The sequence below is a fragment of the Paenibacillus sp. W4I10 genome, assembly GCF_030816325.1.
In the GTDB taxonomy this organism is placed as follows: Bacteria; Bacillota; Bacilli; order Paenibacillales; family Paenibacillaceae; genus Paenibacillus; species Paenibacillus amylolyticus_B.
This window is the reverse complement of the sequence record NZ_JAUSXX010000001.1, coordinates 2,249,190-2,306,860: the sequence shown is the minus strand read 5'-3', so window position 1 is coordinate 2,306,860 and position 57,671 is coordinate 2,249,190. Positions and strand designations below refer to the sequence as shown.

The window sequence follows — 57,671 nt, the reverse complement described above, 5'->3', positions numbered from 1 at the left end:
CAAAACTATATTGAACTTCCAGAGGATGCACAAGTTCAATTCGAGAAACTGATCGATGCGCTTGAAGACCTTGAAGATGTTCAGCAGGTCTACCATAACGTGGAGTTCGTGTAAGAGAACGAGGCGATACGTGGTTTGATTATATAAAAAGAGTGTCTGACCAATCTACGGGATTGGACGGACACTCTTTTTTTTGTTCGTTTATGAGTCAGACTGAAGTGTTCCAGGGGACTGCTCTGATTTTTCCGATTTCCCCCCACCGAACTTGAACAATACAATTCCCCCAACAATGACAAGTACACCAAGCAGCTGATTCCACGAAAAAGGAATTTGCTCCAGACCGAGCCACCCCATGGAATCAAATAGTAGCGCAAAGCTCAGTTGGGATGTCAGTACGATCGAGATGGCATACGTCGGACCAAGCAGCTTCATGCCTTGTACGAGACAGAAGACCACACCAACACCAATGGCTCCACTGAGCCAGTACCAGAGTTGCATATGCTGAAAGCTGAATGTATTCTTGCCCTCCACTAGCAGAGAGATGAGGAACGAAGCAATGAATCCGGTGAAAAGCACCAGCGTTGTTGTGGACCATGAACCGGTGCGCTCATTGACTTTGCTATTAAAAATCGTTTGCAGACTGACAAGTGCACCTGCCAGCAACGCAAGCGAAATCCCTGTAATTAACATGGTTGTCGAACTCCTTATTCATAAATATTGTGACCTGCTATTTCACGTAGACCCGCTCGATCCTTGATCATAATCAATCCTTGATGTCGTTCGATTAATCCGTCTGCACAGAGCTTCTGGATGACCCTGTTCAGGTGTCGGTAACTGGTGCCGATCAGATTCGCGATGTCAGTCAGATTGAACGCGTCCAGATCTTCGTGAACGACGCTACCAGCTTCTTCTGTCGAAATGGAGAGCAGGTAGCTGGCTAGACGAACCTCCACTGGATACATCAGGTTGAAATTGGAAAAGTTCGAGTCAATGTAGAATTTGTGTGAGATAATTTTGAGCAAAAATTTAAGTAAAGGTGCATAATCGCTGGCAAGCTCAGCGAGCCATTGATAATGAATGCGAAGCATCACCACAGGTGACACGGCCTGAACCGTATTAACAATATCGCTTTCACGGACATACTCTATGTCACCGACAACTTCAAGCGGTGTTTTGAAGCAAAGCACCAGCGTTTTGTCCTGTGCGGAGGTGGTGAAAATCTTGATTTTACCCTCAACCAGTACGTACAAATATTCGGAAGTTTCCCCTTCACGACAGATCAGTTCACACTTCTCAAAGTGGCATAACGTCATATGTGTACGCAGGGGCTCGTGAAATATCTTTTCCAGTTGATATTGCTTCAGATACTTCATTAATTGTTGCTCGTTATGGATCTCTTGCACGCTGTTATTCACCCCCGACGATATGTTTCAATTCTTCTCCAAAAACTATAGTTTCATAATAATGACACCAGTCACCATTAAGGCAATGCCCAGAAATTGCGGCAGTTTCATCTTTTGTTTCACCACGCCGAACCATCCGTTGCTATCCACCAGAAAAGTCAGGAACAGCTGAGCAATGAGCAGGGCCGAGATCGTGAATGTAACCCCAATTTGCTGAATGGCCGTCACTTCACTGAAAATAATGACGGCGCCAAAAGCACCTCCAGCCAAGTACATGGGTTTCACTTGTTTGAGTCCTTGAAGGTTGGTGTCTCTAACAAACATTAGGATCAGCGCTGCTAATATGAATCCTGTCAGTTGTGTAATCGTAGCGGCCTGCCATGTGCCCATGTCGGTGCTAATCCGAGTATTGGCAACACCTTGGAGCGTGATACACGCGCCGCCCAGTAATGCAAAAATAATTCCTCTCATATGTACGCTCCTTATTCAATCACTTCGACTTCTATTATTAAATGATAAATTGACTCTGAACGCCAAGGACAAATGTCCTGAGCTTTGAAGTCACAGCATCTAGAGTACAATAAAGAACCCGGGAAATCCAGATGGGGCATGAAGAGATGCGTGGCATATATGCTCAGTACTCATTTTTCATCATAGCTAGCTATCCAGGAAATGAAACGAGAGTCTGCCGAGCGCACCCCGGAGCATAGAAAGTATCCAAAGCTCCAGGGTAGGACAGGCAATGAGATTAGTGCAATACAATCAGCTTGAAAATCCTCTCCGTACAAATCAATGATTCTATTAGATCACAGTGTACACAGGCTTCTCGCCTACAAAACGAACAGACAATTCGGGAAAACGTTCTGCCAACCTGTCTGCCAATAGCTTCATTCCCGGAGCCTCGCTCTCAGCATGTCCCAGCATGATCAGTGCCTTGGACTTGCCTTGTTGTACGGCATCACGGATATATTCCGGTGTCTCCCACTCGAATCCTTCCCCAGCAATGATGAGGTCCAATTGCTCATTCTGAATCAAGGGAATCGTCACATGTCCATTACCACGAAAACCTACCAGTACCGCTGCGCGTATACAGACTATTTCCGCATTGCCTGCAACGCGTAAATAATCGATCCCTAGGGAACTTTTCACATGGTGAGCAATAGCTTCAACGGTTTGTCCTTCCGGAAAAGAAAGGACGTCTGCTTCCGGTAGTCGTTGCTCCACATAAGAGGACCACCCCAAGGCCTGAATCAGTCCTTCGGTAATGCCATCCGGTTGGAAGCGGTGGATGATATCATGACATCGATAGATGGAAATGCCTGCTTCGTCGATCAACTTTCTTTTGTCCATATAAACCGAATCATTTGCAAGCGGATCCGTATGACTGTGATGGTTATAAAACGGAGATTCATGCGCAATGATCAAGTTCGCACCGTGCTGTATGGCTTGTTCAATAACATAATGTGTGGGCATAAAAGCAAAGATAATACCTTTGACCTTACAATCAAGTGAGCCCGTAATGAGCTGATCTACCGTGTTTTCCGGCAATTCAATGTTATCTGTGAGGTGAAGCACAACGTCTTGAACAGTAAGATCCATAGAATTCATTCCTCCAGTGACAGGATATAAAGTTAGTGTACCATGTTGACATCTGAAATCTACTGCCTTTCAGATTATAGGGTCGTTTTTATTGTTTTCGGTTAATACTACAACATACGGATTACAGTGAGTTAAGATAACAACGGAGGAATGCACTGGTTGTTTACGTATGCTGGATTCATATAGTTTTCTCAAATAAGAATAAGTATACTTACATAGAGTCTTTAACAGAACAGATTGTGAAAGGGGAAAACTACGATGACAGCAACAACTATTATGGAACGTCTGAAGAGCGAGACAGCTCATTATCACAGACAAGTAGAACAGAACCCTTATGCAAAAGCCATTATGAATCAAACTGTGACTATAGAAGAATATAGAACTTATTTAGAGAAATTTTATGGATTCCTGAAACCGCTGGAGGATCAGGCTGTGCAGCAGCCTTTCTGGGAAAGTACGGGACTGGATATTGAGATTAGAGGCAAGGCTGGACTCTTGGAAAAAGATTTACGAAATCTGGGTGCCAGTGAAGAAGAGATCACTCAACTTCCGCTCTGTGAAGAATTACCGGATATTTCAACACCTGCCCGTTTGTTCGGATATCTGTATGTAATTGAGGGGTCCACGAACGGTGGACAGATTATGACCAAACGTTTGTCGCAGTTCCTGCCCATTGAAGCTGATCGTGGATTGGAATATTTCAATGCTTACGGCTCAGATACAAGAACAAGATGGAGCGAGTTTACAGGTTTGCTGCGGCAGTCCATCAGCACGCCAGAAGATCATGACAACATGGTGCACAGTGCATCAGAGACATTCCGACTACTGGATCAATGGATTAATACGGACAAGTAACATCCCACTTCATCAACCCAAACGCCTGCAGGACGAACTTTTTTTCATTATTTTAAAAGGTATCTATATAAGTTGATTTAATCATTTACACCTAACGGAGAGGACAGAAAAAAGCTGGAAAAGCGAAGCGCTCGCATTTATAACCAGATTTTTCCCTTTTTAGAAAAGGGAATCGAGAAAATCTGGGGATAACAGCGATTGGAAGGTTATTCTGTCATCGTAGTATCGTGTAAATAATTATTAATTCAACTTATATAACATCATGAGAGGGGATTTTCCTGGCCATGGCCGAACCGAAGTCCAAGAAAGAACAAAATTTGTTAAACCGCACATTGCTTCATCAGGGAACATACACAAATGATCCGATAGATCTGAATAACTGTGACAAAGAACCCATTCATATCCCCGGCTTTATTCAACCTCATGGTGTTCTTTTGGCCATCAATACCAGTCTTACGCCAACCATTGTTCAGTGTAGCCAAAATACGGAGGACCATCTGGGTATTGCCTATGAAGACGTTCTGGGCATGCCTTTGGAAAATCTGATCAGCGAGGAAGATGAACGCAAACTGTTGGCTAGCAGCTTCAATGCAGATGTAACCTCTGATTTGCATTACATGGATCTGACCATTAAGGTATCCGGTGAGAACCGGGTCTTCTCCTCTGTTCTTCATGAAAGTGAAGGTCTGCTTATTCTGGAGATCGAGCCTTTTTATGAAAAAGAGGACATGGAGACTACCGACTTTGAGTGGATATCCCGATTCTTCGGTCGAATCAAAAGTACAGATAGTCGCGTGGAAGCAAGTCAGATTGCGGCTGAACAGGTGAAGGAAATGCTCGGTTACGACCGGGTGATGATCTATGAGTTTGACGAGCAATGGAATGGTAAAGTTATTGCTGAAGCGCGTGAACAAGAACTCGAACCATTCCTGGGACATCACTATCCGGCATCGGATATACCAAAACAGGCTCGGGAGTTGTATCTTCGCAATTGGCTGCGAACGATTGTGAATGTAAATTATGCACCTGTGGGGATTGTGCCTATGCTTCAACCGCTCACAGGCAAACCGCTAAATTTGAGTCTTTCGGTCTTGCGCAGCGTATCTCCACTTCATATCGAATATTTGCATAATATGGGTGTAGGTGCGACTGTAACGATCTCGCTCATTCATAACAATCAACTGTGGGGACTCATTACATGCCATCATTATAAGGCCAGATATGTACCCCATCGCGTACGGAATCTGTGCAATTTCCTGGGCGCGTTTTTCTCGAATGAATTGTTTCAGCGTCAGCAACTCGATGATTATCAATCAGAGATTCAATCACGTGAAGCCGCTTCACGAATTGCCAACATTTTTATCGGTAACACAAGTCCTGCCCGAGTGCTTGAGGAATTACAGGGAGAAGAAGAGACGGTGTTAAATCTGATGGGTGCTACCGGAGCAGCAATCTGTTACCAGGACAAGTTGTTGTTGTATGGTGAAACGCCAAACAGTGGACAGATTCGTGAACTGGCAGGTTGGCTTGCAGGAAAGTCCGAGGATTATAGTTATCATACGTCGAAGCTGAGTGCAGAGTATGAAACATCCAAAGCTTATCAGGATAAGGCTTCCGGGGTTATTTATGTTGCCATTTCGCCTGGACAGCATAACTACATGCTCTGGTTCCGACCTGAGGTTGTCCAGGTTGTCGATTGGGCGGGTGACCCAGCCAAAGCGGTGCTCAAGACGGATGACGGCATGCGTCTGTCGCCTCGTAAATCATTCGAGAAATGGCGTGAGTTTGTAAAATCAACTTCGTATCCTTGGACATCCAAAGAGCTTAGCGTGTTACCTTTACTCAAAACCATTGTACGTCGGCAGACAGAGAACCAGTTGGTTCAGGCCGAAGAACAGGCGCTGCAGAATGCTCGTATTTTGCGACAAAATGAACAGCGTTATTTGCAGTTAATGGATTACTCGCCCGTGGCATTTTTTACTTTGACTGACGGCCAGATTATCTACTGTAATACGAAGGCTGCCGAGTTGCTCGGGTTCGAGAGTTCCAAAGACCTGATGGGCAAGGACTTCAGGGCGTTTGTACCTGAGCAAACGAGAGTGACGTTGCAACAGAATTTTGAGGAATTAAAGCACAATAACACAAGTTTGATTACCAGCCAGTCGTATTTCACCACAGCAGCAGGTACCTCATTGTTGCTTGAAATTACACTTGCTTCTGTTACGCACGCGGGTAAACCTTCTGTGATGGTCCTATTGCACAGCGGCGCTTCCCACCATGAACAGGACAATTACACTGAAACGACGAGCCAGCTTCAGAACTATCTGACGACAGATCCGTTAACGGATATGCCAATTCAGACGGTGTTCAAGTCACAGCTTCAAGCTGACTGGGATGACTGTTTACAGGAAAAATGCAGTCTGGGACTGCTCATTATAGATATTGACGATTTCCGTTCGTATAATGCAGCATACGGCCTTCAAGGAGGCGACCTTTGTCTGCAATGGATCGGTGAGGTGCTTACCGTGGTTAGCGAACAGCATGAAGCGCAGATCTCTCGTCTTGGCGGAGGTACATTCATGTTGAAATTAAAGAGCACAACGTCTGAATATGCAGCTAAACTTGCGGAAGAAATTAGACGGCACGTGCTCGCTCTCCAGATTCAGCGGGAATTAACGGGTCCGAGCGGAGTTGTCACTGTTAGTGTTGGCGGTGCAGTACTGGTGCCAGAAGAGCTTTTCGATGCATCCGACCTAATCGAAAAAGCGAGTCGAGCGTTGGCCCAAGCGAAAAGTGAAGGGAAAAATCGCGCAATTGTCGTGTGATTACGCCTGTGCAACGTTCGATTTGAAACGATACAATCATTATTTGAAAAAAGTTAAATAGACATGATGAAAAGAGGGCAGAAATGCCTTCTTTTTTGTGTCCAAGAATGTCTAAATTTCGTCACCGCAGACACAGGACAAGTGATATAATGATCCCTATGGATACACTTGTTCGTATTCTGTCTTGGAGGAGGGTGAGATTACGTTCTATGAAAGACAACTCAAGACAATTGGAATTTATGGAGATAGATCTGAGTGAAGAACCTGAAACAGCAGCAGTTCCGGTTCCTGATCGTTCAACCATTGTGCAGTCTGCACATGATACGATGCAGCATCCTGGAGGCATATTGTCCTCAGAGAAACGTTTTGTGGAGGAAGCAAAGCAGTGGGTAGAGATGGAGGGGGATGTATCCCCGTGGGTTCCCTTTATGAGTTACTGGCCAACGTATGGCGTGATGAACGAAGCCCAGCGTAAGTGGTATATGTTTTGGAGAAAGGAAGTACGTCAGGGGAGATACCCGGATACCGATCTGTCCTATCTATTTGTTCATATCTACGAGTTAATTAACGGCATTGGCTGGCAGAATCCTCAGGATGGTTATGATCAATTGAAGCAGCTATGGGTGAACTACCGTGAACGGCTGCCCCAATTAAATATATATATGCAAGAATGGATGGTCGATTATGTGCTGGTCCACCAGATGGAGATGTCCTTATCCGAGGTCATGGGCCTTTCGGGCGGATACCTGCCAGCAGAGATGCTAGATAGGGAGTTGCAACGTATTTTACAGGATAAGGTATCGGATATCTCGCTGAATATGTTGCAAAGATACTACGATTACGATATTACACTCAGTAAGTTCTATAGAGATGGCGGCAAAGAAGTAATGGAGCAGTACATCCCACAGGTCATGGCGTTGGTTCATTCGTATCTGGAACGCACCCGACAAGTTGGACTGCTGCCTGAGTGTGATCCCAACGATGAACGTACGATGGAGCGCATTCTGTTTCGCAAAGCAGTCTATGATGATTCGATCTATGGAAGATCGGTATCATTCAGCTATATGCCCATAGGTGAACAGGCTGAATTTGTACAGATGGTTACGCGGATCTATCGATGTACTGAAAATAAACTTCGAGAACTGCTTGGATTCAGAGGCCGATTGCGAGGACAGACTCTTGAACCCGAACTTGCGAATCTGATTGAACGTTACCTGGACAAAACATATGCGATCGAACAGGCGGAGTCTGTGGAACAACCGATGATTCGTATTGATTCAGAGAAACTGGCGTCGTTACAGCAGGAAAGTGAGTACGTGAGATTGGCGCTTACAATTGAGGATGATCACCCTTCTGAAGAGAAGGATGACGAGGTTCATAACGCAAATGTTACAAGCAATTCAGTCGATGCACTGGAAGCAAGGAATGAGATCACTCCAACTGAAGGTTCCATGGAGTCGGGGCCATCCGCAGTAGAGATTGCAACAGGAGCGCAAGTAGAATCTATTAGGTTGCAGTGGGACGAGTCTGCTGAGGCTGATCTGGATGAAGAATGGCTGCTCTTTGCCAAGGAACTCTCCCCTCAGCAGGTGCAAACGATTCATGTTCTACTTGGCGCAAGTCCAGATACGGAGCTGATGCGTCTGGCTGAGCAATATGGAACGATGCCTACGCTTCTGCTGGATGAAATTAATGATGTGGCTATGGAAACGATCGGTGATCTTCTGATTGATGCTGATCGGATTGTTCCTGATTATATAGATGTGTTCGAACATGTGAAGAGGTGATATTCAGTGACAGAACTTAAAATACCAAAGCGGCTGACCACCGCACTTGTAAATTCATTGACAGCTGGTGTTGTCCCGAGAATTGGACTGGAGCAGATTGCCGTTGGCCGGAAACCGGAAGTGGAAGCCATCTTGCGGGATATGGACAATATTGCGGAGGGTGGAGCAGCGTTTAAACTCATTACGGGTCGTTACGGCAGCGGTAAAAGCTTTCTTTTGCAGATGATTCGTAACTATGCGATGGATCGGGATTTTGTTGTGGCAGATGCGGATCTGTCACCTGAGCGTCGATTGGTGGGAACCAAAGGCCAGGGACTTGCCACATATCGCGAACTGATGACTCGTCTGTCTACACGCACACGCCCGGATGGGGGAGCGTTGGAGCCGATTTTGCAAAAATGGATCGCAGGGCTGCAACAATCCACGATGCAGAGTCAGAACTTGCGCCCGGATGATCCCGCTCTGCCGCTTGAGGTAGAGAAACAGATTTATGCGGTGACGGGGGAAATGCAGAATCTGGTTCACGGCTTTGATTTTGCCAAAGTACTGGCGTCATACTGGAACGGGTACAAGCTCGCTGATGATGATCGCAAACAGGCGGCTCTACGCTGGCTTCGAGGAGAATTTGCAACCAAAACGGAAGCGAAAAAAGAACTGGCTGTTGGTGTTATCATTGACGATGACAACTGGTATGACTACTTCAAATTGTGGTCTGAATTCACAGCTCGCATTGGTTACAAAGGATTGCTGCTGTTCATTGATGAAGCGGTGAATCTGTACAAAATTACAAACAGCGTCTCCCGTCAAAGCAACTATGAGAAATTGCTGACTATGTTTAATGATACAATGCAGGGCAAGGCGGAGCACCTGGGCATATTTGTAGGTGGTACGCCGCAATTTGTGGAGGATGAACGGCGCGGACTATACAGCTATGAAGCGCTTCGCTCCAGGCTTATTGATGGTCGTTATGCAGCCAAAGCGTATGCAAATTATACGGGTCCGATCCTGAAGCTTGCGATGTTATCACATGAAGAGATTCTGATTCTACTTCAGAAGCTGCGGCAGATTCATGCTCTACATTTTGGATACAGTGCAAGTCTTACGGATGAACAATTGGTTGATTTTATGCAAACGGCGGTGAACCGACTGGGTGCGGATGAATTGCTGACCACGCGTGAAGTGGTACGGGACTTTATGGATGTACTGCATACGCTCCACCAGAATCCCGAAGTGACTTATACTCAATTACTTGGTGAACGGGCTACCAAACCTCAGGAAACGGGCAAAGGGGCGGATGCTTCCGCAAATTCGGATGATCTGGACGATTTCCTGGCGGAGTTTGAATTATGAGTGATAATCCATTCTATCGGCTGGCGCCATTCGTGCAGGAATTTATTTATAAAAAAAGATGGGAATCGCTTCGGCCTGCTCAGATCGAGGCCTGCAATATCTGTTTTCATACCTCGCATCATATGCTGATTGCGGCGGGAACGGCCTCCGGCAAAACGGAGGCGGCTTTTTTTCCTGCATTGACCGAGCTCTATGAACGGCCTTCCAAATCAGTGGGCATTTTGTACATCGGACCTCTGAAAGCCCTGATTAACGACCAATTCGAACGTCTTAAGGATCTGTTAACCGAAGGAAATATTCCGGTTTGGCATTGGCATGGGGATGTGCCTCAGGCGGAGAAAACAAAACTGATGAAAAATCCGTCCGGTGTGCTTCAGATTACGCCAGAATCGCTGGAAGGTCTGCTCATGAATCGACCAAATGCAATCCCGGCGCTGTTTCATGATCTGCGCTATGTCATCATCGATGAGGTGCATGCTTTCATGGGGGCGGATCGGGGGATTCAAGTACTCAGCGAGCTTGCCAGAATCGAGCGTATGGCTGGCTGTGCACCGCGAAGAGTGGGCTTGTCCGCTACGCTTAGTGACTATGATGCGGCTACATCTTGGCTTGCTGCCGGAACGCAGCAGGGAGTGGATGTGGTCTCTTCTCCAGGTGGTCGCAAGCTGCGACTGCGGGTGGAACATTTCTCTTTTCCAGATGCGCAGGATGAAGAGCAGGCGGAGCAGCTTCATAACGCACGCAAAGCGTACTACGACTTCATCTATGAGAGCACACATCGTAAAAAAGCGTTGATCTTCACCAACAGCCGTACCGACGCCGAGGTCACTATACTTGAGATGCGGCGGGTCGCGGCTCGCAGGCAAGAGCGTGATGTGTTCCATGTGCATCATGGAAGTATCTCCGCCATGCTGAGGGAGGAAACGGAAGCTGCCCTGCGCACCGGATCGGGGCCTGCGGTTGCTGCGGCAACGGTCACGCTTGAACTGGGCATCGATCTGGGCGAGCTGGAACGTGTGGTTCAGCTCGGTGCACCGTATAGTGCGTCCAGCTTTGTACAGCGTCTGGGACGTTCGGGGAGACGAGAGGACATGGCATCGGAGATGCTTTTTGTATGTCCGGAGGAAGAGGACGAGGAAGCGCAATTGCCAGCACGTATGCCGTGGACGTTGATGCGTGCGATTGCTGTTATCGAACTGTATGTAAAAACGAAGTGGGTCGAGCCGCTTGAAGCCCGCAAAATACCCATAGGTGTGCTCTATCATCAGACGATGAGCATGTTGAAAAGTATGGGGGAGGCGGAGCCGAGAGATCTTGCAGAAGCCATCCTTTCGCTTGCTCCATTTGCGTTGATTAGACCTGATCAATATCAGGTTTTCCTGAATTACCTCATTGAGACGGATCATCTGCAATGGACAGAGGATCGAACATTGATCATCGGTCTGACAGGTGAGAAAATTGTGAATAATTATCGCTTCTACGCCGTGTTTAAAGACGATGAGGAACATAAAGTACTAAACGGCTCAGAAGAGATTGGTTCGATTACAACCGTGCCTCCACCTGGCTATTGCTTCTCGCTCGCAGGCAAACTGTGGAAAGTGGAAGAGGTCGATCACAAGCACAAGGCTGTGTATGTGAAGTCTGCAAAAGGTAAGGTAGATACGTTATGGCTTGGAGCGGGAGGGGATATTCATACATCGGTGGTACAGAAAATGCGTGAAGTGTTGTCCGACTCAGTGATCTATCCTTACCTGTCACCACAAGCCGTCAATCGACTTGAACGGGCGCGCCGCCTAGCTCGTGAAAGCGGACTGTTGAAGCAGGTTGTCATTCCGGCAGGGGGAGATTCGATGTATGTTCTTCCTTGGGTGGGAAGTAAATCATTCCGTACATTGGAGCGCCTGATGAAGCATAATCTGTCCAAGAAACTTGCCTTGCGGTCCGTTGTGCCCATGGAGCCATATTATTTTGTGGTGTCCGGCAAGGTCGATGAACGAACATTATTAGCCGAGATCATGAGTGAGTGTCGGACGGCTGAAGACGCATCTGCGTTACTGGCTGAAGATGAAGCTCCTTATCTGGGCAAGTATGATGAATTTGTCGCGCCGCCTTTGATCCGTGAGGCTTTTGCCGTGGATGGGCTGGATCTGGATGGATTGAAGGAAGGTTTACAGCAAACATTGGAGTGGGACTCCTCAGGCTCTAATCGAACCTGACGTTTTTTTATGCGGAATAGGGTTGACAGCATCTCACCTCCCATGTAATATATGAAAAGTCGTCACACACGAAATACATCAAATTGCATATATCATTTCGTATAACCTCGCAGGCCGAAAGTGTACACAGGGCGAGGGTCTCTACGGGAAGCCTATACTTCCTAACTACGATGCCAAGGAATCAATGTATTCCTTGCTCGTAGTTAGGATTTTTTGCATTTAGATGGTGTCTGTGACCTTGGCATGAACCAACATGCGGGCGTATTTTTCTTATCATCAGGAGGTTTATTCACAATGAAATATTATCTGTCCGTTCTCGCGGGAGCGATGAGCTATGGCATATTATCCACGATTGTGGTTCTGGCGTATGGCGAAGGATATAAACTTGGAGAGGTTGTGGGAACACAGCTGATTACGGGTTTTCTTCTTTCCTGGATGCTGGCGCTATACACAAGATTTAGAGCAAAACGCAAGTCACAGGCAAATGGCAAAACATCAGGAGCCGTGGCACAGGTATTCAAGCGGTTGACGTGGAAACAACGTCTGTTATTGATGGCTGCCGGAACACCAACGGTAATTACAGGACTCGTGTATTATCAGTCTTTGCGTTATATCCCGGCTTCACTTGCCATTATCCTGTTGTTCCAGTTCACATGGATTAGCGTATTGATTCAGGCGATAAGCAAACGTCAACGTCCAGACAAAGTCACGTTCCTGACGTTGATCATTCTGTTTGGCGGAACTTTGCTGGCAGCGGGTTTCCTGGAACAGGGACTGGGTGAGTTCAACGGTCTGGGTATTGCGCTTGGACTAATGGCAGCCGTAAGTTATTCCCTGTTTGTATTGTTCAGCGGCAAAGCCGTACCTTCAGCGCATCCGGCGTTCCGCAGTGCGTGGATGGTTACAGGCGGATTGATCCTGCTGTGCATTTTGTTCCCGCCGACATTCCTCTTTAACGGATTGATCTGGAGCCAGTTGCTTGTATTTGGATTGCTGCTCGGATTCTTCGGGGCATTCATTCCACCCGTACTGTTCGCTATCGGCGTTCCGCATATTGGAGGCGATATGGCCGGAATTCTGGGTGCAGTGGAGCTTCCAATTGCAGTACTGTTATCCTCTATCGTGCTCCATGAGCATGTCAGCGGATTGCAATGGTTCGGAGTTATTATTGTGCTCATTGGTGTAGCCCTGCCAGAGTTGTATAAATTACGTATGAGACGAAGTCGGAATACACCGATCTATTCCTGAGTTATACCAAAAGGGATATTGCGAAGTATGAACGGGAATACCCGTAGATAAGCCTGAGAAATCAGGCTTTTTTTATTGAAGTAATATGGCTCAATCGCAATAGCCCAGAGGGGTCATTTTCATTGTCATGCGAATCAGGTATGCTTAAAGAATACACCCGTCTGTTGATTGAATATTGATGGGACATCAAATGAGGAGTGTTTACATGAAAAGCTGGTTTGGAAAAACATGGCCTTGGTTAACGCTGGGTCTGACCGTTGTTGTACTGCTTGGATCATTTTTGGTTTATTTTATGGGCAAAGACGTATCCCCGGGATCGGCAAGTGCTGTAACTGCACAAGCTGAGACACCGGAGGATCTGGAGGGATATGAAGTCATTGATGTGGATGTGAGCAACGATGGTTTCGGACCAGACGTTATCGAGGTGAAGGCTGGCGTACCGACCAAAATCAACTTTATTCTGACCCGGTCGGTGACACATGTGAAATCAGTGGGATCACAAAAGCTTGGCATGGATCTATACATGCAAAAGGGACCCAATTATTATACGGTCGACAAAGATCTGCCCAAGGGAGAATATGAGATTCATTGCGGCATGTACATGATATATGCAACGATTAAGGTCGTATAAGCAGAAGGAGCATGGTTTCGGGTTACCGAGCTTTGCTCCTTTTTTTGGTGCGTGATATCATGGGAAAGTGGGTAAAATCGATCAGGAGGTGGCGAAATGAAAGCGCTATTTATTGGAGGGACAGGCACCATCAGTACGGCCATTACGGAGATGCTTGCACAGCAAGGCTGTGAACTGTATTTGATTAATCGAGGCAATCATAACCATGACTTACCTAAGGAAATCAACGTACTTCAAGCGGACATTAATGACGAGACACGTGTAGCGGAACTGATCGCTGATCTGGAATTTGATGTTGTTGCAGACTTTATCGCCTTTGTACCATCTCAATTGGAGAGAGATTACCGTTTATTTAAGAATAAAACAAAGCAGTTTATTTTTATAAGCTCAGCATCTGCGTATCAGACACCTTTGGCTGATTACCGGATCACGGAAGGCACGCCATTATCGAATCCATACTGGGAGTATTCTCGCAACAAGATTGCATGTGAAGACTATCTGATGAAACAATACCGCGAGCATGGATTTCCAGTGACCATCGTGCGTCCGAGCCATACGTATGGCGACAAATCGGTACCTCTCGGTGTTCATGGTGCTCAAGGCAGCTGGCAGGTTCTCAAGCGCATACGTGAAGGCAAACCCGTTATCATCCATGGAGATGGTACCTCACTGTGGACCATTACGCACAATACTGATTTTGCCAAAGGGTTTATTGGGCTTATGGGAAATATCCATGCCATTGGTGAATCGGTACATATCACCTCAGATGAATCCGTCACCTGGAATCAGATTCATGAGATTATAGCTGGCGTGTTGGGCGTTAAGCTTCATGCGGTACATGTACCCTCTGAGTTCTTAGCTGCATGCAGTGACCAGGATCTTCGCGGCGGATTGCTGGGTGACAAAGCCAATACCGTTGTATTTGACAACAGTAAGCTGAAGCGGCTTGTTCCGGAATTTGTAGCAACGACAAGAGCCGATCAGGGCATTCGACGTACGATTGAGCACATTCTGGAGCATCCTGAATTACAGACCGAGGATCCGGAATTTGATGGTTGGTGTGACAAGGTCGTTGGCGCATTGGACGAAGCGTTATTAAAGATCAGAGATGAGAAATGAGAAGTAAGGCGATCATGATCAAGTGTTTACATTCATGCGCTTAATCGTTATAATCAAGAAAAAATGACACTTGTTAGGGGAGGCACCCCAACTTAGGACATCGTTCCTTTGTTGGGGTGCCTTCCTTTTTTTGTGTGCCAAAAAGGAGAGTAGACGTTGAAGAAATCAGGAAAACGTGTGAAGAAACAAGCGGAACAGCTAACCAAGGTGGTGCTGGCATTTGCATTATTATCACCTCAAGCCCTGTTGCTTGAATGGGGCGCAACGACGGTAATGGCTGAAACGGTTGAAACGATCGGGATTGTATCCGATACGTCCAGCATGAAGGCTGTACAGTCCTCCAAGGTGAAAGTGGAGATGAACAGTGACGGTAAATACAGAATTGTATTACTACCAAACACAAATGTATTTTACGGTGGTGATACAGGGAATGTATCCACCATTATCGACCACAACGGATCCCCTGTGAACTTCAAAACATTGCCGCTGAATTATTACCGAATTAACAATAATGTGATTGAAATGTCCCGGCAAAAGGACAATGTGGAATATATTTTGCGTGTATCTATCGTTAATGCTACCTCACAAGGTGGTTACATGAAGGTTGAACTGGAAGCTATTAACCGAAGTGGAACGGCACTGAATTTGGGTGGAACGTTTTATTGGGATACGATGGTGAATGGCAATGATGCATCTCCGTTTGAAGTCATAGAGAATGGATGGCGCAATTATAGCGGTGGTGTTCAGGTAACGGCTTTTTATGCCAATACGTACAATGTTGTGAATGCAGATCGCATATATATGGGCCAGTACAGCAGCCCAGACAGCGCCCAACTCACAGGAGGGTCTTCACCTTCAGCGTTCACTCCAGGCCAGACCGTTACGGCGAGTGATACAGCTGCACAATTTTGGTGGGACGCCAAGACAACAGCGAATCAGGCTTCACGTAAATTTTCAACCATTGTGGGGATTGGCCCCAAAAATGCTCCACCTTCATTTACCTTAACAGCACCCTCTTCGGGTCAAACCTATTACAAAGGCGAGCAACTTCAGATCTCTGGTACAACGCGAGATACGGATGTAGGCGACCTGTTGACCGTGAAATGGTCCATTGATGGTGGGTCCGAGAACATTCTTACCCAGATGACCGCAACGGGTTCAAATCAGTCTTTCAACACCAATTACACATTGCCTGATACCCTGCCAGATGGCACACACACATTGCAAGTATGGGTCATGGATGACAAAGGTGGGGTGTCCTCCGCAGGAACCGTTAACTTTACGGTAAGAAGTTTTGTTGTGCCCGGAACGCCGACATATTCATTGGTTAATTCTAATAACTTGACGGTAAATTGGGATAAGAAGGCGAATGATGTATCCGTTACGTATGAACTGAAGAATATGACCACGAATCAGATCGTGGATACAGGTGCGTCAAACAGTCGGCAGGTGACAGGGCTCACTCCGAATACCAGTTATTCTTTTGCTGTACGTGCCAAAAATTCAAGTGGTACCTTCACGGGGTACTCCAGTCCATCCACCAAATATACATTGGCCAATCCACCCGCTGCTGCGGCTGTGACACAATCAGGCAACTCTGTTACAGCGAGTTGGAATAATAATAGTAACCCTGCGGGCACTCATTACAAAACCGAAATACGCACAGGTGGGCAAGTCCTCGCAACGGGAACAACAACTTCCACACGTTCAGCGTTTGCCCTGACCGGACTCGCGGACGGAAAATATGAAGTATTTGTGGCGGCACTGAATGGAGAAGGGATACAGACCCCATTTATATCCGCTGGAGAGATGATGAAAGATACGACGGGCCCAACTGCTCCTTCTGTTACACTCACGCCATCCTCATGGACCAAGGAAGATGTTCTCGTCACGGTTGAAGAGGGGAAAGATGCCTTAAGCGGAACTCAGAAGACTGAAGTGAAAGTTGGTCCGGCAGGAGAATGGCGTGAATACAGCGCTCCGTTTACCGTAAGCAGTGAAGGCAACACAACTGTTATGGCACGCAGTATTGATGCGTTTGGTAATACAGGACAGGAAACGGCTGTGACAGCCAGAGTAGATCGGACGGCACCAACGCCTCCCGTCATATCGTTGAACCCGCCGGAATGGACAAAAGCGCTGGTAATCGTGACATTAACGGAGGGTACGGACGAAGCAAGTGGCATTGGTCTGACACAGTATAAGCTGGGAAGTGAGGGAGAATGGATCGACTACAAGGCTCCTTTTACACTGAATGAAGAAGGGATAACCGAGATTTACGCACGAAGTGTTGACTGGGCCGCCAATGTCAGTGCTTCCACTTCAGCAACAGCCAGAATCGACAAGACTGGGCCTGAGCAACCAACGATTACGTTAAGTGAAGAGGATTGGACGAATCAGGATGTAACTTTTGCAATAAACAGTGGTGAAGATTCTGGCAGTGGGCTTGCCAAGAGCCAATATCGACTTAACAAAGAAGGTCCTTGGATCGATTACAAGGGCGAAGTGACGGTTGCCGATGAGGGAGAAACGATCATATATGCACGCTCACTTGACCGTGTAGGCAATATAAGCACGTCAGCTCAGGCTACAGTTCGAATTGACACGACAGCTCCAACCGAGCCGGTGATTCGTTTGAGTTCTTCTGGATGGAATAAAGAACATGTGCAATTCACGATCACTGGTAGTGTCGATGAACGAGCGATATCCTATGAATACAGCATAAATGATGCCCCGTATATGACAGGAAATAGCGGTACAGTTAGTACAAACGGCGCTACCACCATTCGGGCGCGAGCAAGGGATACCGTTGGTAATGTGAGCAAGGAAGTCAGTCGTATCGCCTATGTAGATCAGATGGCTCCCACGATTACATTTGCACCGAACGGACATGGCTGGACGGACATGGACATATCCACTACCATTCAGTATGCCGACGCCTACTCAGGCATTCAAGAACTGGAACGATTCTATCAAGTTACGAACAGTGCAGAATCACCGGATCATTGGCTTGAAGCTCGCTCTGACGAGCATAAAATATCCATCGAATCGGAAGGCATATGGTACATCCATGCCAAAACCATGGACAGAGCAGGTAATACATATGAGACAACATCATCACCTTACCATATTCAACGCAAGCCCGAGCAACTGAGTCATGTGAGAATGACACAGATTGCTGAGACATCAGCTGAACTTACAGTGGATTTGCCAACAGGGGGAAGGTATACCAATGGATATCAGTATGAGATAACGAATAAAACGACAGGACAGTCATGGACACTGGATTATCCTAACCACAGTATAATCGATCACTCCCTAAGCGGTGGTCAGGTCTATGAATATGAAGTTAGAGTGAGAAACCACACCGGAGTAAGTGATGCAGTTAGCGCTCAAGTATTAACGATCCCGGCAGCTCCCGGAACGTTGCACGTTCGAAAAGTAGATTCCCAGCCCAATTTGGCCGAAATTCAGTTTGATTCAGTAAGAGGAGCAGATGCTTACCGCATCATCGCTGCTACTTCGGACGGTACCACCGTGTATGATCAGACGGTATCTGACCCTGCAAACCTACCCTATATCAGCAACCTCGTTCCAGGAACCATTCATAACATTTCGGTAACGGCAATGAATGAAAGTGGAGCAGGTGGAAGCAGTAGAACCGGATTCCTCACACTGCCGGCAATGCCCGGTGAGTTTATGGCCGTTCAAATTCAGGAGCATGATATTTCATTAGAATGGGAGACAGTGACTTCTGCAACGTATTATGGTCTTTCACGCGATGGAACAGCCATATATGAAGGAGAACAGACGGAGTATCTGGACTCGGGTCTGGATAGCGGAACGGAGTACAGCTATACGTTAATTGCCGGAAATGAGACAGGAACAGGACCGTTGGCAGGATTACCTTTGCTCAAGACGTTACCTGGACAGGTGTCCGGCTTACAGGTATCAGATGCTTCTACAGCGAGCCTTCGTCTGAATTGGGAAGCAGTACGAGGAGCCGATCGTTATGAGTTATTGTTGAATGGAGAGAAGTCGGGAACGGTTCCTGCTGGAACCCAAGAATGGGTCTTTGCGGGACTGAGTTCAGGAACATCTTATCAACTGGATGTACAAGCAGTGAACGGGAGTGGACAAGGTATACGAAGCTTAGTATCAGGAACAACACTACCAGAGAGCCCGTCGGGACTTCACGTTGTTCAAGTAACTGAACAGGGAGCAATTTTGAGCTGGGAACCTGTAGCTGGGGCAACGAAATATCGGGTGGACATCGATGGACAGAGCCATGAAATATCAGATACACAACTCGCAGTTCACCACCTGTCAAGCAGTCGTGAGTATACCTATGAAGTACAGGCGGGCAATGCTGCCGGGTACGGTGCATCCACCAGTGGTACAATCCTTACGCTACCTAGCAGGCCGGAAGGACTGAATGTCACATCGACTGATGAGACAAGTATGGGACTTGCATGGCAAGCTGTAGATACGGCGAATCTCTATATTGTGAAAATCAATGGAACAGAAGTGGGCAGAACATCAGAACTGGCCTACACGGTTGAGGGATTATTGCCAGGTACAGAGTACGCTTTAGAAGTTCAGGCTACGAATGCTACTGGTCTAGGTGAGACAGCGCAGCTCATACGATTGTCCAAACCTGTGTCGCCTGCCGAAGTACTTGTTGATCCAGGAGTACATCATGCAAAAGTTTCCTGGTCTGTCGTGGAAGGTGCCGCTGAATACGTGATTGAGCAGAAGGGCAAGGAGATCTATAGAGGAATGGAGAATGAAGCAATGATTACAGGGCTCCAGGATGGAACCTTCCATCGTTATCAACTATGGGCAGTCAACAGACAGGGAACCCGTTCTGAAGCCACGGATGTATCTCTGCTGACTTTGCCTGAGAAACCCGTTAAGGTTGCAGTATATGATGTGGCAAAAAACAGCCTGGGTCTGGATTTCAGTAACACTGGTGTCCAAGGGGCAGATCATTACGTCATTGAACGGGATGGAAGAGAGATCGCTCAGATGGATTCAAGTGAAACCCAATTTGTAGACAAGCATCTGTCGCCAGGAACGAAATACACTTATGTAATTCGGGCAGTCAATGCGAGTGGAACGAGTGGGCCGCTTACTTTCAGTGTAATGACTCAAACGTTGCCATTGATTGCAGAAAGTATAACAGTGAAAGCCGGAACACATGAGGTGGATCTGGCTTGGGATGTTGTTAAGGGAGCGGCTGCATATGAGATTCGTAATCGGGTAACGGGAGATGTACAGAGCGTCTCTGAACCGTCTGTACATCTCAATAGCATGCTGGATGGCACAGCGTATGAATTCGAACTCGTCGCGATTAATGAAGATGGTCATCGGTCAGAGTCTATTCAGATTCAGGTTTTAACAAAACCTATATCACCTCAGACGGCAGGCATAACACACGTCACAGATCAGACTGCGGTGCTGGATCTGACTGGAAGCTCTACACGGGGAGCAGAGCAATTCATCATTATGCGGGATGGCGTTGAAGTCGCTAAGGTTCCAGCAGATCAATCTTCATTTGAAGATCATGGACTGACACCAGGAGAGCATTACATGTATACCATCAAAACATCGAATGCAACGGGTGAGAGTGACACAGGTTTCGAAGTTCACGTGCGAACGTTGCCTGCGACCATTAATGAACCTTTACATGCAAGCATGATTGGGGAAAAGGAGGGATTGATCTCTTGGCCAAAGGTACAAGGTGCGGAGGGATATATCATACGTATCGGAGATCAGATGTTCACCACTATTGAAGAAGGGGATATCACAGAGGTGATATTAACTCATCTGGAGAGTGCAACCCGATATGATCAGGTACAGATTATTCCTTATAATACGGCTGGTTCAGGAAGCCCAATGACCGTGACTCCTTTTTACACCTTGCCTCATGTTGATTCACTGGAAATGAAGATATACCCGGAGACAGACCATGCCAAATTGGAATGGGACTTCCCTTATGGGAACGAAACATTCGTTGTATTGCTAAATGGTACTGAAGTATATAGAGGCAAAACAAAAGAGTTTATTGTTGATCAACTGGATGAAGGCAAGCAGTACCCGATTGAAATCTACACAGAGAATGATCAGGGAGATGCTTCGAAGAAGCTGGCGTATTCTGTCCTGACCAAGCCAGCAGCTCCTGTCAAAGTGGAGTATCATTCGGCGAAGGACCACATTCGTCTTCTATTGGAACAGAGCCGGGTTGAAGGTGCCGAGCAGTTCATCATTGAGCGTGACGGTGTGGAGGTTGCTCGTGTTCCTGCTGACGAAATGTTCTATGACGACAAGGAACTTGAACCGGGCGTGAACTACAGCTATACAGTCAAGACCATGAATGCTTCGGGCAGTAGTGATGGTGGTTATTACCTTCATGCAATGACTTTGCCCGGTAGTGCTGCTTCACCTCCTGTAGTAGAGGGACGTTCCATGTATGGTGCAGACATCGTATGGGAACTGATTCCTGGTGCTGCGGGTTATCGAATCTATCGAAATGAAGAGCTTGTGGGAACAACAACGGAGACATCCATACATGTGTCTGAATTAATCAGTGCAGAGCGTTATACTGACTTTGCAATCATTCCATTTAATGAGGCAGGGGAGGGTGAGGCGCTAAAGGTTCCGGAATTCGAGACGTTGCCTTCCGAGGAACTGACAGTAGCAGCCATAGCGCAAGGTACTAATACGATTAAGCTAACTTGGGAACTGGATTCAATGAATGAGGTGATTGTGATCACCCATAAAGATCGTGAGATCTTCCGTGGCACCGAGCGTAGTCATGTATGGACAGGACTGAATGCCGAGCAGCATTATGAGGTGGTTGTATGGACGGAGAATTCAGCAGGTGAGAAAAGTGAAAGCAAACGGGCCGCAGCCATGACTTTTCCGTATCCACCATCCGCCTGGAGCGGTAGTGGTGCAACCCCAAGTCCAAACGTTACATCGGAACAAGCCGATGAGGTGAGTTCACAACCTGAACCTTCTGATGAGCAACCTGAGTTACCTGCGAAAAAAAATATCAAATTTATCGATATCAGTCAAACATACAATAAAGATCAGATTACCTGGCTTGCGGAACAAAATATCATTCAAGGTGTAAGTGAAACTCGCTTCGAGCCACGCCGTCCGATCACGCGTGAAGAATTTACCGCATTAATCGTGCGTCTGATGGGTGTGGATACAACGGTTAATGAACAACAACATGGATTTCAGGATGTAAACGACGACGATTGGTTTGCTCCTGAGATTAAGGCAGCCGTTCACCATGAGATGGTCCAAGGTATGGGGAATAGGAAATTCGCTCCTCCACATGCGCTGGTGACACGGGAACAGGCATCCAAGATTATAGCCAATGTTGTCCGTAAAATCAGACCGGAACCGCTGACTTCCCCAAGAGCGTTTACCGACCAGACTGATGTATCTGATTGGGCCAAAGAAGAAGTACAGGAACTTGCAGGTTTGTACATGATTACTGGATATGAAGACGGCAGCTTCCGTCCCATGCAGCACTTAAGCAGATCCGAAGCTGCAGCGCTGATCTTCCGTTTAAATAAGCTGATTCAAGTTATGGATGAGAAGCGTACAGATCAAGTGGAGAAAGCGTCAGCGTTCGATCGTCATATCTAGATTGAATTGATTCTTACATGTGATACTGTAATCATCGGCAGTAACGACATTACCGCTTGATTGGTTTTTAATGTTATAATAGGTTGCCAATATGATAAAAAAGGGTAATGAACAATGGTGATGAATAATGAATAATAAATTTATCCGGATATATGAAGATATTGCAGATCGTATTCGGACCGGAGAGATTGAGGCAGGGACGCTGCTTCAATCGGAACTGGATCTATCGGAAAGTTATCAAACGTCTCGAGAGACTATTCGCAAAGCATTGAAAATGTTGTACGAAGAAGGTTATATTCAGAAGATTCAAGGCAAGGGCTCGATTGTACTGGACATACGCAAGATCGATTTTCCCATCTCAGGTCTGGTTAGCTTCAAGGAATTAGCCAAAAAAATGGGACATCGCGCTCAAACGTATGTGAAGGTTTTCGAGGAGCAACAAGTGGATCAGGCGTTGCACAAGAAAATTAACTTTGGTCTGAATGAACAGGTCTGGGAGATCAGACGTGTGCGCAAAGTGGATGGAGAGCATGTCATACTGGACAAAGATTACATTAGCCAGCGGCTTGTTCCTGGGCTCAGCAAAGAGATCTGTAATGATTCCATCTATCAGTACATTGAGCAAGAGCTGGGGCTTTCCATTTCGTTTGCCAAAAAAGAGATTTTGGTGGAAGAACCCACCGCTGAGGACAGGGAATTACTTGACCTTGAAGGTTTCCACAATGTAGTTGTGGTGAGGAGCCAAGTCTACCTGGAGGATGCCAGTCAATTTCAGTATACGGAGTCGAGGCATCGACCGGACAAGTTCAGATTTGTGGATTTTGCACGTCGCAGATAAGTTAATCAAGATCGATCAGAGAGTACCTTTCACTGCATTATTCAGTGGATAGGTACTCTCTTTGGTTATGAGGGAATCCGAAGATCGTCCATCAAGAACCGCTTAATGTCAATGTTCTTCCCGCATGTCAGAGCGTATGATCACAATATATACGAGGCCGAGGAGTGAGCGAGTTGAATCACGTGACAGCAAAATCAAATGTTCGCATATGGGAAGAAACCAGAGATATTCCAACCTATGGTACAGGTAAACCGGACAAAAATCCGATGTTTCTTGAAAAGCGAATCTATCAGGGAAGTTCGGGTAAGGTGTACCCACATCCCGTGATCGACAGCATTGAAGATGAAGCAAAAATGAAGTCGTATCGATTAATTATTCTCGAAAATGAATATGTACGTATTGAGATGATGCCCGAACTGGGTGGACGGATCTATCGCGCGCTGGATCGGACCAACAACTACGATTTTGTATATTATAACCGGGTAATTAAACCTGCACTTGTGGGTCTGGCAGGGCCATGGATTTCTGGGGGAATCGAATTCAACTGGCCACAGCATCATCGGCCCAACACGTTTGGTCCAGTCGATTATACATTTGGCAGTAATGAAGATGGAAGCGCTACCGTGTGGGTGGGTGAGATTGATCGCATGTATGGTACCAAAATGACCGCTGGCTTCACATTACATCCCGGCAAAGCCTATCTTGAAATCCATGCCGAGGTATACAATCGCACCAGCGCACCTCAAACTTTTCTATGGTGGGCCAATCCGGCTGTAGCTGTCAACGATCATACGCAATCCGTCTTTCCACCTGATGTAACGGCTGTGCTGGACCACGGAAAACGGGACGTATCCCGCTTTCCAATCGCAACCGGCACCTATTACAAGATGGACTATTCCGAAGGTGTGGATATCTCGCGCTACAAAAATATACCGGTTCCAACATCCTATATGGCGTATAAGTCGGATTATAATTTTGTAGGGGGTTATGACCATGGGATCCAGGCAGGTTTGTTGCATGTAGCCAATCATCATATTTCTCCGGGCAAGAAGCAATGGACCTGGGGGAACGGGGAATTCGGGCAAGCCTGGGATCGTCAGTTAACGGACGAGGATGGACCATATATTGAATTAATGACCGGGATCTATACCGATAATCAGCCTGATTTTACGTGGTTACAGCCCTATGAAGCGAAATCATTCTCGCAGTATTTTATGCCGTATAAAGGAATTGGCATGGTCAAAAATGCAACGATTGATGCAGCGGTTAATCTGGAAATGGACGAAACGACCGGAATGGTAACCGTGATGGTATATGCGACGTCGGTTTTTGAACAAGCGACCGTTGAAGTGATAGGATCAACCACGGTATATCTCCATGAGAGATGTAATATCTCACCTACGGAACTATATAAGTCTTCATTCCCGTGGAGCGGACAAGATGAATGGCATCAGTTGAAGTTAAGTGTTCGAACTGCGGAAGGAAAAGTACTTGTAGCCTATCAGCCTGAAAGGTCTGAGATACAGGAAGTGCCCGATCCGGCGAAACCACTTCCGCTACCATCCGAGATTCGTACGAATGAACAACTATATCTGGCTGGTCTTCATTTGGAGCAATATCGGCATGCCACGTATGAACCGGAACCTTATTATCTGGAAGGTTTGAAGCGTGATGCAACGGATATTCGTCTAAACATTGCATATGGCACATTGCTGCTACGTAGAGGGCTGTTTCAAGATGCAGAGAAGCATTTCAGACAGGCCGTACAATCGCTGACATGGAAAAATACGAATCCATATGATAGTGAAGCATTTTACCAACTCGGTCTGAGTTTGAAACTACAGGGGAAACAGGAAGAAGCCTACGCAGCACTGTATAAAGCCGTATGGTCTGCACAGTATCAGGATACAGGTTATTACATGCTTGCTCAGATCGATACGGCGTTACATCGGGACATCGAAGCGTTGGATCACATCGAACGTTCGCTGATTCGCAACACCAGAAATTATAAGGCTCGGCATCTGAAGGTGGCTCTGCTGCGCAGATTGGGTCAAGATAAACGGGCTATCCAATATGCGTATGAAACGTTGGAACTGGACCCGGTTGAATTTGGAGCCGCACATGAATTAGCCCTGATCTATAACAGAGCGACTGTACCTTCAGAGAGAGATCAAGCGGAACAAGCACGTGAGCATTTCCATCGTCTGATGCGAGGAGACGTTCATAATTATCTAAACCTAGCCGCAGATTACGCGGATTGTGGGTTGTGGGAAGAAGCATTGACGGTACTCTCCTATGTTGAATCCGAAAATTCACGGCCTTATCCTATGGTTGGTTATGCTCAAGCCTACGTGCATCGTCAACTGGGGGATCTGGAGCAGGCCCGGGAATGTCTAAGACAAGGGAAAGCTGCTCCAACGGATTATTGTTTTCCTAATACGTTATTTGAATTCATGGTGCTTCAGGATGCATTGGCAGTGAATTCGAATGATGCGCGTGCTCACTATTACCTGGGAAATTGGTTATATGTTCATAAACGATACGAGGAAGCAATCACCCATTGGGAAACTTCACGCGAGGTGGATGCTGCATATTCGACTGTACATCGGAATCTGGGACTGGCTTATTATAACAAGTCGAATCGGCCCGATCTTGCACTGGCATCATTGGAGGAAGCTTTCCGGTTGGATTCGCAAGATGCACGGATTTTCTACGAGTTGGATCAGCTGCGCAAGAAGATGGGGTATTCCTGCGAGCATCGAATCAAATTGCTGGAACAACATATGGAGTTGGTTCACCACCGTGACGATCTGTACATTGAGTGGGTAACTTTATTGAATATGCAAGGTAGCCATCAAGAAGCATGGAATGCCCTTCAGACCCGACGGTTTCATCCATGGGAGGGTGGAGAAGGCAAGGTAACTGGACAATATGTTACGGCACTGACGGAACTGGCGAAGCGAAATCTGGAGAAGCAACAACCTGAACTGGCATTGGAATTGTTGAAGAAGGCTTTGGTTTACCCGGAGAACTTAGGTGAAGGTAAATTGGAGGGAGCCGGAGACAACCCAGTTTACTTTTATCTTGGCTGTGCCTACCAGCAACTGAAGAATAATCAGGCGGCAGAGGAGAGTTTCCACAGAGCATCCATCGGTTTGAATGAACCGGCAAGCGCGATGTTTTATAATGATCAACCGCCGGAATCCATCTATTATCAGGGTCTGGCCTGGCAGAAGCTTGGCAATGTGAAGGAAGCCAACCGACGCTTTAACAAACTCATTGACTATGCGGAAAGACATATGCATGATCACATCCGAATGGATTATTTTGCGGTATCTCTGCCCGATTTCCTGGTGTTTGACGATGATCTCAACCAGCGTAATGAAGAACATTGCCGATACATGCGAGCATTAGGTCTTCTTGGCCTTGGTCGGACAAATGAAGCCGAACTTGAGTTGGAGCGGGTTCTGGAGAAGAACCCCAATCATCAAGGGGCATTCATCCATAGATAACTGCTAATCGATTCAACCCTATCCCATATATACCGAAGGAGTTATATAATCCATGAACGATAGTATAGCAGGAAGCCAGATTCGTTTTATACTGGATGCAAAAGATAAAGAAATTCGTGCGGGTCGTATGACGGGTAGTGGCGGCAAGAATCCACGAGGGGAGTCTTATGACTTTACCAACTATTATATGCTTCGTAATGATAAACCTCATATTCCCGTGGTAGGTGAATTTCACTTCTCCAGATTCGCTTACTTACATTGGGAAGAAGAATTACTGAAGATGAAGGCAGGCGGAGTGAACATCGTCGCTTCGTATGTTTTCTGGAATTTTCACGAGGAGCAGGAAGGGGAATTTAATTGGTCAGGAAATCTGAATGTGCGGCACTTTGTGGATCTGTGTGGCAAACATGAGCTGCCTCTGATCGTGCGAATTGGTCCATTCTGTCATGGGGAAGTGCGTAATGGTGGAATGCCGGATTGGTTGTTCAGTTATCCATTCGAAGTCAGGTCGAACGATGAAGGATATCTGCATTACGCCAAGCGATTATATCGGGAGATTGCCCGTCAGCTCAACGGCTGTTTTTATCAGGAGGGTGGCCCTATTATAGGGGTACAGTTGGAAAATGAGTATATGCACGCTGGGGCACCTATGGATGCCTGGGGTTACACACGTGAAAAATACATTTCCTCTGGCCGGGACGGTCGTGAACATCTGAAGGTGCTTCGCGGTATTGCCGAAGAAGTCGGTATGCACACCATGTTCTATACTGCCACGGCCTGGGGTAATGCTGCGGTGCCTGAAGAAGGAACGCTGCCTATGCTTGCGGGGTATGCGTACACACCATGGATTCCCAATCAGCCTCCAAGCCGAGAGTATTTATTCCAGGATCTGCATATGAATCCTGTTGAAGTAGTGGATTATGACAGTCTGGAGTATCCTGCGGCGTATTGCGAACTAGCTGGTGGCATGCAGGTCAGTTATCACGCTCGGCCGGTTGTAGATGCGGACAGTGTTGAGGCGATGACCATTGTGAAGCTGGCAAATGGCAGTAATCTGGTTGGATATTATATGTATCACGGTGGAACCAATCCGATAGGCAAAAATTCATATATGAACGAACAGGCATTGCCGAAAATGACGTATGATTACCAATCGCCACTCGGGGAATTTGGACGTATTGGTGAATCGTATGACCGCATTCGAACCTTGTCAATGTTTCTGGACGCATACGGTGAGCTGCTTGCGCCAATGGGCAGTGTTATACCTGAAGAGCAACATTCGATAACACCGGAGAACATGATGGATCTGCGCTGGTCTGTTCGTCAACAAGAAGGCTCAGGATTCCTGTTCATGAATAATTATCAGGATCATGTGGCGTTGCCTGATCGAGATATACAATTGGAGCTGCATACCGGCAAAGGGACTGCTTTTTATCCAAGAGAAGGCACGATGCAGCTGAAATCCGGCATGGCAGCCATTCTGCCTTTCCATATGAATCTGAATGGAATGAAGATCATTAGTGCTACCGTTCAGCCACTGACCCGGTTTATGGTAAATCAGGAGCTTACGGCTGTCTTTTACGCTCATGAAGGCATGAAGCCTGAGTATGTTATGGATATATCGTCTGTTACGAATGTGGATATGCCCGAAGGTGCCGTTTCCGAGCAGGGTAATGAAGTTATTATTCACCCGATGGCTGGCATGGACCATCATCTGCGTATCACAACATCGGACGGTACGGTCATACGTATCATTACATTGACCCGTGAAGAGGCATTGCATGCCTACCGTTTCCGTGTGGGCGGAGAAGAGAGACTTGTGATTAGCAGCAGTCATCTGTATGTGCAGAATGAGATGCTCATATGCAACTCCCTGGAGCAAACAGAGTTTGAGGTATCCTTCTATCCGGCTCCAGAGCATGTTTCACCTTCTAAATATGCTGTGTCATCCCAGTCAAAGCGGGGAATATTCGGTACGTACACATTCCAGGTTTCGCCTTACGAGCCGGCTGTAGAGGTTGATTATCCGAAAGAGTATGCAGCAACATTGAGATTGGATACAGCGTGGCCGGAACAAGTAGATGACGTATGGGTTGAGATTGATTATGAAGGAGACGTTGCAGCAGCGCATATTCATCATCAGATGTTAACAGATCATATTCACTATGGGCATAGCTGGATGCTTGGTTTGAAGCAATCCCGTCATTTGCTAGCCGATCACGAGCTTCGTCTTTCCATAACTCCAATTCGAAGAGGAACGATCAAGAGTTATGTGAATCAGGCTTATGTGGAGCGGTTTGAGGGCGTGGAGATCGGGAAGTTTAATGAGATTCGGGTAAGACCACATTACCGGGTTGGGTTGATATTGGCGGGAGTTAGGGAAGACACTTAGTCTAAATCAAAGAGTACAAGAGTTAACTGACATTTAAAAATAAAGAGGGTTCTTTCTCCGAACGGGTGTGAGGGGAAAGAGCCTTTTTGATGTGTGGTGTAAAAAGAAAAGATTGCTATTCAATGGTAAAAAAGACTTGCTTAGTAAGCGTTTTCATTTTATTATAAATTCATAACCTTATCGATAAAGTTCATTTATGGAGAATTACATAGCTTAATAAGGTTACTTATTGTTTGTTTACTAACAAAAAAACTTCTATTACCACCGATTTTAGTTAACTTATTGCCTAGAGCAGGGTTAATTGAAATAAAAAAACAAATACAGGAGGTTCCAAACGAATGGTTAATCTGAAAAAGTGTACCATCTTCACGGTTATTGCTGCTCTTATGTTCATGGTATTAGGGAGTGCAGCACCCAAAGCATCTGCTGCCACAGGATTTTATGTAAGCGGTAACAAGTTATACGATTCCACAGGCAAGGCTTTTGTCATGAGAGGTGTTAATCACGGACATTCCTGGTTCAAAAATGATCTGAATACCGCTATTCCTGCAATCGCCAAAACAGGTGCCAATACGGTACGCATTGTTCTTTCGAATGGTAGCCTGTACACCAAAGATGATCTGAACGCTGTTAAAAACATTATTAATGTGGTTAACCAAAATAAAATGATAGCTGTACTTGAAGTGCATGACGCCACAGGGAAAGATGATTATAATTCGTTGGATGCGGCAGTGAACTACTGGATTAGTATTAAGGAAGCTTTGATAGGCAAAGAAGATCGGGTAATCGTCAACATCGCCAATGAATGGTATGGAACGTGGAATGGAAGTGCGTGGGCTGATGGTTACAAAAAAGCCATTCCGAAACTCCGTAATGCGGGAATCAAAAATACGCTAATTGTGGATGCAGCCGGATGGGGACAGTTCCCTCAATCCATCGTGGATTATGGACAAAGTGTATTTGCAGCCGATTCTCAAAAGAATACCGTCTTCTCCATTCATATGTATGAGTATGCTGGCAAAGATGCTGCAACGGTCAAAGCCAATATGGAGAATGTGCTGAACAAAGGATTGGCTCTGATCATTGGTGAATTCGGGGGATATCACACAAACGGTGATGTGGACGAGTATGCCATCATGAGATATGGTCAGGAAAAAGGGGTAGGCTGGCTTGCTTGGTCCTGGTACGGAAACAGCTCTGGTCTGAACTATCTGGACATGGCCACAGGTCCGAACGGAAGCTTAACGAGCTTTGGCAACACCGTAGTTAATGATACCTATGGTATTAAAAACACTTCCCAAAAAGCGGGGATTTTCTAATCCACCGATGAAACAGGAACACTCTGACGGTTTCGTCAGGGTGTTTTTTTAATAAAATAGCTCAATCTATGATGCCTTTTGAATATTTCCGTTTTGTTTTAAAATATTTTGTTTTCAAAATAAAACAAAGATGTTAAACTCGGATTAGGAATAAAACAAACATTATCGGAGGGAAACAAATGGTACAGAGTTTATGGAATGTATCGCAGGCATCTGAGAAAACAACAGGACTTGAGCAGTTGGTTTACCGATCCAATCTGATTGGATCTGATCGCAGTGTATGTAACATCTACGGTGGTAATACGTCTACCAAAACGACAGTGAAGGATTTTCGGGGTCGTGATGTAGAAGTAATGTATGTGAAGGGAAGCGGCTCTGATCTGGGTTCCATGGAAGCGAAACATTTTACCGGACTTGGGCTTGAAGACATTCGACCATTAATTGAACGTGAATCCATGTCGGATGAAGAGATGGTTGAATATCTGGGACATTGCATGATTGATGCCAAGCACCCGCGTGCCTCCATCGAGACTCTGCTGCATGCGTTCCTTCCATATAAACATGTGGATCATACACACCCGGATGCGATTATCAGCCTGTGTTGTGCGCATAACGGCAAGGAATTGGCGAAAGAGATCTACGGTGATCGATTTGTATGGGTGCCTTACGTACGTCCAGGGTTTACGTTATCTAAAATGATTGCTGAAAGCGTATTCTCGAATCCCAATGCCGAACTCGTACTGATGGAAAAACACGGACTTGTCACTTGGGGTGAAACATCCGAGGAATGTTACGCTCAAACGATCAAGATTATCAATGAAGCAGAAGCTTTCATCGAAGTACGAGTGAACGAAGAAAGTTTGTTTGGTGGTGTGAAGCACCCGGCACTTGCCGCTGATGTTCGTCGTCAAATCGTATCACGTGTGATGCCAACGATTCGTGGAGCGGTATCGGATAGTAAAAAAATGATTTTATCCTTTGATGATCAAGAGGACGTACTTGCTTTTGTGGGCGGAGCAGATTCCCCGGAATTGTCTCAGGTGGGTGCAGCTTGCCCGGATCATCTGGTACATACCAAAGTGGTACCTCTGTTCATCGATTGGACACCGGATGCCGAAGATATCGAAGGCTTGAAAGCCAAGCTGGTAGAAGGTGTGGCTGCTTACAAAGAGCAATATCAACAGTATTTTGAGAGCAACAAAAACGAAGGTGATGTCATGTTCGAAGCGGCACCGCGCGTTATCCTCATTCCAGGTGTGGGCATGATCAACACAGGCAAGAGCTGGGCGCTTTCCCAAGTAAGCGGAGCGTTGTATCACAGAGCGATTGCTGTTATGCGTGGAGCTACTAGCTTGGGTCAATTTGTATCACTCAGCGCAAACGAGTCTTACAATGTGGAGTACTGGCCGCTGGAATTGTATAAATTGTCTCTGGCTCCGGCCGAAACCGAATTCTCCCGCAAAGTGGCGTTTATCACAGGCGGCGCAGGTGGTATCGGAAGTGAAACAGCACGCAGATTGGTATCTGAAGGCGCACATGTGGTGCTTGCTGATCTCAACCTGGAGGGCGCACAGAAGGTAGCACAGGAAATTAATGATCAATACGGTGCGAATCGTGCTTATGCGCTGAAAATGGACGTCACTGATGAGGAAGCCGTTCAATCTGCGTATGCAGATGTTGCGGTGCAATATGGCGGAGTGGATATCATCGTGAACAATGCCGGATTAGCCACATCCAGCCCATTTGACGAAACGTCCCTGAAGGAATGGAACCTGAACATGAATGTTCTGGGTACAGGATATTTCCTTGTGGCTCGTGAAGCGTTCAAGCTGATGAAACAGCAGGGTATTGGTGGAAGCATGGTATTTATCGGGTCCAAGAACTCGGTGTATGCAGGTAAAAGTGCCTCGGCTTACAGCTCAGCGAAAGCGCTGGAAGCACATCTGGCACGTTGTATTGCAGCAGAAGGTGGAGAGTATGGCATTCGTGTCAACACGATTCTTCCAGATGCCATTCTACAGGGTTCAGCGATCTGGAACGGTTCCTGGAGAAATGAACGAGCAGCGGCATATGGAATTGAACCGGATCAATTGGAAGAGTATTATCGCAAACGGACGACATTGCTCGTGAATATCTATCCAAGAGATATTGCGGAAGGAATCGCATTCTTTGCTTCTTCGAAATCCGAAAAAACAACCGGTTGCATGATGACCATTGATGGCGGTGTACCGGCAGCATTTACACGTTAAAATAGGAGGGTTCTTGCGGATGGATAACCAAGTCAAGCAAGCGTATGAAGCAGCCAAGGCATTGTATGCCCAGCACGGAATTGATACGGACGAGGTGCTGAACAAACTCGCGGAGATCAAAGTATCCGTACACTGCTGGCAAGGCGATGATGTCAAAGGTTTTCTGAATAAAGATGGGGAGTTAACAGGGGGTATTTCCGTTACAGGTCAATATCCGGGGGCTGCGACCACACCTGCAGAACTTCGTAACGATCTGGAGCAAGCTTTTGCTCTGATTCCCGGCAAACACAAGGTCAATCTGCACGCGATTTACACGGATACCGACGAGCAGGTTGAACTGGATCAGATTGAGCCGAAGCATTATGAGAACTGGGTGAAATGGGCCAAAGAACAAGGACTCGGTCTGGACTTCAACCCAACATGTTTTTCCCATGAAAAATCAAGTGACGGGTTCACGCTGAGTCATCCAGACCCTGAAATTCGCAAGTTCTGGATTGATCACTGCAAGGCATCCCGCCGGATTGGTGCTTACTTCGGGGAACAGCTTGGTCAGACTTGTGTAACCAATGTATGGGTACCAGACGGGTTCAAAGATAATCCGGTTGACCGGTTGACCCCACGCAAACGTCTCAAAGAATCGCTGGATGAAGTATTTGGCGAACGACTTAACCCAGAGCACAACCTGGACGCGGTAGAGAGTAAGCTGTTTGGTCTGGGCTCGGAAGCATATGTGGTGGGTTCTCATGAATTTTATATGGGTTACGGTTTGCAAAATGATACGTTGATCTGTCTTGATGCGGGTCATTTCCATCCAACAGAGGTTATTTCTAATAAACTGTCATCCTTGTCATTGTTTACAAGTGGCATCCTGCTTCACGTAAGCCGCCCGATGCGTTGGGATAGTGACCATGTGGTAATCATGGACGATGAGCTGCTGGAAATAGCCCGTGAACTGGTTCGACATGATCTGCTTGCGACCACACATATTGGACTGGATTTCTTTGATGCAAGTATTAATCGTGTAGCTGCATGGGTTGTGGGTACTCGCAACACGATCAAAGCCCTTCTCCGAGCGATGCTCGAACCGGTGGATGCCTTGAAACAAGCCGAGTTGGAAGGGGATTACACGTTGCGCCTTGCCTTAACGGAAGAGTTCAAATCCTATCCATTTGGCGCGATCTGGGACTACTATTGTGCTCAGCAAGGCGTTCCAGTCCGTGAAAAGTGGATCACCGATATCAAAACCTATGAACAAGACGTATTACTACAGCGTGATAAATCATTGGTGTAAGCGCATTTAATTTTCGTATACGAAATAGTCGTGAAATAAACATTGCATGCTTCATAATTTAAAGGCAACATTTTATTAACCACTGCGGAACGAAATTTCCGTGGTGGTTTTTTTGGCATAATTAATCTGAAATGAATTAAGTAGGGCGATTACTTCCATACTAGGAACATTGAATCCGTATTGCACAAGTTTGCACGCAGAGGAGGAGTAATAGCGTTGAATCTAGCCCATAACAAACTGTACATTGCTGCACTTGGCGGCGTGAATGAAATAGGAAAGAATATGTATTTTATTCAGTATAATCAGGATATTATCGTGATTGACTGTGGTTCGAAATTTCCGGATGAGACCTTGCCGGGGATTGATCTGATCATCCCGGATGTAACCTATCTGTTGGAGAATCTGGATAAAGTGAAGGCTCTTGTAGTTACTCACGGACATGAAGATCATATCGGAGGCATTCCCTATTTATTAAAACAAATGAACATCCCTGTATATGCTTCCAGACTTACACGCGGATTAATTGAACTTAAACTGAAAGAGCATGGGCTGCTGCGCAAGGCTGACTTGAATACGATCGATGCCAAGTCTACCATTACACTGGGAAGTATCGAGGTTTCCTTCTTTGCAACCAGTCATAGTATTCCGGACTGTCTAGGGATTTTCTTCCAGACACCAGTCGGCAATGTGGTACATACCGGGGATTTCAAATTTGATATGTCTCCGGTTAGCGGACCATTCCCGGATCTCCATCGGATGGCAGAGATAGGAAAACAGGGTGTTCATGTTTTGCTCTCCGAGAGTACCAACGCCGAACGACCTGGATTCACACCATCTGAACGTGTAGTTGGAGATCACATTCTGGATGCTTTCATTCGCGCAAAAGAAAAAGTGTTTATTTCCACCTTTGCATCAAATGTCAGCAGGGTACAACAGATTGTCAATGCAGCATTCGAGACAGGGCGCAAACTTGCACTGCTGGGTCGAAGTATGGTGAACGTGGTATCGGTTGCGAGTGAATTGGGTTATTTGCAAGTTCCCGACGGATTGTTAATTGATGCCATAGACGCCAATCAGTATCCACCTGATCAAGTGGTTATATTATGTACTGGAAGTCAAGGTGAGGCCATGGCTGCACTGTCTCGATTGGCAACAGGCAAACATCCTCATGTAAGAGTGGAGGCTGGAGATACCGTTATTATTGCAGCTGGTGCGATTCCGGGCAATGAACGCAATTTGGCTCATGTCATTGATAATCTGTATGTTCTGGGTGCACGCGTAATTTACGGTTCAAGTGGTGCAGCAGGGATGCACGTATCTGGGCACGGGAGTCAGGAAGAACTTAAATTGATGCTGACACTCATGAAACCGGATTATCTGATACCAATCCATGGGGAGTTCCGCATGTTGTACCAGCACAGACTGCTTGCCGAGTCCGTAGGTATAGAGCGTGATCATGTGTTTATTGTGAATAACGGAGATATGGTTCAATACAAAGACGGCGTGGCTTCTCATGGTCCCAAAATAACATCGGGGAACAGTCTCGTGGATGGTCTGATCATCGGCGACGTAGGTAATATTGTACTGCGTGATCGCAGGCAATTATCCTCTGACGGGATGCTGGTGATTGTCACTACACTGAGCAAGACGGAGAAACAGATGGTGGCATCACCCGAAATCATCTCCAGGGGGTTTGTGTTTGTGAAGGATTCGGAAGAATTTATGAAGGAAATCCATGGATTGGTTCTAAGCAGGATGGATGAGTTAACCGGTGCGGGTGTGAATCAGTGGAATGTGATGAAAAGAAAGCTGAAGGATGATATCGGCCACTATATCTATGCTCAAACAAAGCGAAGACCCATGATTTTGCCGATCATTATCGAAGTCTAGTCCAGCAGTGTACAGTTTTTTTGCTCGTCTAATCTGGACGAACGTGTATATGGAAGTAAGTTTAACAGCCTGAGGCATGTCGGATCATACTTCTGTATGAACGTCACATTGCCATCGGGCTTTTGCTATTTCATCGGAGTTAAACAACACGATGTACAATACACGGAGTTGAATCAAATTCGCCATGGGTTTGCGATCGAAGTATAATAAAAGGTAAAACAGTTAATGAAAATAAGAGGAGTCTTTATGAATAAAACGATTTCTGATATCGCTCAGATGGCAGGTGTGGCAAAAAGCACCGTCTCTCGCTTTCTGAATGGCGGATCGGTTAGTGAGGATACACGCCAGAAAATTGAGCGCATTATCAAACAATACAATTATGTTCCCAACACATTTGCACAGAGTTTAAAGGCCAAGAAAACCAGTATTATCGGCACGGTTGTGCCACGACTCGATTCTTTTGCGACATCCCAGACATTGATCGGGATTGATGAAGAACTGCGAAGTAATCAGTATCAGATGCTGATCGCTAATACGAGTCAGGATATGCAGCGCGAGATTGACGCCATATATGATTTTGCTAGACAGAAGGTATCGGGTATTATTCTGCTGGCTGCTGAATTGACAGAAGCACATCTGAAAGCAGTGGAGGACATCGGTATTCCGGTGTTACTGGTGGGACAGCAGCATGAACAACTACATAGTCTGGTTCACAATGATGATCAGGCAGGTTATGAGATGGGCAGATATGTCGTCGAACAGGGTCATCGCAAGATCGTGTATATGGGGGTTAGCGAAAAGGATCGGGCGGTAGGGATCTATCGTAAACAAGGGTTCCAGCGAGCAATCGCAGAGTGTGGTGGATGTGAAGTGAAGTATTATGAGACGAGCTTTAAGATGTCTGAAGCCATCGTTACCGCTGAAGCCATCCTGAAAGAAATCACACCAACGATCATTGTAGGGGCCACGGATAATATCGCACTGGGTGTGATGAAGATTGCGTTCTCCAATAAAATCCGCATACCGCAAGATTTGTCCGTTACCGGATTTGGCGGATATGATATTACGGAGATGATTCACCCCACGCTGACGACTGTGAAATATCATTATTTGCAGGCGGGCAAAGTAGCGGCGAATCACATTATTCGTCTGGTGAAAGGCGAGTCGGTGGAGGAACGAACAACACTGGACGTAGAACTAATTCCTCGAGAAAGCGTTGACAAATTATAAAAACATCCTTTATGATAATTCCATCGAACCGGTTCCATTATGAATATCCAATGCGGATATGCGAACACGGGCAGGCATTAATGCCATATGGAATTATTTTTTTGTGACCATTGGAACCGGTTCCTACATTTTGAATGGAGAACAGCTATGAAAATGACTAGAGAGCAACGCTACAGACGAATTGAGCAAGCAGAGCCTGGAGAGATTGCGAAGCTTGAAGCACAGATATCCAAGTGTCCATGGAGACAGAGTTATCACATTCAGCCGATAACAGGTCTGCTTAATGATCCTAACGGCTTTGCATATTATCAAGGCTATTATCATCTGTTCTATCAGTGGTTTCCACTTGGAACAGAACATGGCATGAAATACTGGTATCATACCCGCTCGAAGAATCTGGTGAACTGGGAAAATGTCGGGATTGGAATCGAACCGGGTGGCAGGTATGACTCACACGGGGCTTATTCCGGCAGTGCGATTGAAAAAGACGGCAAGCTGCACTTGCTGTACACGGGCAATACCAGAGATGAGGATTGGGTCAGACACCCGTATCAATGCCTGGCAGTTATGGATGAAAGCGGTTCAGTAATCAAACTGAATGATCCCGTGATCTCGTATGTGCCAGCCGGATACACGGAACACTTCAGAGATCCCAAGGTGTGGCAACAAGGAGACACGTATTATTGTGTAATCGGTGCGCAGAGAACAGACGAGACGGGATGTACGGTGCTGTATCGCTCAATTGATCTGAATAACTGGGAGTTTCTAGGTGAAATCCGTACGCAATTAACCTCCTTTGGTTACATGTGGGAGTGCCCGGATTATATGGAGCTGGACGGGAAAGGTGTACTTGTCTTTTCCCCACAAGGCTTAGATGCTGCGGGAGATCAATATCAGAATATTTTTCAATCCGGTTATCTGATCGGTGAGCCGCTCAATCTCCAGACGAGAGAGTTCAAACATGGTGAATTTCAGGAGATGGATCGTGGATTCGACTTCTATGCTCCGCAGACGATGCAGGCTCCGGACGGAAGACGTATTCTGGTTGGATGGATGGGACTTCCCGATCTGGCGTATCCGACAGACGATAGTGGCTGGGCTCATTGTCTGACCATTCCTCGGCAATTGTCACTCCGAGACGGCAAGTTAATCCAACAACCTGTTACAGAGATGGAGCAATTGCGCCAGCAGGAGGGAGGGACACATATTTGCGCAACAATTGACAATGAGAGTCGATCCTTCACTGGTTTTAATGGGATTGCCTATGAGCTGGTATGTGAGATAGGCCATTTAGATGATGCAGAGGTTGTAGGCATCGAATTCCGGGCAAATGGAACTGAAAAAACGGTTCTTCTGTATGATCGGCTTCAGCAGAAAGTTGTCTTGGATCGGACCATGTCTGGTGCCGAACTGGCAGAGCAGAATGGCGTTGTACGACAGTGCACACTTACTGCGGAAGTGATTAAGTTCCATCTGTTCATAGATGCATCTTCAGTCGAGATATTTGTGAACGATGGGGAAGAGGTCTTTACCAGCCGCATTTTCCCAAGCCGGGACAGCGTGGACATTCGTTTCTTTGCACGCGGAGGCAAAGCTGATTTTGAAGCAACAAAATGGCATTATTAAGTATTACGTGAGAGGAATGAGATAACATGTCGGAGAATCAACGGATTGCCCAGGAAGTCATTCATGCCATCGGGGGCAAAGAGAATATCGCATCATTTGCACATTGTGCAACACGTCTTCGCATCATGGTGAAAGATAAAGAAAAGATTGATCAGAAAACGGTCGAGAACATCGAGAAGGTGAAAGGCGCCTTTTTCAACTCGGGTCAATATCAGATTATCTTTGGTACGGGAACAGTGAATCGAATCTTTGAAGAGGTTGAGAAGCTGGGCATCGAAGGATCGTCCAAGGATGATGTGAAGAGTCAGGGGAAAAAGGAAGGAAATGCTTTTCAACGGGCTATCCGCACGTTTGGTGACGTATTTGTACCCATCATTCCCGTTCTGGTAGCTACAGGACTGTTCATGGGATTGCGCGGATTACTTACTCAAAATGAAATTCTGGCGTTGTTCGGTGCAACACCTGATGATATTTCGGCCAATTTCCTGTTGTTCACTCAAATCCTGACGGATACGGCCTTTGCATTTCTACCTGCACTTGTAGCGTGGTCCGCATTCCGCGTATTTGGCGGAAGTCCGGTACTTGGTATCGTACTGGGGCTAATGCTGGTCAATCCCGCATTACCCAATGCTTACGCGGTGGCAGATGGATCAGCACAGCCGCTGCATATGTTCGGTTTTATACCTGTCGTGGGTTATCAGGGATCGGTTCTGCCTGCGTTCTTTGTAGGTTTGATTGGAGCCAAGTTTGAAAAGGTATTAAGAAGACGGGTACCTGAGGCACTGGACTTAATTCTGACTCCTTTTATTACGTTAACAGTCATGATTACGCTTGGACTATTCGCGATTGGTCCCGTATTCCATTCCCTAGAAGAGTGGGTACTGCATGGAACAACTGCCGTATTGGATCTTCCGTTTGGCATTGCAGGTATTATCATTGGATTCTTCCATCAGATTATTGTCGTTACTGGTGTACATCACATCTTTAATTTCCTGGAGATTCAACTACTGGAAAAAACGGGATTAAATCCGTTCAACGCCATCATTACCTGCGCCATGGCAGCACAAGGAGCGGCTTGTCTCGCAGTCGGTCTGAAGACCAAAAATATGAAACTCAAAGCACTCGCATTACCTTCTTCCTTGTCCGCATTTCTAGGCATTACTGAGCCAGCCATCTTCGGAGTTAACTTGCGTTACATGAAACCATTTATTATGGGACTGGTTGGTGGTGGTGTAGGTGGTTTCATCGCTTCCCTGTTCCATCTGCAAGGTACAGGCATGGCAGTAACGGTTATTCCGGGAACATTACTCTATTTGAACAGCCAACTGCCGTTGTATATCTTGTCCAACGTGGTTGCCATGGCCATTGCTTTTGCACTTACCTGGTTCTTCGGATATAAGGACCAACCGGTTGCAGAGGAATCGGTGAGCCATGAAAACAGTGGAGTAACATCAACTGAAGTTAAAGCAGAGGAATCTAATCCGCGTATTAATTCAGTTACTGATGCCGTTACAAGCAATCGTCCTAAGGTAGATTTTCTCGAAATAGCTTCGCCAATGAACGGTACTGTCGTTGCTCTGGAGCAGGTTCCTGACCCGGCGTTCTCGGAAAAACACATGGGTGAGGGCATTGCCATTGAGCCATCAGAAGGAAAAGTGTACGCACCGTTTGATGGTGTCATCGCACATGTCATGAACAAGAGTAAACATGCGGTGATTCTGGAGCATGAGACGGGTGTACAGATGCTGGTTCATATCGGAATTAATACGGTTGGACTAAAAGGAAACGGTTTTACCGCACATGTGAATAGCGGAGATCGTGTAACTGCAGGTCAATTGTTGATTGAATTTGACATGGACGTCATTCAGGCTGCGGGTCTGCCGGTGATTACACCTGTCTTGATCCCAAGTGGAAACGAAGCGATAGCAACTGTTACAGCAACGTCTTCTGGCCATGTTCAAGCCAATGGGGAAGCAGTACTGGTAGTGAAATTTACTGAACTACAATAGTGGCATGTAATCAGGGAAATGGTAGAGATTCATCTCTTCCGTTTCCCTTTTTTGTGTACAATCGTATGAAATCAAAGAAACAAATTATCAATAATCTAATTAAACAAAAAGTTCTAGCACACAAGGTAGCACCAGTTTACGGTGATCCAATCGACGCCCTATGAAAAACAAACGTTAATCGTGATCCTACAGACCAGCGTGACGTTTCAGTCGCTCTGCAATCTGCATTAGATCTTCTGCGGATATCCCTGGTGCAAATTCTTCCGGCAGATCAGGCAGCTCAGGTACTGGCCCTCCATACCCCGGCAAGCCTGCAAAAGCCTCCAGTTTACCGCCATCGGTGGGGTGTGTCCCTTTCCAAATCTGGGCAATGCCCTGATAATCCTTGTCACTAAACGTGTACAGCCTGCGATGTTCTCCCATCGCTTCCCACTTACGTGTCGTTTCAAAAGCTTTGTTATCCAGTCGTGGAATAGGAAACATCTTTGTTACATCCACACCCGTTGCAATTTCCAGTGCCTTGGCATACGCCAGAACGTGCACACCTCCACGTACAAGCAGATAACCAGTCATCTCTCGGGCAGTCTTGTTGTCTGTCATTTCGTAGACTCTCATTTTGTGGGTCCTGGCTCCGCATTCAAGAAAGAAATTATGCAACAGATCAAAGATCAGATTGCCACTGCTCACGACATATGAACCATTCCAGGGTCTTCCCATGGAGTCATACGGGAGCGCTGTCTGGGCAGATTCGATAAAGTGTGACGTCATCCGTGCATCTTTACCTACACGCAGTGGTGTGGAGTCTGGAGCACCTGGCGATGTTGAACCTTCAAGCATGAGATTAATCGTATTGGCGACAAGTTCGACATGGCCGAATTCTTCCGCGGTAATACTTGCAACAATGTCATAAAAAGGACGAAGCTTGGATCTGCCTCTGAAATTAAATGACTGAAACATATAGTTATTTAATGTTGACATTTCCCCGAACTTTCCACCAAGCAACTCCTGAACTGCACTAGCCCCATTAGGGTCGGGATTATTGGATATGGGTAGTTCGATAGCAAGACGGTCTACACGTTTAAACATGACATTTCCCCCTCAATCCTAGTTAGTGTAAAGGTATGAAGGGGCACTTGTACGTTATTCGATCATTTGTAAAACAAAAACAAAACGTTCTGCCAGAGCTTAAAGCTCTGAACAGAACGTTAGATGAGTTCTTATTTGGAAGTTACGCCAACAACGCTGGTTCCATTTTTCGTGATTTTGTACGTCAGCACATCTCCGTTCCAGAAATGGAACTTAAGTGTGACTTCGCCATCATTGGTTTCATTGAAGAAGTTAGGTTTCAGCTCAATCACATTACGTTCGTAATCTGGGCTAAATGTGTAGGAGAATTCTTTGAACGAAGTCCAGTTCTGTGGACCGGCGTTCTCTCCGTTTGCATATGTTGCTTCCATCGTGGCCAGCTGATTGCCGTTAAACGTAGTCGGAATGGCAAATGCACTGGTTGTACCAGTTGCATCGTTCAACTTAGGTGTGTCATATTTAATGATATTGAAGTTCCAGTCAGCACCTTCGTTGAATCCAGCTGTGAGTGTGGCATTTACGCCCAAATCACCAGAGGCTGTCAATTTGGTTAACAGATTGGATTTTAACGTAAGTACATCTTTTTTGATCGTATAGTCTTTACCTCTGACAAGAGGAGTAGTACCATGTTTCAACGAATTGAATTTGTTCCCATTCAGATTGAGTTTTACCTTCTTGTCTTGAATGGCTTCATTTTGTTTAAGATATACGAGGTCCGTTTCAGCTGTGGATGAGCGACCAGTCCAGCTGGCTTGCATGGTATTGAATAGTTCCTGATCAGACCAAGTAAAGTTTGTGCGCCCGAAGTGCTGTCCGTTGTCCCACAACATCGTTGTCATCTGTTTTTGACGCAGATATTGTCCAACAAATTCGAAGAATTTCAGTTTTTCGCCTTGCTCGATGACACCTGTGTGTTGGTCAAAACCAAGCAAGCCATACTCACCGACGATAACTGGAATGCCTTTCGCTGTAAAAGCATTGTATACCCGATCAAATGTGTCGGTAACGTCCTTCTGTACTTCCTCGTTATACTTGGTGTAACCTGCGATGTTCACACTAAATGGCCAGAACCCGTAGTAGTGAACGGTTGCAATAATATTGGTGTCATTCAATTTTTGAATGGTCTTATTCAGTTCATCCAGATCAGGTTGAGCGGAAGAGGTATGCATCGTTGGAAGCACAAGTGGACGTGTCTCGTTGTTTCCACCCGAAGTTCTTACGATCTTGTGAAAAGAAGTATTCAACTCGTCCAGCATGCGATATCCAATCGCTGCATCTGTTGTGCCGCCTTCGGAGAAGCGTGGTTCGTTAACACTTTCGAACATAAGTTTATCGGATGCATCTTTGAATTTGTCCGCAATCTGAGTCCAAGCGGCGTTGTAACGTGCAAGCACGTTGTCATGGTCTTTCTCCATGTAACTGATCCAGCGCCAGGAATCATGGTGAAGATTGATCATGACGTAGAGATCCGCATCGAGGGCCCAGTTTACCACTTCTTGAACCCGATTCATGTAAGCGGAATCAATTATGTACTCGGGTGCGTCACCGATGTGGGCTTCCCAGGTCACAGGAATACGGATACTGTTGTAGCCCTCAGCTGCAATCGACTGAATTAGTTCCTTCGTAATGCGTGGGTTGCCCCAGGCTGTCTCATCCTCACCAACGGCGTCCAGAGAGTTACCCAGATTCCAGCCAGGCTCCATGGCGTTCACATAGGTCTGCATTTTGCTTGGAGGGGGGTGAGGCACTGGCCTGTTCGCTGTTGTCAGTTGCAGCTGAAGCCATAGCGGAGGAGAATAGAGATAGAATCAGGGCAGTCACAAGTGTAAGAGATAGGACTGATTTGCGGTTTTTTTTCATTAATATAGTCTCCTTCGAATAGAGAATGGTTGAACGTGAATAGCGGTTAAGCAGGGTGAAAATAGAGCTCAACGCAAACAAAAATTCACTTGTTTAATACTAGAATCACCACCGATTTATGTTCTGAAAGCGTTTTCGTAATTTACTATATCATGATTTAATATTGGACAATACCTGCACAATTGGAATAAAAATCATGTGAAAATCAGTGATTGCTTTTTAATGATAATTAGATTTAAATACCCTGGGAGGGATCTAATATGAAGCTGGATGCACATCAACATTTCTGGGAATACAATGTCGCCGAGTACGGATGGATTGGCGAAGAGATGAAAACGATTCGTCAATCTTTTCTTCCGAAAGATCTTGAACCTTTATTGATCCAATCAGGACTGGAGGGATGTATTGCGGTACAAGCCAGACAATCACTGACAGAAACCGAGTGGCTTCTGCAGCTGGCAGATCGGCATGAATGTATCAAAGGTGTTGTCGGATGGGTGGATCTTTGTTCAAATGAAGTTCGGAATCAGCTTGAACTGTTCGCGTCCAATCCATATCTGAAGGGCGTACGTCATGTCATACAGGATGAACCTGATCTGAAGTATGTATTGAGAGAAGACTTTCAGCGCGGAATTTCATTGCTAAAAGAGTATGATTTGGCCTATGATCTGTTGGTATCCAAGGAGCAACTGCCTTATGCCGTTGAATTGGTTAAGGCGTTTCCTGAGCAGCGATTTGTACTTGATCATCTAGCCAAACCCGACATAAAATCAGGTATAATCTCACCCTGGAAAGAAGCGCTTGAGTCATTGGCCGCACAACCTAATGCGTACTGTAAACTTTCAGGGATGGTAACGGAAGCAGACTGGGCAAATTGGACACCGAGCGACTTTACAGCCTATCTGAATATCGCCATAGAAGCCTTTGGTGCGGAAAGGTTAATGTTTGGGTCCGACTGGCCCGTGAGCAACGTTTCAGCTACGTATTCTGAAGTATACGGTCTCATTAATTCTCACATTAATGCCCTACCTATATCAGATCAACAGATGATTCTTGGCGGCACATGTGCTGCGTTCTATCAAATATCGTAGTGGGCATTCCGAAGCTAAACCGGTTTCAAGAAGTTGACAACTGTTCTGATTCTTGCTAAAGTTTTATCCAATCCGCATAATCATGATCTGGGAATGTTACCGATATGGGCATAACCTGAGCTGGCTTGTTTACACGTAATCGTGTATCCAGGCTGGTTCGGGTTTTTTCTATTTAAGCTGAACAACCGATTTACACGTGACGACTGCGCGGCCAGAACAATCTTCCAATCGCTGATCCCCAGATTTTTTGATCCCTTTTTTAAAGGGGAAATCCGGTGATAAAGGCGAACGCTTCGCTTCTCCAGATTTTTTCTGTCCTCTCCGTTTATGTGTAATTGTGTAGTTCAACTTAAATATTTTGTCTTTTTAATGTTTCTTACGATTGGAGCGGATAGCTGAATTACATATTTGGAAGGAGAATGATGATGACGAATTTTAAATTTCCTAAAGACTTTCTGTGGGGTGGAGCCATTGCTGCCAATCAGGCGGAGGGCGCGTATCTGGAAGATGGCAAAGGACTGAGTATCGTTGACTTGCTTCCGACAGGAGAGAACCGCAGAAGTATTATGAAAGGTCATGTTCCAGCTTTTACGCCGCTCGCTACCGAGTTCTATCCTTCACATGAAGCGATCGACTTCTATCACCGTTACCCTGAAGACATTGCTCTGTTTGCCGAAATGGGATTCAAAGCACTGCGTGTCTCCATTGCCTGGGCACGGATTTTCCCGACAGGAGAAGATGCACAGCCAAATGAAGCCGGATTACAATTTTATGATAACCTGTTTGATGAATTGTTGAAAAACGGCATTGAACCTGTGGTTACATTGGCTCACTTTGATGTGCCTGTGCATCTGATCGAGAAGTATGGCAGCTGGAGAAGTCGTGAACTGGTAACGCTATTTGAAACGTACGCTACAACGGTATTCACTCGGTACAAAGACAAGGTGAAATACTGGATGACATTTAATGAGATCAACATGTTGCTTCATCTTCCGTTTCTTGGAGCGGGGCTGGCGTTTAATGAAGGGGATAATATCAAGGAAATTCAATATCAGGCTGCTCACCACCAACTGGTTGCAAGTGCACTGGCAGTCAAGGCATGTCATGAGATTATTCCTGGTGCCATGATTGGGTGTATGCTCGCCGCAGGAAGCTTCTATCCGTATACTTGTAATCCGGAAGATGTGTTCCAGGGCATGGAAAAAGATAGAGAGTCCTATTTCTTCATCGATGTGCAGTCACGTGGGGAATATCCGGGTTACGCCAAACGTTTCTTCAAAGATCACGAATTGAACATTGTTATGCAGCCGGGTGATGCGGAAATCTTGAAGAATCATACCGTAGATTATATCGGGTTCAGCTATTATTCAAGTCGTACAACTAGTACCGATCCGGAAGTTATCAAAAATATGACCAGTGGTAATGTATTTGGCTCGGTAGCCAATCCATATCTGGCGAAGTCCGAATGGGGCTGGACGATTGATCCTAAAGGATTCCGTATTACTGCCAATCAACTACATGATCGTTATCAGAAGCCTCTGTTTGTTGTTGAGAATGGATTTGGTGCCAATGACGTGGTTACCCCGGAAGGTGAAGTGGATGATGCATACCGGATTGACTACTTGAAACGGCATGTAGCTGAAATGGGTGAGGCCATTCAGGATGGGGTGAACATCATTGGTTACACCAGCTGGGGACCTATTGATATTGTAAGTGCATCCTCAGGTGAGATGAGAAAACGTTATGGCTACATTTACGTGGATCGTAATAATGAAGGTCAAGGAGAGCTGACACGGCTGAAGAAGAAGAGTTTTGAGTGGTACAAAAATGTGATCGAATCCAACGGAACAAACCTGGGTGACGCTTAGTCATAAAGGTAAATCGGATTAGCTCTAATTATAAGCAATCGGAAGAACCATGAATTCACGGAACTTCCGATTGTCCTCACATTGAAAGCGTTGACATATAGTCAGGTTCGCGCTATACTTGACGCAATTATATCGTTTCTGGGATTGTTACTACTCGAAGTAGGCAAAACCTAAGCACCAAAAAAAGCAGACCACCATGTCTTGTTTATTTTGTGATGCTTCAGGTTTTTTTTGTATGCCCAAAAGACGATGTATAACTGCCAAGAGAGTGGAACGTGACGGGGGGATTGAAGTGAAAATAGCAAAGGTTATCAACAATAACGTCATTAGCATCTATCAGGCGGATGGAGCAGAGCTTGTGGTGATGGGACGTGGGATTGCCTTTAAGAAAAAGCCGGGGGATACAGTAGACGAAACCCGCATCCAGAAAGTATTTGCATTGAAAAACAAACAAACTTCCGATAATTTCAAAATGCTGCTGCGCGAAGTTCCGATGGAACTGATTGAAATAGTGGAAGAGATCATCACGTATGCGCGTGAGAACCTGGGCCGAAAGCTGAATGAGAACATCTATGTATCTCTTACAGATCATATTAACTTTGCCATCGAACGTTATCGGGAAGGCGTGGAGATCAAGAACGCATTAATGTGGGAGATCAAACAGTTGTACAAGCCCGAATTCGAACTGGGTCTGAGGACGCTGGAACAGATCAACACCCGAATGAATATTGAGCTTCCACCAGATGAAGCCGCTTTTATTGCCCTTCATATTGTCAACGCAGAGATGAACGAAGAAGTTATTACAACGATGAATATTACGAAGTTTATCCAGCAGATTATTAATATAGCGAAATATCATTTCAAAATGGAATTTGATGAGGACTCTCTCAGTTATTTTCGCTTTATCACACATCTGAAGTTCTTCTCCCAGCGTGTGCTCAGTGGTACGCATTACGACAACAACTATGATCATTTCTATGACATGATTAAGGAGAAACATCCGGATGCCGCAGCGTGTACGGAGAAAATTGAGTTGTTTGTCAAAAAGGAATACAACCATGAGTTGACCAATGAAGAAAAATTGTATCTGACGGTTCATATCGAACGAGTGGTTAATCGATAATATTTAAATGTTGACAAAAATGGTTTAATTATAATAATATGTGATTAACAGGAATTGAATACGATTTAACTGGGATTGTTACTGGTTATGCAGGCAAAACCTAAGTCATGAGAAGGTCAGGACCATTGTGTCCCTTGCTCAAGGCTTAGGTTTTTTGCGTGCAAAAAAATCGGTAAAGGGCCTGTTTGAGAAAAAGTGGGGGTGCAGATCATGAGTCAAGAGAAACTGGCCAAAGAGATTGTAGAACTGGTCGGCGGTGAGAAAAATGTGGAATCGCTGGTTCATTGTGCAACACGATTACGGTTTGTATTGAAGGACGATGCCAAGGCAGACAAAGCCAAACTGGAGAAAACAGAAGGCATCATCGCAGTCAAAGAAAATGGAGGACAGTTCCAGGTGGTTGTTGGTAACAAGGTGCCTGAAGTCTATAGTGCCATTGGACAGATCAGTAACATTCTGGACGATTCGTCAGATAAAGAAAAACCTCGCAAAGCAGCCAAAGGGCTCGGGGGGATTATCGATATCATATCCAGCATCTTTGCACCACTTCTGGGTGTTATGGCGGGGGCGGGTATTCTAAAAGGGTTATTGTTGATTGCAAGCAATATCGGATGGCTGGAAACGACAGAAACAACATATACGATCCTGTATGCAGCAGCAGATAGTCTCTTCTATTTCCTGCCTCTGTTGTTAGCGGTTACAACAGCACGTAAATTCCAGGGAAATATGTTTGTCGCGATGACGATTGCAGGAGCATTGATCTATCCGTCCATCGTCACGTTGAAATCAGAGGGAACACCAACGGATTTCTTCGGTATCCCTGTCATTTTGATGAACTATTCATCTACAGTTATTCCTATCATTTTAGCTGTCATTGTCATGAGCAAGTTGGAAAAGTTCTTTAATAAAACACTTCACGATAGTGTGAAAAACTTTGTTACACCATTGTTTTTGCTAGTGATTATGGTACCACTGACACTGTTGGTATTCGGACCATTTGGTGTCTACGTTGGTAATGCAATTGCAGCCGGACTCGTTGCCGCATTTGGATTCAGTCCATTACTGGCTGGAGCCGTTATGGGTGCAAGCTGGCAGCTGCTCGTTATCTTCGGAATACACTGGGGTCTCATTCCGGTATTTATCAACAACGTTGCAGTGTATGGACAGGATGGTGTTAAACCCGCTGCGACAGCTTCGATCTTTGCTCAAACGGGTGCTGCTTTTGGGGTTATGCTGAAAACCAAGAACAAAAAACTGAAAACGCTGGCTGGATCATCCACGTTGACCGCATTGTTCGGTATTACGGAACCGGCCATCTATGGGGTAACATTACCACTGAAACGTCCATTCATTGCAGGAGTTATCGGTGGTGCAGTTGGTGGAGCTATCATTGGTCAAGCGGGTACATTGGCATTTGCATCCGGCGCACCGGGACTGCTGACATTGCCAATCTTCTACGGACCAGGTGGACAAGGCTTCCCTGGATTGATTCTGGGTATCGTAGTATCCTTTGTTGTTTCGGCTGTACTCACGTACATTATGGGCTTTAAAGATCCGGTTGAAGAAGAAACAAAAACCGAACCTGCTGCATCTGCCGAACAACCTGTTCGTGCAACGAATGCTTCGGACGAAAATGTATTTAGCCCAATCGAAGGAACAATTGTGGAATTATCGGAAGTTCCAGATCCGGCCTTTGCATCGGGAGCCATGGGTAAAGGTATTGCGATTGAGCCAGCTGTGGGCAGAGTCGTAGCGCCTTTTGACGGTACAGTTACCGTTGCATTTAAGAAAAAACATGCCTTGGCTGTAGTATCAGACACCGGTGCTGAAATATTGGTTCACGTGGGAGTAGATACCGTTAAATTGGATGGGCAGCATTTTGTTTCCCATATCAAGGAAGGGGACAGGGTCCAAGCGGGAGATCTGTTGCTTGAATTCGATATTGCACAGATTAAGGCTGCTGGTTATCACACGGTAACCCCGATTATAGTAACCAACTCAGCCAACTACGAGGATGTAATTCCACAGGCTACAGGTCAGGTTCATAGCCAGGAGCTTCTATTGAAGTTGAATAGCGGAAAGGGACAGGAATAAGAGTAGATTGATGTATTAATCTGATGGTGAAGTGTTTTCATCGTTCCGTTGACATGGTGGAATTGGAAAATTATAATTAGGATTGTACATCTATACATGATAATGAAAGGTGGATTATTGAACATGACACATGCGATGAGACTGCGTTTCCTCCCTTTGAATCGGTAATTGAATACGTTCAAAGGCTCTGACCATTGGTTCAGAGTAAACGGGATCAGTCTGTCATTTTCAATCATCCTGACCTTAAAATAAGTGTTTTACTCGCTTTCCCGTTTACGTTGAATCACAGGCCGTGGCCTGTGATTCTTTGTTTTTTTCTTCTGATTATCTTAATCAGGTAAATAATTAGGTAAAGGCGCTCAATACAGACTACTGGAGGTACCCGCTATGATGACGTTACTGTTCTATTGATACGAGCTGGCACGATAAGCTCGTATCGATAGAAGTGTGCTTCGCTATCGATACGAAATAAATCTTATTTCGGAGGTAGCGAATATGGAAAAGATATGTTTTGAATTAGAACAGGTTGAGATGACCTATATGGATAAAGTAATACTGAACATTGAGCGACTGGCTGTGCATCAACTGGATCGCATTGGTGTAGTAGGTGGTAATGGTCAGGGTAAAAGTACACTATTGAAACTCATTACGGGGCAGATCCAGCCAACAGCCGGAAAGGTAAAACGTTTTGCAGAGTTTGGTTATTTTGAACAAGTGGAACCACCCCAGTCTAACGAAAGTATTGAAGTTGATGGGGCTTTACTCAGTAAATTAGCCATACCTCAACACGATCAACCATGGAGTGGCGGAGAACAGACCCGTCTAAAACTGGCTCAAATGTTCACTCATTATCATGAAGTACTGTTACTGGATGAACCAACAACACACCTGGATCAAGAGGGCATTACATTTTTACTGGATGAATTGCGTTATTACTATGGGGCGCTTGTGCTGATCAGTCATGATCGTGCGGTTCTGGATGAACTGGTGACCACGATCTGGGAAATCCATCAAGGTGAGGTTCACGTATATTCCGGAAACTATAGTGATTATCAGGCACAGAAGAGGCTGGAGCGTGAACAGCAGAACCAGGCCCATGAACAATTCTCCAAGGAGAAAAGACGATTAGAACTGGCCGCCCGGGAGAAGATGAAGAAAGCTGAAAAAATAACGCAGGCCGGAAGTATGTCCAAAAAAGAATCCAAGGCAAAAGCAAATCGTATGGTTGAAACGAAATCCAAAGGTACCAGTCAAAAAGCGGTACACCGCGCAGCTAAAGCGATTGAACAGCGTATGCAACAACTTCATGAGGTAAAGGCGGTGCAAGAGGATCGGCCTATGATCTTCCGTCAACCAAAGACGTTGGAGCTACACAACCGATTTCCGATTATGGCAGATCGCCTTACGCTTGAGGTGGAAGGCAATGTATTGTTGGAGAATATAAGTTTTCAGATTCCATTAAAACAAAAAATAGCGATAACCGGAGCCAATGGCAGCGGGAAAAGCACATTGCTTAACCATGTTTTCCATGCTGGAGATCACATCACCATGTCTCCAAAAGCAAAGCTCGGTTATTTTCAGCAAATGAGCTATCGTTTCACGACAAAAGAGACCGTATTACAATTCCTGAAAAATCGTTCGCAATATGAGGAATCAGAGCTCAGAAGTGCGTTGCACGCAATGCAATTCTCAGGTAATGACCTGCTGAAGAATGTTGGGACATTAAGTGGAGGAGAAGCGATTCGTCTTCAATTATGTCACTTGTTTCTGGGCCAATATAACATTCTATTGTTGGATGAGCCGACGAATTTTCTTGATATGCATGCATTGGAAGCGTTGGAGCATTTTATCAAGGCCTATGAAGGAACGATTCTGTATGTATCTCATGATCAGAGGTTTATTGAAAATACAGCGGATCAACAATTTCAGATTACAGAGCGTCAATTAATTCAGGTGTCTGTATAAATCGAACTAAAGAACATTTACACGGATCACTCCGATGACAGAACAACCTTCCGATCGCTGTTATCCCCAGATTATTTTGATTCCTTTTATAAAGGAGTAAATCCGGGGATAAAGGCGAACGCTTCGCTTCTTCAGGCTCTTTCTGTCCTCTCCGTTTCGTGTAAATGTTTATTTCAATTTATATAGAATATAAATTTATAGGGGATGAGAAGTAACGAAAACCGCCAAAGTGATTTTGGCGGTTTTGTCGTTTTCAAAGATAGGCAGATCGGATGCCTTATGTAGCTTCTATTAAGACTCCGCTTTTACAACCGCTGAATGCATGTTACCTGTGAGACGTTGAGGAGGGAAAACCATGCGCACGGGCGCAATGATGATGGCAGCAAATACAGCTTTAATCAGATCCCCAATAATGTAAGGATAAAACCCTTGAATCATGGCCTCAGGTAGGTCCATTTTGTAAGCATAAGCAAGCCAAGGGACACCCGATACATACACGAGCAGTGAACCAAATAGTTCAAATACAACAAAAGCGAGAATGAATCCTGTGACACCTTTGATGTTGATTCGTGCAAGCAACAGTCCAATTAATAAAGCGGAGATCGGCCACATCATCACATATCCTCCGGTAGGTCCAAGAAGTACCGCAAGTCCTCCGGTCCCGTGCAGCAAGGGGAAACCAAGAGCGGTGAGCAGAACAACCATGGTAACGCTTAGGAAACCATATAGTGGACCAAGTAATCCTCCGGCCAGCATGACAGCCAAGGTTTGTAATGTTATCGGTACAGGGGAGAAGCCAATGGGGATGCTTATGTAACCAAAAAGTACTAAAATTGCGGCCATAAGTGCGCTGAATACAATACCTCGCAAAGATAATTTCATGTTTGAACAATCCTCTCCATTTTGGTAATATGATTGTTAACCAAATATATAAATGTGGTTGACGATTAGGATCGTACCACATAAAAATAGAAAGGGAAAGGACTAATTTACGATGCAAGGCAACCTGCCTATAATTACATTAGAAGATGTTCGAGTGCATTATGCTTCCGAAGGTAGTCAGGTGAGAAAAGCACTGGATGGGGTCTCACTTACGCTGCACCAAGGAGAATGGATTAGTATTGTAGGAGCGAATGGCAGTGGAAAAAGCACTCTTGCTGGACTACTGATTGGATTCATTCCACTATCTGGAGGGGTACGGGATATCTCGGATGAACTTACCGTTCGGGGTGTATTGCAGCAACCGGATGCACAGGTACTAGGCGATACGATTGAAGAGGAGTTTCATTTTGCGCTGTCACCATTGATGGATTCTGTAGAAGAGCAGTTGGAGCACAGGCAGGATGCATTACATACCGTAGGACTTCAATATCCCCCGGAGAAGGCGGTCTCACAATTATCCGGTGGACAGAAACAACTGCTTAATATTGCTGTAGCGCTCGCAGCCAAACCGGATATATTGATTCTGGATGAGCCAACAGCCATGCTTGATCCGGGAGCAAGAGACCGTATCGAGGCCATCGTTCAGAAGATTACCCAGCGGGGGACAACGGTGATCTGGATTACACACCATCTGGAGGAAGCAACCCTGTGTGATCGAATCATTGCTATGGAGAGGGGACGTTGTGTGTACAACGGGGAGCCGGAGTCCTTTTACTATGAAAAAGAGACGAATGAGAAGGCTACTCGGGAAAATGTACAGCTATCCCCCTGTGAACGGTTAGGGTTGGATCCTCCTTTTACTGTAAAAACTGCGTTATTGCTCAAGCAAAAAGGTATGATGCCAGAAGCCATGCCACTGCGACCTGAGCAACTGGCTAAGGAGGTCGCACGTTGGAGATCGAGCTAACCAATATACGCATAGAAGGAACGGAATCGAGCAAACGTGCACTGCTTGAAGATATAAATATTCAGTTGAACAGTGGGGAAATCACCTTGCTGCTGGGCTGTACGGGTTCAGGAAAAACAACTTTACTACAGACGTTGGCTGGTCTGAGACCGCCCGATGCAGGAAGTATCACATTGGATGGCACACCTTTCTGGAAAGAAGGAAAAGTGCCTCAGTCGATTTTATTGCAAATGGGACTACTGTTTCAATTTCCGGAACAACAACTGTTTGCCCGAAGTATTCAGCGTGAATTCACATATTCTCTGCGTCCTTATCGACTTTCAGAGAAACAGCAACAAGAGCAGATCACAAAAGCACTGAAGCAATGGGACCCGCCAGTGTCCTCAGAGTTGGACCGACGTTTTCATCTGGACAGGTCGCCATTTGCTCTAAGTGGGGGAGAGAAGCGCAGGTTAGGTCTTGCTCTCGGAAGTGTGACCAATCCACACTGGCTTCTGCTGGATGAGCCAAGCGCCGGGTTGGAAGCGCAAAGTGTCGGGCTTTTGCTGGATGTATTGGAGCAACATCGTCTGGCAGGTGGTGGGGGCGTGGTAGCAACCCATGATCTGGATACATTCTTACCTTGTGCGGATCGAGTATTGTTGTTGCAGGAAGGCCGTTTAATCGCCGATCTTACGCCGAGAGAACTTCACAAAAGGCCTGAACTGCTGGAGCAGACAGGAATCGGACTGCCACCATCGATGAGACTGGCACAGCAGTTTAGAGCAGCGGGTCTTGAGCTGCCTTTGACCGCGATGACGCCAGAAGAGATGGCTGAGTGTATTGTTCAGTCCAAGTCAGTTGAGGTGGGGATTCAAAACGAATCGATAGAAGCATCATGGAAGGTAATGATGGAAGTCAAGAACGATTCAATGAAATATGAAAAAGAAGCACTGATGCTGTCGTCCATTAAAACGGAAGATGATCCAAAGCTTGTTCCGAACATATTGACTCATTCAGGCGGATTATATGGCGTCATGGACCCGCGTCTAAAATGGATTTTGTATATTTTGCTGGTCACCGCAGCTATGCTTCAGCAGCGCTGGCTGGGATTGACTTTAACACTGGTGCCGGTAATAGCAGCACTTGCCGTGCTCCCGCGTCAGACTTTGGCTGGATGTATGAAGTTAATGAAGCCATTATTTTTCTTTTTCATCCTATCAACGGCGTTATCTGGGACAACTCTTTCAACAGAAGGAGGAGGTCTGCACTTTGGCTTTTCCCTGATGCAGGCGGAGGGCACTTTGCTGAATGTGTATCGTTTGTTTATCGTCACGTTGGCAAGCCTTTGGTTTTCGTTGACGACACCTTATGGGCGAATGGTAGAAGGGCTTAACTGGGTACTCGGTATCGGTAAAAAGATCAGGTTGCCCGTAGCTTCGTTTGCTCTTGCTGTTTCGTTAATCTTTCGGTTTATCCCGATGATCTGGAGTGAGTGGCAGCGATTCTCACTGATCGTACGGGCACGTGGAAAGGCAGCTTTAAGACCAAATACCATTCGAATACGTGACCTGGGTCCGATGGTGATTCCCCTGTTAATGGCACTGTTCCAACGTGCAGAGGATATGACCATTGCGATGGAAATGCGTAAAGTTAGAGAGCACTCTATGCTCGGAGGACGTTCATCGTTATTGGTATGGTCCAAACGTGATACCTGGATTAGCCTCGCTGGCCTCATTGTTTTTGTACTATTAATATGGATTCGCCAATTGTGATGGCGATAATGATCGTGATGGATCCGGTAATGGATCAAAACCTAAACGCAGTGTTTTCCAAAGATCATGCATAAATGCGTTTGTCCTCGCTCACAATAAGTGGACGTTGATCATCTGAAGTGGATCAGGAGGGATAAACGATGAAAGATAAGTTTTTGCGTGAAGAACGGCAAGAATATACCGATGTGTCTACGGTGGAGTCGCAGCGAAACGATATCACACTCGAAGAATTCCCGGAGGGTCCTTACGGTTCATCTCTGTTATCCGAGTCTCTCGGGAAAAGTTCTCCATGGCGGGCAGATCAGCGGTCTGCACATCGTTTTGATTATGAGAATCATGAGCTTCATGAAGGAGAAGTACGGGATTATCCAGGTCAGGATGTTTTTGACGAAACGGTTCCGGATAACGTGTCCAAACCTCAATATACGGAAGAATCGTAATGAGATATGAATATAAAATAGAGTATAGCCTCCGACAGGTTTTGTCCTGTTCGGGGGTTATTTTCGTTGTGTTTAATGAAAACAAATCTCCTCTAATTCCACATTATGGGTTATTATGTTTGTAGCTCGAAGTAAAAATCTGGTTAAATATGCGGGGGGACTTGGGATGAGAGAGATCGATTATAGTCAATATTTCTGGCAGGATGATAAGGTCAGACTACGTGCTTTGCGTGAGGAAGATTGGGAGGATCATTATTATAACCGCTTTGATACACCTGCCCGTCGGTTATTGGAGTGTGCAGTAGAGTTACCGCCAACCCATGTCGAAGCGAAGAATTTCACGGAAAACTTCTCTGATTTTTCTTTAGCCAAAGGACGGATCATGTTTACCATTGTAAATATGGATGGTGAGAATGTCGGAGGTGTGAATCTGAATAGCATTGATGAGAGAAACGGTACCTTTAGCATTGGCATTCAAATTGACAGGGATCATCGAGGAAAAGGATACGGAACCAGAGCCGTACGAATCTTGCTGAAGTATGCCTTCTTCGAACGCAGGCTCAACAAATTTAATGATTATGTACTCCAAGGAAATGAACCTTCCGCAGCCATGATGAGAAAACTTGGATGTATTCAGGAAGGTGTGCGTCGTCAAGTGATCTACACCGATGGAAAATACCAGGATATGATCCTCTTTGGATTAACCAAAGACGAGTTTATGGCAAAAGAGGGCCTTGTTTGAAGTAAAGGCTAATAAGGTGTAATTAAATGTGTAGTAGGAGGAACTATGAACCAACCCATACTAACCGATGAGTTAATCATCGATTGCAAGGATATTTATTTGCGCGAGTATCGAATTGAAGATTTAGAGAAACTTCAAGAAATTACGTGGCAACCTGAGGTGTATGAATTCCTACCGGGATGGAACGCTACGATTGAAGACAGGACCCTGTGGCTCACCGAATATGAAATCCCTGAGAATCAGCATTTTAAACAAGCTGTGATGGCGGGAGGGGATATCGGAGAGTTATATTTACGTATGGCTATTGTACTCAAAGAAACTGACGAGTTTATTGGATGGTGCTGCTCAGGAATTAAGGATGAGTTACCAGCACCTAATCGGGAGATTATGTACGGTATTTCGAAACACTTCAGGAATCGTGGCTATACAACGCAGGCAGTAAAAGGAATGACACAGTATTTGTTTGAACATACAAACGTTGAAATATTAAATGCCATCGCTTTGATTACCAATCAAGCATCCAATAAGGTGATACAGAAATGTAATTTTGAACGGTTAAATTTGATCGAAATCGAGGATGAACCCTATATCCATTATCAACAGTGTAAGCACGAAGATAATTTTTGATTGAACTTTTATCCTCATTGAAAATAGCTATAATATCAAAATTTCGGATCAGGTTAGACAGTTATTGCTGGCTGCCTGATTTTTTTCTGTCATTTAGTTTATAGGACAAGTGTTAATA

General features: G+C 45.7%; 37 protein-coding genes, 1 pseudogene and 1 riboswitch (2 of these 39 cut by a window edge). Of the genes and pseudogenes, 30 read left to right on the top strand and 8 right to left on the bottom strand.

Annotation, left to right across the window (positions count from 1 at the left end; all coding sequences use genetic code 11):
* Positions 1–114 carry the end of a YebC/PmpR family DNA-binding transcriptional regulator gene (locus QF049_RS10130; protein ID WP_307543175.1) on the top strand. The gene continues 603 nt to the left of window position 1, outside the view, so only the last 114 of its 717 coding nucleotides appear in the window; its start codon lies off the left edge, out of view; it ends in the stop codon at positions 112–114.
* Between the two features lie 87 nt (positions 115–201).
* Here QF049_RS10130 and QF049_RS10125 read toward each other — a convergent pair whose 3' ends face one another.
* The 4 genes from QF049_RS10125 to QF049_RS10110 all read right to left on the bottom strand — a co-directional run bounded on the left by QF049_RS10125 (position 202) and on the right by QF049_RS10110 (position 3,002).
* Entirely contained in the window at positions 202–690 is a 489-nt protein-coding gene (locus QF049_RS10125; RefSeq protein ID WP_105598526.1) for a DMT family transporter, read from the bottom strand.
* Between the two features lie 14 nt (positions 691–704).
* On the bottom strand, positions 705–1,403 hold the full coding sequence (locus tag QF049_RS10120) for a Crp/Fnr family transcriptional regulator (RefSeq protein ID WP_307537069.1): 699 nt from the start codon (positions 1,401–1,403) through the stop codon (positions 705–707).
* A gap of 45 nt (positions 1,404–1,448) precedes the next feature.
* Positions 1,449–1,874: a DMT family transporter gene (locus tag QF049_RS10115; RefSeq protein ID WP_036608521.1), complete on the bottom strand. Its 426-nt coding sequence runs from the start codon at positions 1,872–1,874 to the stop codon at positions 1,449–1,451.
* A gap of 330 nt (positions 1,875–2,204) precedes the next feature.
* The gene (locus QF049_RS10110) at positions 2,205–3,002 is read right to left on the bottom strand and encodes a Nif3-like dinuclear metal center hexameric protein (RefSeq protein WP_307537067.1); all 798 of its coding nucleotides are present in this window, start codon (positions 3,000–3,002) and stop codon (positions 2,205–2,207) included.
* 258 nt (positions 3,003–3,260) lie between these two features.
* Here QF049_RS10110 and QF049_RS10105 point away from each other — a divergent pair, with 258 nt between their 5' ends.
* The 19 genes from QF049_RS10105 to QF049_RS10015 all read left to right on the top strand — a co-directional run bounded on the left by QF049_RS10105 (position 3,261) and on the right by QF049_RS10015 (position 41,054).
* The gene (locus QF049_RS10105) at positions 3,261–3,857 is read left to right on the top strand and encodes a biliverdin-producing heme oxygenase (protein WP_307537065.1); all 597 of its coding nucleotides are present in this window, start codon (positions 3,261–3,263) and stop codon (positions 3,855–3,857) included.
* A gap of 284 nt (positions 3,858–4,141) precedes the next feature.
* Positions 4,142–6,682, top strand: coding sequence for a diguanylate cyclase domain-containing protein (locus tag QF049_RS10100; RefSeq protein WP_307537062.1), 2,541 nt, complete (start codon positions 4,142–4,144; stop codon positions 6,680–6,682).
* 239 nt (positions 6,683–6,921) lie between these two features.
* Entirely contained in the window at positions 6,922–8,469 is a 1,548-nt protein-coding gene (locus QF049_RS10095) for a TerB N-terminal domain-containing protein (RefSeq protein ID WP_307543173.1), read from the top strand.
* A 6-nt stretch (positions 8,470–8,475) separates the two neighbouring features.
* On the top strand, positions 8,476–9,819 hold the full coding sequence (locus tag QF049_RS10090; RefSeq protein ID WP_307537060.1) for an ATP-binding protein: 1,344 nt from the start codon (positions 8,476–8,478) through the stop codon (positions 9,817–9,819).
* Positions 9,816–12,035 (top strand): DEAD/DEAH box helicase, encoded by a 2,220-nt coding sequence (locus QF049_RS10085; protein ID WP_307537059.1) that lies wholly within the window; start codon positions 9,816–9,818, stop codon positions 12,033–12,035. Before QF049_RS10090 ends, QF049_RS10085 begins: the two co-directional genes overlap by 4 nt.
* A gap of 77 nt (positions 12,036–12,112) precedes the next feature.
* A riboswitch (purine riboswitch) is annotated at positions 12,113–12,223 on the top strand.
* Between the two features lie 106 nt (positions 12,224–12,329).
* The gene (locus tag QF049_RS10080; protein WP_307537057.1) at positions 12,330–13,283 is read left to right on the top strand and encodes an EamA family transporter; all 954 of its coding nucleotides are present in this window, start codon (positions 12,330–12,332) and stop codon (positions 13,281–13,283) included.
* A gap of 205 nt (positions 13,284–13,488) precedes the next feature.
* Entirely contained in the window at positions 13,489–13,914 is a 426-nt protein-coding gene (locus tag QF049_RS10075) for a cupredoxin domain-containing protein (protein WP_307537055.1), read from the top strand.
* Between the two features lie 96 nt (positions 13,915–14,010).
* Positions 14,011–15,033, top strand: coding sequence for an SDR family oxidoreductase (locus QF049_RS10070; protein ID WP_192131860.1), 1,023 nt, complete (start codon positions 14,011–14,013; stop codon positions 15,031–15,033).
* A gap of 156 nt (positions 15,034–15,189) precedes the next feature.
* Positions 15,190–22,698 (top strand): fibronectin type III domain-containing protein, encoded by a 7,509-nt coding sequence (locus QF049_RS10065; protein WP_307537052.1) that lies wholly within the window; start codon positions 15,190–15,192, stop codon positions 22,696–22,698.
* A 127-nt stretch (positions 22,699–22,825) separates the two neighbouring features.
* Complete coding sequence (gene treR, locus QF049_RS10060; RefSeq protein ID WP_076249494.1) at positions 22,826–23,536, top strand: trehalose operon repressor; 711 nt, start codon at positions 22,826–22,828, stop codon at positions 23,534–23,536.
* A 173-nt stretch (positions 23,537–23,709) separates the two neighbouring features.
* The gene (locus QF049_RS10055) at positions 23,710–27,048 is read left to right on the top strand and encodes a DUF5107 domain-containing protein (protein WP_307537049.1); all 3,339 of its coding nucleotides are present in this window, start codon (positions 23,710–23,712) and stop codon (positions 27,046–27,048) included.
* A 52-nt stretch (positions 27,049–27,100) separates the two neighbouring features.
* On the top strand, positions 27,101–29,440 hold the full coding sequence (locus QF049_RS10050; protein ID WP_307537048.1) for a beta-galactosidase: 2,340 nt from the start codon (positions 27,101–27,103) through the stop codon (positions 29,438–29,440).
* Between the two features lie 386 nt (positions 29,441–29,826).
* Positions 29,827–30,759: a glycoside hydrolase family 5 protein gene (locus QF049_RS10045; protein WP_370739085.1), complete on the top strand. Its 933-nt coding sequence runs from the start codon at positions 29,827–29,829 to the stop codon at positions 30,757–30,759.
* A gap of 179 nt (positions 30,760–30,938) precedes the next feature.
* On the top strand, positions 30,939–33,008 hold the full coding sequence (locus QF049_RS10040; protein ID WP_307537046.1) for a bifunctional aldolase/short-chain dehydrogenase: 2,070 nt from the start codon (positions 30,939–30,941) through the stop codon (positions 33,006–33,008).
* 19 nt (positions 33,009–33,027) lie between these two features.
* Complete coding sequence (rhaA, locus tag QF049_RS10035; RefSeq protein WP_307537044.1) at positions 33,028–34,299, top strand: L-rhamnose isomerase; 1,272 nt, start codon at positions 33,028–33,030, stop codon at positions 34,297–34,299.
* 216 nt (positions 34,300–34,515) lie between these two features.
* Positions 34,516–36,189, top strand: coding sequence for a ribonuclease J (locus tag QF049_RS10030; protein WP_307537042.1), 1,674 nt, complete (start codon positions 34,516–34,518; stop codon positions 36,187–36,189).
* 246 nt (positions 36,190–36,435) lie between these two features.
* Positions 36,436–37,419 carry a LacI family DNA-binding transcriptional regulator gene (locus QF049_RS10025; protein ID WP_307537039.1) on the top strand — a complete coding sequence of 328 codons (984 nt, stop codon included), beginning with the start codon at positions 36,436–36,438 and terminating at the stop codon, positions 37,417–37,419.
* Positions 37,420–37,566: 147 nt separating this feature from the next.
* Entirely contained in the window at positions 37,567–39,045 is a 1,479-nt protein-coding gene (locus QF049_RS10020; RefSeq protein ID WP_307537037.1) for a glycoside hydrolase family 32 protein, read from the top strand.
* 26 nt (positions 39,046–39,071) lie between these two features.
* Entirely contained in the window at positions 39,072–41,054 is a 1,983-nt protein-coding gene (locus QF049_RS10015; RefSeq protein WP_307537035.1) for a sucrose-specific PTS transporter subunit IIBC, read from the top strand.
* Positions 41,055–41,240: 186 nt separating this feature from the next.
* On the opposite strand, the gene QF049_RS10010 is transcribed toward QF049_RS10015, so the two are convergent.
* Together QF049_RS10010 and QF049_RS10005 are read right to left on the bottom strand one after the other, a co-directional pair.
* Complete coding sequence (locus tag QF049_RS10010; RefSeq protein WP_076214846.1) at positions 41,241–42,140, bottom strand: manganese catalase family protein; 900 nt, start codon at positions 42,138–42,140, stop codon at positions 41,241–41,243.
* A 131-nt stretch (positions 42,141–42,271) separates the two neighbouring features.
* Positions 42,272–44,000, bottom strand: a pseudogene (locus QF049_RS10005) (cellulase family glycosylhydrolase).
* A 260-nt stretch (positions 44,001–44,260) separates the two neighbouring features.
* Here QF049_RS10005 and QF049_RS10000 point away from each other — a divergent pair.
* From QF049_RS10000 to QF049_RS09980, 5 genes are all read left to right on the top strand, one after another.
* Positions 44,261–45,091, top strand: a complete 831-nt coding sequence (locus tag QF049_RS10000; RefSeq protein WP_307537032.1) for an amidohydrolase family protein — start codon at positions 44,261–44,263, stop codon at positions 45,089–45,091.
* A gap of 425 nt (positions 45,092–45,516) precedes the next feature.
* Entirely contained in the window at positions 45,517–46,959 is a 1,443-nt protein-coding gene (locus QF049_RS09995; RefSeq protein WP_307537030.1) for a 6-phospho-beta-glucosidase, read from the top strand.
* Positions 46,960–47,251: 292 nt separating this feature from the next.
* Positions 47,252–48,082: a BglG family transcription antiterminator LicT gene (licT, locus tag QF049_RS09990; protein ID WP_307537028.1), complete on the top strand. Its 831-nt coding sequence runs from the start codon at positions 47,252–47,254 to the stop codon at positions 48,080–48,082.
* A 210-nt stretch (positions 48,083–48,292) separates the two neighbouring features.
* Positions 48,293–50,176, top strand: coding sequence for a beta-glucoside-specific PTS transporter subunit IIABC (locus QF049_RS09985; protein ID WP_150367418.1), 1,884 nt, complete (start codon positions 48,293–48,295; stop codon positions 50,174–50,176).
* 495 nt (positions 50,177–50,671) lie between these two features.
* On the top strand, positions 50,672–52,141 hold the full coding sequence (locus tag QF049_RS09980; RefSeq protein WP_307537024.1) for an Msr family ABC-F type ribosomal protection protein: 1,470 nt from the start codon (positions 50,672–50,674) through the stop codon (positions 52,139–52,141).
* Positions 52,142–52,432: 291 nt separating this feature from the next.
* Here the strand turns inward: QF049_RS09980 and QF049_RS09975 are convergent, their stop codons facing one another.
* A complete protein-coding gene (locus QF049_RS09975) occupies positions 52,433–53,023 on the bottom strand; it encodes a biotin transporter BioY (RefSeq protein ID WP_124114451.1) in 591 nt (196 codons plus the stop codon).
* A 112-nt stretch (positions 53,024–53,135) separates the two neighbouring features.
* On the opposite strand from QF049_RS09975, the gene QF049_RS09970 reads away from it, so the two are divergent.
* The 5 genes from QF049_RS09970 to QF049_RS09950 all read left to right on the top strand — a co-directional run bounded on the left by QF049_RS09970 (position 53,136) and on the right by QF049_RS09950 (position 57,553).
* A complete protein-coding gene (locus QF049_RS09970; RefSeq protein WP_307537021.1) occupies positions 53,136–53,990 on the top strand; it encodes an ATP-binding cassette domain-containing protein in 855 nt (284 codons plus the stop codon).
* Positions 53,975–55,744 (top strand): ATP-binding cassette domain-containing protein, encoded by a 1,770-nt coding sequence (locus QF049_RS09965; RefSeq protein WP_307537019.1) that lies wholly within the window; start codon positions 53,975–53,977, stop codon positions 55,742–55,744. The genes QF049_RS09970 and QF049_RS09965 overlap by 16 nt, the downstream gene beginning before the upstream one ends.
* Positions 55,745–55,884: 140 nt before the next feature.
* Positions 55,885–56,184 carry a hypothetical protein gene (locus QF049_RS09960; protein WP_307537017.1) on the top strand — a complete coding sequence of 100 codons (300 nt, stop codon included), beginning with the start codon at positions 55,885–55,887 and terminating at the stop codon, positions 56,182–56,184.
* A 166-nt stretch (positions 56,185–56,350) separates the two neighbouring features.
* Positions 56,351–56,926 carry a GNAT family N-acetyltransferase gene (locus tag QF049_RS09955; protein ID WP_307537015.1) on the top strand — a complete coding sequence of 192 codons (576 nt, stop codon included), beginning with the start codon at positions 56,351–56,353 and terminating at the stop codon, positions 56,924–56,926.
* Positions 56,927–56,971: 45 nt separating this feature from the next.
* Complete coding sequence (locus tag QF049_RS09950; protein WP_307537013.1) at positions 56,972–57,553, top strand: GNAT family N-acetyltransferase; 582 nt, start codon at positions 56,972–56,974, stop codon at positions 57,551–57,553.
* 112 nt (positions 57,554–57,665) lie between these two features.
* Here the strand turns inward: QF049_RS09950 and QF049_RS09945 are convergent, their stop codons facing one another.
* On the bottom strand, positions 57,666–57,671 hold the 3' end of the coding sequence (locus QF049_RS09945; protein ID WP_076249478.1) for a MerR family transcriptional regulator. Its footprint extends 354 nt past the window's final position; the window shows 6 of its 360 coding nt (coding positions 355–360); the start codon falls outside the window, past its right edge; it ends in the stop codon at positions 57,666–57,668.

Bases quoted from the DNA above. Each gene is read 5' to 3' on its own strand.
- QF049_RS10110 (WP_307537067.1), bottom strand. From the start codon at position 3,002: ATGGATCTTACTGTTCAAGACGTTGTGCTTCACCTCACAGATAACATT.
- QF049_RS10040 (WP_307537046.1), top strand. From the start codon at position 30,939: ATGGTACAGAGTTTATGGAATGTATCGCAGGCATCTGAGAAAACAACA.
- QF049_RS10025 (WP_307537039.1), top strand. From the start codon at position 36,436: ATGAATAAAACGATTTCTGATATCGCTCAGATGGCAGGTGTGGCAAAA.
- QF049_RS09980 (WP_307537024.1), top strand. From the start codon at position 50,672: ATGGAAAAGATATGTTTTGAATTAGAACAGGTTGAGATGACCTATATG.
- QF049_RS10070 (WP_192131860.1), top strand. From the start codon at position 14,011: ATGAAAGCGCTATTTATTGGAGGGACAGGCACCATCAGTACGGCCATT.
- QF049_RS10000 (WP_307537032.1), top strand. From the start codon at position 44,261: ATGAAGCTGGATGCACATCAACATTTCTGGGAATACAATGTCGCCGAG.
- QF049_RS10050 (WP_307537048.1), top strand. From the start codon at position 27,101: ATGAACGATAGTATAGCAGGAAGCCAGATTCGTTTTATACTGGATGCA.
- QF049_RS10080 (WP_307537057.1), top strand. From the start codon at position 12,330: ATGAAATATTATCTGTCCGTTCTCGCGGGAGCGATGAGCTATGGCATA.
- QF049_RS10010 (WP_076214846.1), bottom strand. From the start codon at position 42,140: ATGTTTAAACGTGTAGACCGTCTTGCTATCGAACTACCCATATCCAAT.
- QF049_RS09995 (WP_307537030.1), top strand. From the start codon at position 45,517: ATGACGAATTTTAAATTTCCTAAAGACTTTCTGTGGGGTGGAGCCATT.
- QF049_RS10020 (WP_307537037.1), top strand. From the start codon at position 37,567: ATGAAAATGACTAGAGAGCAACGCTACAGACGAATTGAGCAAGCAGAG.
- QF049_RS09960 (WP_307537017.1), top strand. From the start codon at position 55,885: ATGAAAGATAAGTTTTTGCGTGAAGAACGGCAAGAATATACCGATGTG.
- QF049_RS09950 (WP_307537013.1), top strand. From the start codon at position 56,972: ATGAACCAACCCATACTAACCGATGAGTTAATCATCGATTGCAAGGAT.
- rhaA (WP_307537044.1), top strand. From the start codon at position 33,028: ATGGATAACCAAGTCAAGCAAGCGTATGAAGCAGCCAAGGCATTGTAT.
- QF049_RS10075 (WP_307537055.1), top strand. From the start codon at position 13,489: ATGAAAAGCTGGTTTGGAAAAACATGGCCTTGGTTAACGCTGGGTCTG.
- QF049_RS09975 (WP_124114451.1), bottom strand. From the start codon at position 53,023: ATGAAATTATCTTTGCGAGGTATTGTATTCAGCGCACTTATGGCCGCA.
- QF049_RS10045 (WP_370739085.1), top strand. From the start codon at position 29,827: ATGTTCATGGTATTAGGGAGTGCAGCACCCAAAGCATCTGCTGCCACA.
- QF049_RS10115 (WP_036608521.1), bottom strand. From the start codon at position 1,874: ATGAGAGGAATTATTTTTGCATTACTGGGCGGCGCGTGTATCACGCTC.
- QF049_RS09970 (WP_307537021.1), top strand. From the start codon at position 53,136: ATGCAAGGCAACCTGCCTATAATTACATTAGAAGATGTTCGAGTGCAT.
- QF049_RS10100 (WP_307537062.1), top strand. From the start codon at position 4,142: ATGGCCGAACCGAAGTCCAAGAAAGAACAAAATTTGTTAAACCGCACA.
- QF049_RS10085 (WP_307537059.1), top strand. From the start codon at position 9,816: ATGAGTGATAATCCATTCTATCGGCTGGCGCCATTCGTGCAGGAATTT.
- treR (WP_076249494.1), top strand. From the start codon at position 22,826: ATGAATAATAAATTTATCCGGATATATGAAGATATTGCAGATCGTATT.
- QF049_RS10125 (WP_105598526.1), bottom strand. From the start codon at position 690: ATGTTAATTACAGGGATTTCGCTTGCGTTGCTGGCAGGTGCACTTGTC.
- QF049_RS10015 (WP_307537035.1), top strand. From the start codon at position 39,072: ATGTCGGAGAATCAACGGATTGCCCAGGAAGTCATTCATGCCATCGGG.
- QF049_RS10095 (WP_307543173.1), top strand. From the start codon at position 6,922: ATGGAGATAGATCTGAGTGAAGAACCTGAAACAGCAGCAGTTCCGGTT.
- QF049_RS09955 (WP_307537015.1), top strand. From the start codon at position 56,351: ATGAGAGAGATCGATTATAGTCAATATTTCTGGCAGGATGATAAGGTC.
- QF049_RS09985 (WP_150367418.1), top strand. From the start codon at position 48,293: ATGAGTCAAGAGAAACTGGCCAAAGAGATTGTAGAACTGGTCGGCGGT.
- QF049_RS10105 (WP_307537065.1), top strand. From the start codon at position 3,261: ATGACAGCAACAACTATTATGGAACGTCTGAAGAGCGAGACAGCTCAT.